The sequence below is a fragment of the Neolewinella aurantiaca genome, assembly GCF_008014675.1.
GTDB classification, from domain to species: domain Bacteria; phylum Bacteroidota; class Bacteroidia; order Chitinophagales; family Saprospiraceae; genus Neolewinella; species Neolewinella aurantiaca.
The window spans coordinates 57,672-115,342 of the sequence record NZ_VOXD01000001.1 but is presented as its reverse complement, the minus strand read 5'-3'; the positions used below and the strand labels follow the sequence as shown (position 1 = coordinate 115,342).

Annotated in this window: 47 protein-coding genes (2 of these 47 cut by a window edge); 11 read left to right on the top strand and 36 right to left on the bottom strand. The window is 53.3% G+C overall.

Going from position 1 to position 57,671, the window contains the following annotated elements; all coding sequences use genetic code 11:
• Positions 1-2, top strand: a 2-nt sliver of a protein-coding gene (locus FUA23_RS00455) for a hypothetical protein (protein ID WP_147928730.1). 799 nt of this gene lie to the left of the window's left edge; just 2 of its 801 coding nucleotides fall inside the window; its start codon lies off the left edge, out of view; only part of the stop codon is in view: it crosses the left edge, with 2 bases visible at positions 1-2.
• 208 nt (positions 3-210) lie between these two features.
• Complete coding sequence (locus FUA23_RS00450) at positions 211-1,839, top strand: serine hydrolase domain-containing protein (RefSeq protein ID WP_147928729.1); 1,629 nt, start codon at positions 211-213, stop codon at positions 1,837-1,839.
• A 60-nt stretch (positions 1,840-1,899) separates the two neighbouring features.
• Here FUA23_RS00450 and dnaA read toward each other — a convergent pair whose 3' ends face one another.
• The 4 genes from dnaA to FUA23_RS00430 form a co-directional block, all read right to left on the bottom strand.
• Positions 1,900-3,336: a chromosomal replication initiator protein DnaA gene (dnaA, locus tag FUA23_RS00445; RefSeq protein WP_147928728.1), complete on the bottom strand. Its 1,437-nt coding sequence runs from the start codon at positions 3,334-3,336 to the stop codon at positions 1,900-1,902.
• 342 nt (positions 3,337-3,678) lie between these two features.
• Positions 3,679-4,596, bottom strand: a complete 918-nt coding sequence (locus FUA23_RS00440) for a bifunctional metallophosphatase/5'-nucleotidase (RefSeq protein WP_147928727.1) — start codon at positions 4,594-4,596, stop codon at positions 3,679-3,681.
• A 73-nt stretch (positions 4,597-4,669) separates the two neighbouring features.
• Positions 4,670-5,419 (bottom strand): 5'-nucleotidase C-terminal domain-containing protein, encoded by a 750-nt coding sequence (locus tag FUA23_RS00435; protein ID WP_147928726.1) that lies wholly within the window; start codon positions 5,417-5,419, stop codon positions 4,670-4,672.
• Positions 5,412-5,813, bottom strand: coding sequence for a DUF423 domain-containing protein (locus FUA23_RS00430; protein ID WP_147928725.1), 402 nt, complete (start codon positions 5,811-5,813; stop codon positions 5,412-5,414). The genes FUA23_RS00435 and FUA23_RS00430 overlap by 8 nt, the downstream gene beginning before the upstream one ends.
• Positions 5,814-5,997: 184 nt before the next feature.
• Here FUA23_RS00430 and fabD point away from each other — a divergent pair, with 184 nt between their 5' ends.
• Positions 5,998-6,879: an ACP S-malonyltransferase gene (fabD, locus tag FUA23_RS00425; RefSeq protein WP_147928724.1), complete on the top strand. Its 882-nt coding sequence runs from the start codon at positions 5,998-6,000 to the stop codon at positions 6,877-6,879.
• A gap of 68 nt (positions 6,880-6,947) precedes the next feature.
• Here the strand turns inward: fabD and gldF are convergent, their stop codons facing one another.
• The 3 genes from gldF to gldA form a co-directional block, all read right to left on the bottom strand.
• Entirely contained in the window at positions 6,948-7,679 is a 732-nt protein-coding gene (gldF, locus tag FUA23_RS00420) for a gliding motility-associated ABC transporter permease subunit GldF (protein WP_147928723.1), read from the bottom strand.
• A 64-nt stretch (positions 7,680-7,743) separates the two neighbouring features.
• On the bottom strand, positions 7,744-8,394 hold the full coding sequence (locus tag FUA23_RS00415; RefSeq protein ID WP_147928722.1) for a hypothetical protein: 651 nt from the start codon (positions 8,392-8,394) through the stop codon (positions 7,744-7,746).
• A gap of 16 nt (positions 8,395-8,410) precedes the next feature.
• Complete coding sequence (gldA, locus tag FUA23_RS00410; RefSeq protein ID WP_147928721.1) at positions 8,411-9,322, bottom strand: gliding motility-associated ABC transporter ATP-binding subunit GldA; 912 nt, start codon at positions 9,320-9,322, stop codon at positions 8,411-8,413.
• An 830-nt stretch (positions 9,323-10,152) separates the two neighbouring features.
• On the opposite strand from gldA, the gene pgi reads away from it, so the two are divergent.
• The 3 genes from pgi (at position 10,153) to FUA23_RS00395 (ending at position 13,714) form a co-directional block, all read left to right on the top strand.
• Positions 10,153-11,802, top strand: a complete 1,650-nt coding sequence (gene pgi, locus FUA23_RS00405; RefSeq protein WP_147928720.1) for a glucose-6-phosphate isomerase — start codon at positions 10,153-10,155, stop codon at positions 11,800-11,802.
• Positions 11,803-11,985: 183 nt separating this feature from the next.
• The gene (locus tag FUA23_RS00400) at positions 11,986-12,786 is read left to right on the top strand and encodes an enoyl-ACP reductase FabI (RefSeq protein ID WP_147928719.1); all 801 of its coding nucleotides are present in this window, start codon (positions 11,986-11,988) and stop codon (positions 12,784-12,786) included.
• Between the two features lie 226 nt (positions 12,787-13,012).
• Positions 13,013-13,714 carry a hypothetical protein gene (locus tag FUA23_RS00395; RefSeq protein WP_147928718.1) on the top strand — a complete coding sequence of 234 codons (702 nt, stop codon included), beginning with the start codon at positions 13,013-13,015 and terminating at the stop codon, positions 13,712-13,714.
• Between the two features lie 122 nt (positions 13,715-13,836).
• Here the strand turns inward: FUA23_RS00395 and FUA23_RS00390 are convergent, their stop codons facing one another.
• From FUA23_RS00390 to FUA23_RS00370, 5 genes are all read right to left on the bottom strand, one after another.
• The gene (locus tag FUA23_RS00390; protein WP_147928717.1) at positions 13,837-19,794 is read right to left on the bottom strand and encodes a gliding motility-associated C-terminal domain-containing protein; all 5,958 of its coding nucleotides are present in this window, start codon (positions 19,792-19,794) and stop codon (positions 13,837-13,839) included.
• 64 nt (positions 19,795-19,858) lie between these two features.
• The gene (locus tag FUA23_RS00385; protein WP_246143952.1) at positions 19,859-20,821 is read right to left on the bottom strand and encodes a PorP/SprF family type IX secretion system membrane protein; all 963 of its coding nucleotides are present in this window, start codon (positions 20,819-20,821) and stop codon (positions 19,859-19,861) included.
• A 295-nt stretch (positions 20,822-21,116) separates the two neighbouring features.
• Positions 21,117-21,365, bottom strand: coding sequence for a 4Fe-4S binding protein (locus FUA23_RS00380; protein WP_147928715.1), 249 nt, complete (start codon positions 21,363-21,365; stop codon positions 21,117-21,119).
• Complete coding sequence (locus FUA23_RS00375) at positions 21,362-22,594, bottom strand: NAD(P)/FAD-dependent oxidoreductase (RefSeq protein ID WP_147928714.1); 1,233 nt, start codon at positions 22,592-22,594, stop codon at positions 21,362-21,364. The genes FUA23_RS00380 and FUA23_RS00375 overlap by 4 nt, the downstream gene beginning before the upstream one ends.
• A gap of 148 nt (positions 22,595-22,742) precedes the next feature.
• Positions 22,743-23,729, bottom strand: a complete 987-nt coding sequence (locus FUA23_RS00370; protein WP_147928713.1) for an SAM-dependent methyltransferase — start codon at positions 23,727-23,729, stop codon at positions 22,743-22,745.
• A 167-nt stretch (positions 23,730-23,896) separates the two neighbouring features.
• On the opposite strand from FUA23_RS00370, the gene msrA reads away from it, so the two are divergent.
• Both msrA and FUA23_RS00360 read left to right on the top strand, forming a co-directional pair.
• Positions 23,897-24,472 (top strand): peptide-methionine (S)-S-oxide reductase MsrA, encoded by a 576-nt coding sequence (gene msrA, locus FUA23_RS00365; protein ID WP_147928712.1) that lies wholly within the window; start codon positions 23,897-23,899, stop codon positions 24,470-24,472.
• 16 nt (positions 24,473-24,488) lie between these two features.
• Positions 24,489-25,508 carry a threonine aldolase family protein gene (locus tag FUA23_RS00360; RefSeq protein WP_147928711.1) on the top strand — a complete coding sequence of 340 codons (1,020 nt, stop codon included), beginning with the start codon at positions 24,489-24,491 and terminating at the stop codon, positions 25,506-25,508.
• 18 nt (positions 25,509-25,526) lie between these two features.
• On the opposite strand, the gene FUA23_RS00355 is transcribed toward FUA23_RS00360, so the two are convergent.
• From FUA23_RS00355 to FUA23_RS00315, 9 genes are all read right to left on the bottom strand, one after another.
• Positions 25,527-26,225: a hypothetical protein gene (locus tag FUA23_RS00355; RefSeq protein WP_147928710.1), complete on the bottom strand. Its 699-nt coding sequence runs from the start codon at positions 26,223-26,225 to the stop codon at positions 25,527-25,529.
• Between the two features lie 34 nt (positions 26,226-26,259).
• A complete protein-coding gene (locus FUA23_RS00350) occupies positions 26,260-28,563 on the bottom strand; it encodes a tetratricopeptide repeat protein (RefSeq protein ID WP_147928709.1) in 2,304 nt (767 codons plus the stop codon).
• Between the two features lie 505 nt (positions 28,564-29,068).
• Positions 29,069-29,629, bottom strand: coding sequence for a hypothetical protein (locus tag FUA23_RS00345; protein WP_147928708.1), 561 nt, complete (start codon positions 29,627-29,629; stop codon positions 29,069-29,071).
• A gap of 259 nt (positions 29,630-29,888) precedes the next feature.
• On the bottom strand, positions 29,889-30,500 hold the full coding sequence (gene pncA, locus FUA23_RS00340; protein ID WP_147928707.1) for a bifunctional nicotinamidase/pyrazinamidase: 612 nt from the start codon (positions 30,498-30,500) through the stop codon (positions 29,889-29,891).
• Between the two features lie 205 nt (positions 30,501-30,705).
• A complete protein-coding gene (locus tag FUA23_RS00335; RefSeq protein WP_147928706.1) occupies positions 30,706-31,488 on the bottom strand; it encodes a hypothetical protein in 783 nt (260 codons plus the stop codon).
• A gap of 174 nt (positions 31,489-31,662) precedes the next feature.
• A complete protein-coding gene (gene xylA, locus FUA23_RS00330; RefSeq protein ID WP_147928705.1) occupies positions 31,663-32,973 on the bottom strand; it encodes a xylose isomerase in 1,311 nt (436 codons plus the stop codon).
• A 180-nt stretch (positions 32,974-33,153) separates the two neighbouring features.
• Positions 33,154-33,990: a CPBP family intramembrane glutamic endopeptidase gene (locus tag FUA23_RS00325; RefSeq protein WP_147928704.1), complete on the bottom strand. Its 837-nt coding sequence runs from the start codon at positions 33,988-33,990 to the stop codon at positions 33,154-33,156.
• 173 nt (positions 33,991-34,163) lie between these two features.
• Positions 34,164-35,021, bottom strand: a complete 858-nt coding sequence (locus FUA23_RS00320; protein ID WP_147928703.1) for a LytTR family DNA-binding domain-containing protein — start codon at positions 35,019-35,021, stop codon at positions 34,164-34,166.
• 449 nt (positions 35,022-35,470) lie between these two features.
• Positions 35,471-35,830 (bottom strand): gliding motility protein GldC, encoded by a 360-nt coding sequence (locus tag FUA23_RS00315; protein WP_147928702.1) that lies wholly within the window; start codon positions 35,828-35,830, stop codon positions 35,471-35,473.
• A gap of 249 nt (positions 35,831-36,079) precedes the next feature.
• Here FUA23_RS00315 and FUA23_RS00310 point away from each other — a divergent pair, with 249 nt between their 5' ends.
• Together FUA23_RS00310 and FUA23_RS00305 are read left to right on the top strand one after the other, a co-directional pair.
• On the top strand, positions 36,080-36,529 hold the full coding sequence (locus FUA23_RS00310; RefSeq protein WP_147928701.1) for a hypothetical protein: 450 nt from the start codon (positions 36,080-36,082) through the stop codon (positions 36,527-36,529).
• Between the two features lie 265 nt (positions 36,530-36,794).
• Entirely contained in the window at positions 36,795-37,343 is a 549-nt protein-coding gene (locus tag FUA23_RS00305; RefSeq protein ID WP_147928700.1) for a hypothetical protein, read from the top strand.
• 23 nt (positions 37,344-37,366) lie between these two features.
• Here the strand turns inward: FUA23_RS00305 and FUA23_RS00300 are convergent, their stop codons facing one another.
• From FUA23_RS00300 to FUA23_RS00260, 9 genes are all read right to left on the bottom strand, one after another.
• The gene (locus FUA23_RS00300; protein WP_147928699.1) at positions 37,367-37,669 is read right to left on the bottom strand and encodes a hypothetical protein; all 303 of its coding nucleotides are present in this window, start codon (positions 37,667-37,669) and stop codon (positions 37,367-37,369) included.
• A gap of 68 nt (positions 37,670-37,737) precedes the next feature.
• Entirely contained in the window at positions 37,738-39,522 is a 1,785-nt protein-coding gene (locus FUA23_RS00295; RefSeq protein ID WP_147928698.1) for a DUF5060 domain-containing protein, read from the bottom strand.
• Between the two features lie 384 nt (positions 39,523-39,906).
• Complete coding sequence (locus FUA23_RS00290; protein ID WP_147928697.1) at positions 39,907-41,145, bottom strand: DEAD/DEAH box helicase; 1,239 nt, start codon at positions 41,143-41,145, stop codon at positions 39,907-39,909.
• A 657-nt stretch (positions 41,146-41,802) separates the two neighbouring features.
• Positions 41,803-42,525 (bottom strand): 50S ribosomal protein L27, encoded by a 723-nt coding sequence (rpmA, locus tag FUA23_RS23010; RefSeq protein ID WP_147928696.1) that lies wholly within the window; start codon positions 42,523-42,525, stop codon positions 41,803-41,805.
• A 94-nt stretch (positions 42,526-42,619) separates the two neighbouring features.
• Positions 42,620-42,931 (bottom strand): 50S ribosomal protein L21, encoded by a 312-nt coding sequence (gene rplU / locus FUA23_RS00280; protein ID WP_147928695.1) that lies wholly within the window; start codon positions 42,929-42,931, stop codon positions 42,620-42,622.
• A gap of 99 nt (positions 42,932-43,030) precedes the next feature.
• The gene (locus tag FUA23_RS00275; RefSeq protein WP_147928694.1) at positions 43,031-44,833 is read right to left on the bottom strand and encodes a carboxypeptidase-like regulatory domain-containing protein; all 1,803 of its coding nucleotides are present in this window, start codon (positions 44,831-44,833) and stop codon (positions 43,031-43,033) included.
• A gap of 139 nt (positions 44,834-44,972) precedes the next feature.
• Positions 44,973-46,640, bottom strand: a complete 1,668-nt coding sequence (locus tag FUA23_RS00270; RefSeq protein ID WP_147928693.1) for a hypothetical protein — start codon at positions 46,638-46,640, stop codon at positions 44,973-44,975.
• Positions 46,633-47,394, bottom strand: a complete 762-nt coding sequence (locus tag FUA23_RS00265; protein WP_147928692.1) for an ABC transporter ATP-binding protein — start codon at positions 47,392-47,394, stop codon at positions 46,633-46,635. The genes FUA23_RS00270 and FUA23_RS00265 overlap by 8 nt, the downstream gene beginning before the upstream one ends.
• Positions 47,395-47,666: 272 nt before the next feature.
• Positions 47,667-49,379 carry a hypothetical protein gene (locus FUA23_RS00260; protein WP_147928691.1) on the bottom strand — a complete coding sequence of 571 codons (1,713 nt, stop codon included), beginning with the start codon at positions 49,377-49,379 and terminating at the stop codon, positions 47,667-47,669.
• Between the two features lie 208 nt (positions 49,380-49,587).
• Here FUA23_RS00260 and FUA23_RS00255 point away from each other — a divergent pair, with 208 nt between their 5' ends.
• Positions 49,588-50,922 carry a polysaccharide deacetylase family protein gene (locus tag FUA23_RS00255; protein WP_147928690.1) on the top strand — a complete coding sequence of 445 codons (1,335 nt, stop codon included), beginning with the start codon at positions 49,588-49,590 and terminating at the stop codon, positions 50,920-50,922.
• Between the two features lie 83 nt (positions 50,923-51,005).
• Here FUA23_RS00255 and bshB1 read toward each other — a convergent pair whose 3' ends face one another.
• From bshB1 to FUA23_RS00225, 6 genes are all read right to left on the bottom strand, one after another.
• Entirely contained in the window at positions 51,006-51,737 is a 732-nt protein-coding gene (bshB1, locus tag FUA23_RS00250; protein ID WP_147928689.1) for a bacillithiol biosynthesis deacetylase BshB1, read from the bottom strand.
• 331 nt (positions 51,738-52,068) lie between these two features.
• Positions 52,069-52,632: a hypothetical protein gene (locus FUA23_RS00245; protein ID WP_147928688.1), complete on the bottom strand. Its 564-nt coding sequence runs from the start codon at positions 52,630-52,632 to the stop codon at positions 52,069-52,071.
• Between the two features lie 146 nt (positions 52,633-52,778).
• Positions 52,779-53,357 (bottom strand): hypothetical protein, encoded by a 579-nt coding sequence (locus FUA23_RS00240; protein ID WP_147928687.1) that lies wholly within the window; start codon positions 53,355-53,357, stop codon positions 52,779-52,781.
• A gap of 112 nt (positions 53,358-53,469) precedes the next feature.
• Positions 53,470-54,618 (bottom strand): lactonase family protein, encoded by a 1,149-nt coding sequence (locus tag FUA23_RS00235; RefSeq protein ID WP_147928686.1) that lies wholly within the window; start codon positions 54,616-54,618, stop codon positions 53,470-53,472.
• A gap of 81 nt (positions 54,619-54,699) precedes the next feature.
• On the bottom strand, positions 54,700-56,736 hold the full coding sequence (locus FUA23_RS00230) for a TonB-dependent receptor plug domain-containing protein (RefSeq protein WP_147928685.1): 2,037 nt from the start codon (positions 56,734-56,736) through the stop codon (positions 54,700-54,702).
• A 122-nt stretch (positions 56,737-56,858) separates the two neighbouring features.
• Positions 56,859-57,671 carry the 3' portion of a beta-ketoacyl synthase N-terminal-like domain-containing protein gene (locus FUA23_RS00225; RefSeq protein ID WP_147928684.1) on the bottom strand. 336 nt of this gene lie beyond the right edge of the window, so 813 of the gene's 1,149 nt are visible here — the last part of the coding sequence; its start codon lies off the right edge, out of view — the gene reads right to left on this strand; its stop codon occupies positions 56,859-56,861.

The following is a 57,671-nucleotide window of genomic DNA, read 5'->3' as shown; positions in this document are numbered from 1 at the left end:
AACCATTTTTCCGGGCGCGGCCGCCGGTGCAAAGCAGGGTTTACAGGAACAGAAGGAGCAAAAGATCAGGGATCAACCCTTCGTTGCTGCGTCCCTTGCACCTGCGGCCGCGCCCAATGCAACAACCGCAACAGGATAAGCAACGCTATTGACTTCCCTGTATCCTACTCTCCCACAGACTAAACCCAACGCAAAAAACAAAGCCCAACCATGTACCGTTTCCTACTCTTCCCCCTCCTGCTGCTAACAGCATGCACGGAGCAATCCCCTTCTTTGCCCCTCGAGCTCAGCCGCGGCGAAATCATCGATGATTTCCACCAGGGGCAAATAGGACAAATCCGCTTCTTCAACGATTGGGTCAACTACGAAGACTTCGGCCCCGAAGACTTCATCACAACCCTTCACCTCAACGAAGCGACCGAGTTCAACGCCCGGATGTTTCTGGACAAAACCATCACGTCTTACCTCCACGATCTGGCGCCGGAAATGACCGTCGAAGAGCTCTGCGCCGCGGGAAGCTTTCAGTTCACTTTTCTGGTCGACGGGCAAGAAACCTACGTTTACAACCTCCAGACCGGCGCCGGTTCCTGCGACTATAAAAACGAAGCCACCGTCTTCGGCATCCCCTGGTTCGGCGAGAAGGAACAAGACCACTGGGGACGCTTTTTATGGGTCAAATTCATGAAGCTCGGCGGCGGCGAGGCCGCGCTGAGCCAGGGAGTTCACAACCTCACCATCGAAGTGCGTCCTTACCTCCAGGCTGAAGACCTCAAAACCGGGCCACTGATTGCCCGCGGCAGTATCCGGGTGGTTGCCCAACTTCCGGAAGTGAGCCCAACCGATGTCGCCGTACACCCCATCGCCGCTACCGATCGGTTCCCAGTCGCTGCTGAGCCCCTGCGGGGCGAACCGGTAAAAACGATGAACGCAAAAATTGCCCGCGGCCAGTTCAGCAACATCACAAGTGTGGTCGTGCTCAAGAACGGAGAAATTCTCCTCGAAGAATACTTCAACGGCGCTGACCGTGGTACACTTCATGACACCAGATCGGTTGGTAAATCTTTCGCCGGCGCAGTAACCGGCCTTGCCCTTAAAGACGGTCACCTGAAGGACGTTAACCAACCGATCTCTGACTTCTACGACCTCAGCAAATTTGCCAACCCATCGCCTCTCAAATCCGGTACCACCATCCATCAGTTGCTCACGATGACTTCTGGTCTCGACAGCAACGACAGTCGGCCCGACTCTCCGGGACAAGAAGAGAAAATGTACGTTACCGACGACTGGGCAAAGTTCGTCCTCGACCTCCCGGCCCGAAAAGATTCAGGCTGGAGCTATTGCTCTGCCGGAACCGTTCTGCTGGGCGACATCTTACAGCAAACACTTCCCGGAGGGCTCGAAGCGTACGCCGAAAAGGAGCTCTTTACCCCGCTGGGCATCACTGATCAGAAGTGGCAGTACACCCCCACGGGCGTTGGCAATACTGCGGGGAGCCTGAAGATGTCAGCCCTGTCACTCGCCGCTTTTGGCCAGTTATACCTTGATGGTGGAAAAGGTATTTTCCCTGCAGATTGGGCCACAATAAGCCTGCAGCCTCAGGTAGCGAGGAACGACGAAAAAGGCGGCCATTACGGCTACCTCTTCTGGCACGATGCCATCGAAAGTGAAGGAACTACCTACACCTATGCTCACGCAAGTGGCAACGGCGGCAATAAAATTGTAATGATCGAAGAGCTCAACGTGGTCATCATAATCACCGCAACAGCTTACAATAAGCCTTACGCACACTGGCAAGCCGGTCAGATACTGAGCGAGCATTTGTTACCGGCGCTTCGGTAGAAAGGAGGCGCGAACGCGGGTGCAGGGCACGTCCTGTCTTGATCAGCGGAAAGACCGTTCTTAGAAGTCCATGTCGGAACCTTCGCCCCGGCCAATCCGGATCTTACGCTCGAGTTCGCTGAGCGATTTCCGGATTTCGTCGTTGGTTTCCATCAGATCCTTAACCGTTTTGATGGAGTAGAGCACCGTTGAGTGGTCGCGGCCACCGAACATCCGCCCGATAGACTTGAGGCTCTCTTCGGTGTACTGTTTCACCAGGAACATACTGATCTGCCGGGCCAGCACAACCTGACGGCGACGGGTCGCAGAGGCAAGGTTTTCGACTTCGAGGTTGTAATAATCCGCAACCGTACGCTGGATCACATCCGGTGTCACTTCTTTGTTGATCTCAGTAACGAAGTTCTTGAGTACTTCTTTGGCGAGTTTGAGGTCAATTTCCTGCCCATCACCAAGTACTCCTTTGTGCAGAACCAGGTTATTGAGCACACCCTCCAGCTGACGAATGTTGTGCTGAATATGAAAACAGATGAACTCGGCTACGTTGGCGGGGATGTCCACCGCAGTGCTGTCGGCTTTGGATTTGAGGATAGCCATCCGGGTTTCCAGGGCCGGCATGCTCAGGTCGGCACTCAAGCCCCACTGGAAGCGACTGCGCAGCCGCTCTTCGATGTCGAGTTCAATGATCGGGCGGTCACAGGTCATTACAACAGCCTTGTTGTTTTGGCGCAGCACGTTGAACAGGTTGAAGAACACATCCTGCGTTTTCTTGCGCTTTACGAGTTGCTGGATATCGTCGACCAGCAGAACGTCTACGTTCTGGTACCAATTGACCAGATCGTTGGTGGTGTTGCTTCCGATGGAGCTGACCAGTTGATTAGTGAAGGTATCGGTACTCACGTACAGCACCGCTTTATTGGGGAACTTCTGTGTGATGTGGTTACCGATGGCCTGCAGGAGGTGCGTTTTACCCAACCCTACGTTACCGTGAATCACCAGTGGATTGAAGGCCGTGTTGGCGGGGTTATCGGCCACCGCCTTGGCTGCGTTACGCGCGAGGCTGTTACAGTCTCCTTCGATGAAGTTATCGAAAGTGTAGCGTGTGTCCAGATTACTCGGGATACGGGGACGGGTTACACCAGGAATAACGAAAGGATTGCCAGGAGCAGGACGTGGGCCAGGAGCACTCGTGTTCTTGTTACCGCTTTTGGCAGCACCGTTTTGCGCTGGGGCGCCACTTCTCCCCTCACCACGGGAAGGACTGATGCGGTACTGCAGTCGACCAGTAGTTCCGAGAGCTTGCTGAAGGCTCGATTTCAGGACATCGACATAGTGCTCCTCCAGCCATTCGTAGAACAGGCGGTTGGGGATCTGGATCGTGAGTTCATTCTGTTGCAAAGCAACAGGGCGTATCGGGGCGAACCAAGTCTGAAAACTTTGGGGGTCGACGTTTTGCCGAATGTTCTGCAGACAGTTGTTCCAGATAGAGGTATGATCCATTTTGTATCCCAGTTGCACAGTAGATGTGTTCCAATCACGGCGGGGTTAATGCCGGTCAGTTAATAAATAAAATTGCGTAGTTCAGTAAGTTACAATAAAACGGGAACCGCAATTCCGCGGGGTCGGCATTTGTTCCTTCAGCGGCCCTGTGGTGGAGAGCGGAACAAGCGCAGGTCGGTGTGATTCTCATCGTCTGTGTTGTTCAGACGGACGGCAAATATGGGGAGAAACACAGCACACGCGCAAGTAAAACACTGCTTATTTCGGCAGAATTATTTTTGTCATACGTCTAACCCCCGGATCGGCAATTTTGTCATAAGCAGGACGCGATTAAACCCAAATTTATACCCGCAAATTATTGCAAGCGACGCATCGGCGCTTGGAGTCTCCGGGGAAGGTTATATCCATCCGGCCGAGCCTGAGGCCGGCAAATCCGACCTGATTCACGATCACCGGGTCACCTTGCTGGTTGTTTACGAGGGTTGGTTCGTTGAGAAAAGTATGGGTGTGTCCTCCCAGAATGATGTCGATGTCGTTGGATGAAGAGGCAAGGTCGATGTCGTCTACCTCATCGTCGTTACGATACTTGTAGCCTAAGTGACTCAGACAAATAACCAGATCGCACTTTTCTTTGTGCCGGAGTATCCGGGCCGTTTCGTTGCCACGGGCCAGGGGGTCGAGGTACTGGGTCTTTCCGAACAGTTCATCGGGAACCAGACCGGAGAGCTTGATCCCTAACCCGAAAACCCCCACTTTTATTCCCTCTTTCCTGAAGATTTTATAAGGTTCCGTCATTCCGGCGAGGGGCGTCCCCGTGAAGTCGTAATTCGCCGAAAGCATCGGAAAGCTGGCGTGGTTCATCTGCGTGGCCAGGTTTTCCATTCCTCCGTCGAAATCATGGTTACCGATGGTTGCGGCATCGTAGCCCATCTGGCTCATCAACTTCATCTCCAGCTCGCCGGCGAAGAAGTTGAAATAAGGCGTCCCCTGAAAGATGTCTCCGCTGTCCAGTAAGAGCACATTAGACTCAGTGGCGCGGATTTCGCTGATCAGCCTCATTCTACGAACGGCGCCGCCCTGGTTGGCGTTTCGCCCGCCATCGTCGGGGAAGGGCTCGATACGACTGTGCCAGTCGTTGGTGTGCAGGATGGTTAGCCTGGGCACCCCTTTCATCAAAGACGAAGCGGAAGCCAGCCCCGGCAACATCAACAGTCCTCCGCCGACGGCGGCTTTTTTCAGGAAAAATCTTCTCGTTGGCATATTGTAGAAATTAGGAGGTAGAGAATCAGTACCAGAAGCGTCTGAACCGGAGGTGGGAGAATTGTTCTTCTTCCTATTCCAGTCTCATCCGCCGTCCTTCGACTACTACGTTGATGGGTTCGGAGATTTTACCTGCGTATTCGATGAGGAGGTCACGGATGAGCAAGCCGGAGTCGGTCCGCTCTTTGTCTTTAAGCATGGTGGAGTTGCTTCCGCCTCCTGCGACATAATCAGGCAGGGCAATAGTATACCGCTCTTCATCGGCAAGAGGGCGCCCTTGAATGCGGATGGTTAGGCCACTAGCCTTCCTGTGCACCGCAAGCCCGCTGCTTACCGGCCATCCGCCGGAGTTGACGATGTGACTGATGAATTCGCGAAGTTCTTTTCCGCTGAGCTCCATCAACACCAGGGTGTTGTCGAAGGGCATTAGTTCGTAGATTTCGGAGACGATCAGCGGGCCGGCTCCGATCCCGGACACGCGGATGCCGCCCTGGTTCATCGTCGCAAAAGCAATGTTTGTGTTTGGGTAATTGGCCGAGGCTGCAGCCGCAAGGAGGTCGGCTGACCAGTTGCCCAGGGTGCTCTCGGGAGCACCTTTGACCAAAGGTGTTTCCACGGTAGCGAGAACGCGGTTCATTTTCGCGTCGAGCTGGGCTTTGTACGGAGCGATGGTCTCAACCATATTTTGCACCTGCGGCCCCGCCTCGTTTGCTTCAATTTTATCGGTAACTTTATAATAACGGGGTTGAACCGTCGGAGAATAAAGTGGGCCCCGGCAGCTGAAAGCAGTAAGGGCGAGAAGGAGGTATATCAGGTTACGCATCGGCGCCAAAATTACGGCTGGGAGCGAGTAAAAGCAGCACCCAACCAACGATAAAAAATAATCCGCCCAACGGGGTGATCGGGCCAAGTACCGCCACAGGAATACTGATGACCTCGCGGAGGCTCAACAGGTAGAGCGATCCGGAGAACAGCAAAATACCAACGGCCCAACACCATACCGCCTGCCGCAGCCGGTGGTGACTGATACCAGGCAAGGCAGAGAGCGCAATCGCGCCGCCCATCGCCAGAACGTGGTAGAATTGATACGTCACACCCGTTCGGAAAGTTTCCAGGTATTCCGCGCTCACCATTTCCTTAAGACCGTGGGCGCCGAAGGCGCCAATAGCCACGGCAAGCGCGCCAAGAAGCGCTGTTAATCGGAGGAGGTTTTTCATACCAGCAAAGGTAGGATACACCGACGGGGCTGAAGGACGCTGAATGGCAACTATTACAATAATATGTTAGAGCAGCAGCTTCGGCTGGCCTAAGATATGCCCCTTGGGAATTGAACAAGTCCGTACCGCTTCGCTTTGTTACTTTTGCCCTTCCCTATTCCAAAGACCAAAACAACCTAGATTTATGAAAGCATATGTATTCCCCGGCCAGGGCGCCCAGTTCAGCGGCATGGGTAAAGATCTTTACGACCTCAGCCCGGAGGCACAGGCCCTGTTTAAGCAGGCTGACGACGTTCTCGGCTACGAGCTATCCAAAGTGATGTTTACCGGTTCTGAAGAGGAACTGCGCGAAACCAAGATCACCCAACCGGCGATCTTCTGCCATTCAGCAATCACTTACCTGATCAACGACGACATTGAACAACCAACCGCGGTGGCAGGTCACAGTCTGGGTGAGTTCTCGGCGCTAGTGGCAGCAGGAGCGCTCGACTTCCCCTCCGCTCTGCGGCTTGTAGCTGAGCGTGCACTCGCAATGCAGGAGGCGACGGAAGCTGTTCCCGGCACCATGGCTGCAGTTCTCGGGCTGGACGATGACATCATCGAAAATGCATGTGCAGCTATCGAGGAGGTGGTTGTTCCCGCCAATTACAACACCAACGGCCAGCTCGTAATTTCCGGATCAGTGGAAGGTGTTGAAAAAGCAGCTAAGATCCTGACCGATCTCGGTGCCCGCCGCGTAGTGCCACTGCCCGTAGGCGGAGCCTTCCATAGCCCGCTGATGCAACCGGCTCAGGACCGCCTTCGCGCTGCCATCGAGGAGGCACGCTTTCGGCCGCCGGCTTGCGAAATATACCAAAACACAGACGCGAAGCCCAGCACCGACCCCGACGAAATCAAAGCAAAACTGATCGCTCAACTCACCAGCCCCGTGCGGTGGACACAAACGATCCAGAACATGCAGGCCGCTGGCCTGACTGATTTCGTGGAAGTAGGCGGTAAAGGAAAGATCCTTGCCGGTCTGATCCGCAAGGTCGACCGTTCTCTGAACGTCGAGCAACTGAGCTAACGGCTCGTGCAGTTGATTTGTCGGAACGGTTCACCTTCCGGGCGAACTGTTCCGGCAAACCAAACTACCTACCATTTCCGCCGCTCGAGGTTGAGTACCGTGAGCAGCACAAAGAAGGCGGTCATACTGAAGAAGTAAACTACGTCGCGGCTGTCGATCAGTCCACGGCCCAGCGAGCGGAAGTGCGCCTGCATGCCTATCGATTCAATGAAGAGGGCCGGACGACCGTCGAAGCCAGGAATCGAAGCTACCAGATCGAAGCCGAAGTAGAAAAAGAACGACAGAGCCAGAGCTAGCAGGAAACTAACAATCTGGTTGCTGGTGAGCGAACTGGCAAAAAGACCGATCGCAACAAAAGACATCGACAAAAACACTAACCCAAGATATGACCCGATGGTTCCTCCCGCGTCGATATTCCCGACAGGAGCCCCGAGTTGGTAAATGGTATAGTAGTAAAGCACCGTTGGTACCAAAGCAATCACGACCAGGGTCAGGCAAGCCAGGAATTTCCCCATCACGATCTCGATGTCCCGCAGTGGCCGGGTCACCAGCAGTTCGATCGCTCCGGTTTGTTTTTCTTCAGCAAACGCCCGCATGCAGATGGCCGGAATGATGAAAGTCAAAACGTTGGGAGCTAAGGTAAAAAACGGGCCCAGGCTCGCGTAGCCGAACCGGAGCAGGCTCGAATCCGGCACAACAAACATGAAGAACCCCATCACCAACAGGAATACCGCAATCACGATATAGCCGATCAGGGAAGAGAAAAATGCATTGATTTCCTTGGTGTAAATAGCTAACATTGGTGTCTTTTAAGCTTGGAAACAGGCGCAATCGCCCGTTTGACGTTCTCGTTACCCGGCCTGACTAACGAAGCGGCAAAGATAACGGATGGCGGTCATCGTATAGTTTCAGCGCACGCAAAAGCATTTGCTCATCTGCCGGGTCAGTAACTTTCAGTGCGGTAACCAACTCTTCATCTTCTGCGCAAAGCAGCAGTAGTGTAGGTTGATCAAACGGGTACAGGGCGCCGGAGCGCAGGTCCAGTATCTTGTTGAGCGGCACGGTTTTTTCGCGTTCAACATAAGCCTGACGGAAAGGCTGACCATTGGCCGGATTGTATGCCTTCATCAGCCGGCGGGTGGTGATCGTTGTATCATAACGAATCGTACTCAGGGTACCTAATACCCTCAAGCCGGCAAATTCGTAGTAGCCCCGCTCATTGTTCTTTTTCACGAAGAGGTAGGGTAAACCGTCCAGACTGATGGCATAGGGAATTATATCCGCATTTATCCGAACGTCCTTATAGCCGTAGTCCGCAATCTGGACACGAAAGTCTTCGGGCAGTTGTACCATCTCTCCGTCGATCGCCTCCCACTTCAGGTCCGGTTCGTTTGCCAGCAGTGAGGCATGGCTGAGGTACACTCCTTCCGGGAACCGGAATTCAGCATCGAGATTGGCCTGAGCACAAAGGCCAAGTGCAAGGCAGGTAAATACACTAAGTAAAGTTATTTTCATTGGATGACGGTCTCGTTTATTGTTTGGTCAATGCCCGGAATACTTCTTCCACACTCAGGTCTTCCTGCTGCAGACCGAGCAAAACCAGTTGGTTATCGACCGCAAAGCGGAATACTTCCGCCCGGGCATCGGCCTTATTACTTAGGTAAAGACGGTAATCCGGAGCGACAGGGTTGGCTACCGCCCGCGCTACGCCTTTGATTTGGCTCAATTTTGCGGTATCCACCGCCCGGTCAAAGGTAACCAGCAAAGAAGAGTCTCCCGACAGGCGCTGTTTCAACCGCTCAATTGGGTCATCGGCAACGAGACGGCCACGGTCGATTATGATCACCCGGTCGCAAAGAGCCTGTACTTCCTGCATGATGTGCGTGCTGAAGATGACGGTCTTCTCTTTACCCAGTGTTTTTATGAGGGTTCTGATTTCGGCCAGTTGGTTAGGATCCAGACCACTGGTTGGCTCATCGAGGATGAGCACTTTGGGGTCATGAAGCATGGCCTGAGCCAGCCCTACCCTTTGGCGGTACCCTTTCGAGAGCGCGCCGATCAGTTTATGGCTTTCCCGGCCGAGTCCCGTCATTTCGATCAACTCTTCAATTCGTGCTTTTGCTTTCGGGAGTTTGTTGGCCCTGGCGGCAAAAGCCAGGTATTCCCGGACGTACATATCCTTGTACAGTGGGTTATGCTCGGGGAGGTACCCGACCAGCTTGCGCACTTCCAGACTGTCGGTCTCTACATCGTGCCCAAAGACCGAGGCACTCCCGGAAGACTGGCTGAGGTAGCACGTCAAAATTTTCATCGTGGTGGTCTTCCCTGCTCCATTAGGACCCAAAAAACCCAGTATTTGCCCGGCAGGAGCTTCAAAACTGATCCCGTCCAGGGCACGTTGATCGCCGTATATTTTGGTGAGGTTGTTTACGATTACTGACATAGATAAAAGGCCGGTTGTAGTCTTTCGATACCAAAGAGTTGACACTCAGAGGGCGCAAAAGTAACGTTTACATCTTCCCTCAGTTGTCTGTTACCTGCCCAATCATACTCTAATTCACAAATCGGCCAGGAGCGAGTCGCAATAATGAAGTACTGCAAGAGCTCGGAGATACGCAAAATCACAAAGATTACTGTACAAAAAAAGGGGGCGCCGGTCGCTCGGCCCCCCTCTAACGCATTTCATACGTGGACAACTAAAAATCGTCATTCATAGTATTTGACAATAAAAACAAACTCTTCAGTAGTATTGACAACACTACTGAATTGCCCGCCGGCAGCCAGCGGGCAATTCAGTAGGTTACTCTGGTCTCATGAGAGAAGGCATATGAATCAGGACGTTGCAGCAAGCAGGTCTGGCCTTTGCTTAGCTTCTATGAACTCTCCATTAACGAGATCAACGTTTTCCTGACACATTACCTGTGGCAAACAAAAATGGATTTGCCCGTATATTCTTAAATTCTAACGCAATTGCAAGATACAGACATAAACTGCTATTTTACAACACCGTACGGAATATTTTAGCGGACAGTCGGAAAACGACAGGTTTTTGTCTGAAACTTTAGACGAAAAAGGCTATCCGTTTCTTTCCTATCCGACATCTTTACCTTTTCTTGATTTTCGGTACTATTCTTCCCGGCTGACTATCGTCCGGGCGTACCCTGAAAAGCCCGCAGCGGGAACATTTTGCACGAAACACACCGTTGCTCCGCACAATTTCAGGTCCTGCTTGTACCCATTAGAGCACATTTCAAATAAAAATTACCCAATAAAATGCTACCAAACACAGACCCCACCTCTACCCTCGCCTGGAAGGAACTCGAAATGCACGCTCACGAAATGGAAGGGCGCCATTTAAAAGACCTCTTCGCTCAGGATCCTGAGCGTTTCAAGAATTACAGTCAGACTTTCGAGGACATCCTCCTCGACTATTCCAAGAACATTATCACTCAGGAAACACTGGACATCCTTTACCGTCTTGCCGAAGACTGCGGCGTAAAGGAAGCCACCGAAAAGATGTTCTCCGGTGCAATGATCAACGGCACCGAGAGCCGTTCGGTACTGCACGTTGCGCTTCGTAACCGGGGTAAGGGGCAAATTATGGTAGACGGTAAGGATGTGATGCCTCAGGTGCACGATGTGCTCACGCGCATGCGGCATTTCTGCGAAGCAATTCACTCCGGGAAGATGACCGGTTACAGCGGGAAGGAACTGACGCAGGTTGTAAACATCGGCATCGGTGGTTCGGACCTCGGCCCGGTGATGGTCACCGAAGCCCTCAAACCTTACTGGATCGAGGGTCGGGAGGTTTACTTCGTTTCCAACATCGATGGTACTCACCTGGCCGAAGTACTCAAGAAGGTAGACCCTGAAACAACGCTGTTCCTTGTGGCATCGAAGACTTTCACCACCCAGGAAACAATGACCAACGCCCGTAGTGCCCGCCAGTGGTTCTATGATCACGGCGGAAGCGAAGAAAGCGTCGCGCTGCACTTTGCCGCACTGTCTACCAACATCGAAGGCGTAAAAGAATTCGGGATCGCCGAAGAGAACATCTTCGGCTTCTGGGACTGGGTCGGCGGACGCTACTCCCTATCCAGTGCCATCGGCATGAGCATCGCCCTTACTGTCGGCTTCGATCACTTCATTGAGCTCCTCGACGGGATGTACAGCATGGACGAGCACTTCCGCCATGCACCACTTGAGGAAAACATCCCTGCCAAACTAGCCCTCATCGGCGTATGGTACACCAACTTCTTCGGCGCAGAAACCGAAGCCATACTTCCTTACGATCAGTACCTGCACCGCTTCCCCGCTTACTTCCAGCAGGGCAATATGGAATCTAACGGAAAGAGCGTAGACCGCAACGGGAACCCCGTTGACTACCAAACCGGTCCCATCATCTGGGGTGAGCCCGGCACCAACGGCCAGCACGCTTTTTACCAGCTTATCCACCAGGGAACACGACTCATCCCGTGTGACTTCATTGCACCTGCGTCCTCGCATAATCCGATCGGAGACCATCACTCCATCCTGCTGAGTAACTTCTTCGCTCAAACGGAAGCCCTTATGAACGGTAAAACCGCGCGCCAGGTAACCGAAGAGCTTAAGGCCGCCGGAAAATCCGACGCGGAAATTGCCGAGCTCGTACCCTTCAAGGTATTTGACGGAAACCGCCCGACCAACTCCATCCTCGTACGCAAGATAACGCCCTATGTGCTCGGTCAGCTGATCGCGATGTACGAGCACAAAATTTTCGTACAGGGCATCGTATGGAATATCTACAGCTTCGATCAGTGGGGCGTGGAACTGGGTAAGCAACTCGCTAAAGCAATCCTACCCGAGTTGAAAGATGATGCGAAAGTAGCGGCGCATGACTCCAGCACCAACGGGCTCATCAACGCTTACAAAGCCTGGAGGTAAATTGTGTGTTCAGCATTCGGGCGGCGCTATCGTGCTGCCTGAATGCTGAATATTCTTCCACCGGCGGCCCGCAAAACAGGTAGTTCATTTGAGCACAAGCCAACAAGCCAAAGAACCAGCGATCCAACGTACCTTTGCCGGCTCAAATCTTAGTAAAGACTAACAAACTAAAAGACCAACCCAATGGCCATCCAACTACTAGCCGGCAAACGCGGTGTCATTTTCGGCGCGCTCGACGATCAGTCTCTCGCCTGGAAAATTGCTGATGTTTGTCATCAGATGGGCGCGAAATTTACGCTCACCAACGCCCCGGTAGCCCTGCGCATGGGCGCACTACAGGAACTCGCTGCCGGTATCGGAGCAGAGGTGATCCCCGCCGATGCAACCAGCATCGAAGATCTGGAAAACCTCTTCACCAAATCGGAGGAAATCCTGGGAGGTAAGATCGACTTCGTTCTTCATGCCATCGGCATGAGCGTCAACGTCCGTAAAAAGAAGGACTACACCAACCTCAACCACGACTGGATGCAGAAGACCTTCGACATTAGTGCGATTAGCTTCCATAAGATGTGTCAGGTGCTTTATAAAGGTGATCATATGGCCGAATGGGGCAGTATTCTGGGCCTCTCCTACATCGCCGCTCAACGCGTCTTCCCCGATTACGGAGAGATGGCCGAAAGTAAGGCGCTCCTCGAAAGCTTCGCACGTAGCTTCGGTTACCACTTTGGCGAGAAGAACCACGTTCGCGTGAATACCGTCAGCCAGTCACCAACAATGACCACGGCGGGCAAGGGCATCCCCGGCTTCACCGAGTTTTTCGGCTACGGCGACAACATGAGCCCCCTGGGCAACGCTCCGGCTGAAGACTGTGCCAACTTCTGCGCTACTATGTTCAGCGACCTCACCCGCTACGTAACGATGCAGAACCTTTACCACGACGGAGGCTTCTCCAACATGGGTATGAACCCGAAACTCCTCGAGTAAACCATTCGCTGGTTCAGCGTATTCCGGAAGGGTCAGTTAGCATTGCTAGCTGACCCTTTTTGCGTGCCCCTTCGGACGATCGGCAAGACCATGAGGCTCGGCAGCAGGTGCAGGGAAGGTTTCCACGGCCGCGCTCTCCGGCCAAAATAATGCCGCCTCCGGAATTTACCGACGTACTTCTGTTCCCCGACAGACCGTTCCAAAAAGCACCAAGTACTGAAACCTCATGCTCCGATTTACCTTGCTTTTCGTCCTCTCCTGTTCCGTTGGTCACTTCGTGCAGGCTCAAACCCCGAACCCCACCATGCTAAAAACGCCCGGAGACCACGCTGCCTTTTTCGATACCATCCGGGAAATGCACCAGGAACTGGTGCAGCGGTCCGGGCCGGTGATACTTGCCCACGGCTGGGAATCGGCCGAACACCTCGCACTGCGGGACAGTACGCTCAGCTGCAATGCCCGCTTACGTATGGCAGTAGACAACTACCTCGACCTGTACGGCTTCCCCGTCCCTTCGGCGGATGCCACCGCAAGGCGAAAACTCGCCCAGGCCGAATTGGTAAAACTGATGACGGAAGAAGCCAATAAGAGGATGACGACAGACTTGCTGCGGGACAGTGCCGTGCGCGATTCTATCGTCGCCCACCTGGCAAGTCGATACGGCGAAGACATCACCTTCAGAGATACAAGACCTACGGTTATGCTGATTCTGGATACAGAGCCGGACTTCGGCAAGCGCTGCGAACATATCCCCTGGCTCCGGTACGAATGGGAGGAGGGCAATCTCCCGACGGAAACGATGCTTACCTACCTGCGGCACACCTATTCAGCAAAACATGGTATTGAACTCGACATTGCCCCCGGGTCGACTGAACGGGAACGCATACTGATGCACGCACGCGAACTATCGGGCTGCTGGGGAAACTGACCCGTTACCCCCGTCCTTACTTTGCACCTGCTACCGAGCAAAAAAAGACCGTTAGCGGTCAGAATACCGGCAAAATGCCTTCTCCTGACTGCTAACGGTCTTAATACCGGGCATCCTTTTTGCTACCGGATCACGGTAACATCACCGCGAATGATGTCTCCTTCACCAACGTTGAGACGCAGGATGTAGTAGTAAGTTCCCTCGGGCACCATGCCACCACTATTGTTCTCGCCGGTCCAATCGTTGTTGTAAGGCTTGGCTTCGTAGATGATATCTCCCCATCGGTTAAAGATGATAAGTTCGTTATCCGGAAAGTCCTCAGGGTTACGTTGCAACTTGGTGAAGATGAACTGTTCGTTCATTCCGTCTCCGTTAGGAGTGATCGCATTGTAAACCGTTGGCTCGGTACCGTCTGCATCACTGAAAATCGTGAGCGTAGCCTGAGAACACAGGTTATCACAAATGGTACTGCAAATCTCGTAGTCGATGGTGGTTTCACCGTTGAAACCGATCGGAGCCTCGAAAGTAATTTCACCGTTAAGGTTAGACAATACTTCCCCAAAGGCCGGCTCGTTAAGCAGGTTGATGGTTACCGTACCGGTACGTTGATCGTTGTCTTTGAGGTCTATAGTGCCAATATTATCGTCTCCACCGAGGGTAAGCACATCGTCGTTGGCAACGGGCGTTTCTTCGGGGCCGACAAAAACTGTATCAGCGCTATAGTTTTCACAACCTAGTCCGGCAGACAGCGTCCATACCAGCGAGAGTCCGTCGCCTATTTCAGTTACGGTAGCCATATCTCCCTCTGCCGACCAAGTGGAGTTCTCATCGTTGAACGCAGTCCATTCACCCGTTGTACCTCCGGGAAGGTTACCGGTTACTACTACGGTAGGATCACAGGATGTACGGTCGTTTCCGGCATCAGCAGCGGTTTGTGTGCTTAGGGTAACTGTTGTTACGGAAGTGTCAGCACAGCCATTATTCAGATTGGAAACCACAAGGGTATAAGTTCCCGGAGCATCGACGAAAGGCATTACGCTGTTTTCTCCTCCCTCAAGAATGTTACCACCGTTGCTCGCAGTCCATTCGTAAAGAATACCGGGTACCGGGTCAGGAGTACTTCCTGATCCGTCGAGCTGAAGCATTTCACCACATTCGATTTCCTGCGGTTCTCCCGCCTGAGCGAACGGTGTATCATTGGCGGCCACTACGGTAACGGTGTCGCGAATGGTACAACCAGAGATGTCGGTAACGGCAAGCTCATAGTCTCCGGGGCCATCTACTGAAACGATCAGAGAGCCACTGGCCGGTGTGATGTTGTTGCCATCGAAACTGGACCATACGATGCCTGAAGGGTCAGCATTGTTGAGTTCGGTCTCTGAAGCATCGATCGTGATGGTCGTGTTGTTACAGTCAAAGCTGTCGGGTTCCATAATGGAAAGCGTCGCTATGCTGTCGATCAGGTCTTCTACCTGAATAGGAACGATAGTAACACAACTGGTGGTAGGATTAATAACCACCGCGTTGTAGGTTCCACCTTCGGTAATAACGATACGGTTTGTATCGCGTGGCAGAACCACATCCGGGTTACCGCCAGTCCATTGAATGGTGTAATCGTTCGGTTGATCAAGAATGTTGATTCCGATAGTAGTCATGCGCAGATCGCAGTCCAGAGTCATGCCCTCAACGGCTTCTACTTCAGGGAATACCCTTGAGTCAGTAACCACTACGTCGCGGGAGCTGCTACACTGGCTTACCAGATTCACAACGGTAAGACGGTAAGTACCGGCAGTTCCTACCCTGAGGGTATCGTTGTTTTGTGTTGCGGGCTCTTCTCCATCGGTAACATTGCTCCAGATATACTCTATGTTACTTCCCTGAGAAGATCCTGAAGCATCAATGATGGCGCGACCGGATTCACACGTAATGTCGAGCGTATTCTGACGGAAAGAAACAAAGGGAGTATCCGTCCCATCGTCGATCACGATCACTGAATCCACGACCGAACAGCCAGATGCAGGATTGGTAACAGAGATGAAGTGGGTTCCTGGCTCACCGGTTGAAACGGTGCTGGTGGTTCCGATCTCAACGCCAAGTGGGTCAGTCCAGACAAGGTCATACCCGGCAACGGATTCACCCTGGATTCGGAGGGTCACCGTGGTTGGGTCACAGCCCAGGCCACCGATGGTATCCGCAAGCGTGTATTCCGGGAATCCGGTTGGGGCCAGCAATACTACTGAATCCATCCCGACACAACCGGTCACTTCATCGGTAGCCTCGAGGACGTAAGTACCCGGTTGGTTAACGACAACCGAAGCCGCTGAGCCCATCGGTACGGGAACGCCTTCGGAAAACCACTGGTAGCTGACGGAGTTACCAGAGAGGCTCATCGCATCACCAGTCAGCTGATAATCTTCGGTACAAAGCAGTGTATCGTCGTCGCCCGCTCTTACCCTTGGCAAGGCTGGCTCGCCTACCGTAACGGTAGCGCTGTCACGACATGCTCCGTTAGAGATCACCACTTTGTAGGTACCCGCTCTGGTGATACGGGGGTTCGGGAGACTGAGGTCCGTAATTACTACGCGTCCGCCATCATCAGAAGACCATGCGTAGCGCGTGCTGCCATCGACGGTATTGGTATACGAAGCCTGCAGCACGGTGGTATCAGGATTACAGCTGATCGTCTGATCGGCGGGGAAGGTTACTGACGGCACACCTACACTCGGAATTACCTCAACGGTGTCACTTACGGTACATGCGGTTGTGGTATCCTGAAGGAGGACAACGTAAGTGCCCAACTGATCGGTCGTGTAAGTTGGGCCAGCCGAAATCGGGGCATTGGACCCAAGCTGTGTCCAGGTGTAGACAACATTCTCTTCGGCGGGGCCTACGGAAAGTACCGCTGGGCTGCCGTCACAATTAAGTTGCTCCTGGCCAGACAGCGTACTGTTCGGCAGGTCATTTTCGTCGCTCACGATTACCATATCGGTTTCAGAACAGCCCAGGTCAGCGAATGTAACGGTTAGGCGGTAACGACCGGGGTCGGTAACGTTGACGGTACAGGTGTTACCCACGGCTGCGATCACTTCTCCCATGATAGTAACCCTTTCCCACAGGTAGGTAACATTGTTGCCTTCACTGGAACCATCACAGGTCAGCATTGTGCCTCCCGGTTCACAGTTGATGGCTACATCGCCATCGTCGTTGGCGTCAGCAATCGGGTTGCTGGCCGGAGCGATGATTACAGTGTCGCGGTCCGTACATCCGGCTTCGCTGGTTACTTCCACGATGTAAGTTCCCGGGTCGTTGACCAGGGTTACAAAGCTGCCACCGTTTACATCTCCGTCAGAGACAAAGCGGGTGCTCACTCCATCGGAATTGACAATAAAGAGGGAATACGTTTCGCCAATGATGTTGCGGCCATTGATCAGGGCAGATGGGTTTTCACCACAAGACAGCTGTCCGTCATCGCCCGCATCAGCAACAGCGGCATTGTCTGGGTTAACTCCAATTGTGATGGAGCCTTCCAGCCGGACCGACCCGCTTGCGTTGTAAAGAACATAGTTCGTTACACCGGGCAGGAGGCCTCCCACGGTCCCGTCGCTGCTGAAACGTACAGGGTTATCCGTTCGGATAGTAATGTCTTCGTTGTTTGGTCGAGGAGCTACCTCGTAAATAATCATACCGTCATCTTCGCCAGCACAGCTCGCGTCGACAGCAGTGATGCTGATAAGTTCCAGGCGATCCATGAGGCATACTTCTCCGGTGCGGTAGATGATGGAACCTTCTCCGGCAGCCGTTACAACCGCAGGAACCGAACCGTCAACTGGTTCTACTTCGGTACAGCCATCCTCGGCGCCGGTGGTGAAGCAGATTTCGAAGACCTGAACGGTATCGAGGTCGGCGATAAATTCGCCGACTGGCGTGGGAGAGGACCAGTTGAGATTGATTACCCCCAGGCCCGCATTGGATATTTCAAAATCCGTAATAGTAAGTCCTGGCCAGTTACCGTTAAGAGTTACAGATTCGTAACTCAGTGCCATCTGGTCGAACTCAAAGGCTGCGGCAACGCGCGTTACGTCCGTAAAACGGGTGACGCTTACCGGCACACAGAGCTCATCGTTGATTACTCCTTCTGCATCACCGACGATGAGACCGAATCCATTGGGAAAGAGCACACACGCCTCGGCGTTGAACGCTTCCACCTCTACGGAGTTGGTGCCACTCTCGGTAGTGAAGACCATACTTCCGATGAAGGTAGGGTCTGCAAGACCGAATTCTGTACAATCTCCGGGAGCAGCCGTTTCCTGAGCACGGTAACAAGTGGTACCGAGAACCCCTCCGTCCGGAATAGTGATTTCAGGACTTCCGGCAGGGTATGTAAGCTGCAACAGGCCAGGAGATATTTCTACTGCGGTTACGCCAGGAATAACAGAAGTGAAGCTACGGTAATCGAGTGTACCATCAGGAGCGAAAACGTAAAGGGTGAAGCCCGTAACTTCCGAAAACCCGGTGACGGTAATGTCCGTACAGTTATCAGCGGTGCTGGTGAAGCCCTCGTCTTCAAACGAGACAGCCACACCGTCCGGTTGCTGTACGGTAACTGCACAGTTGGTAGGATTAAGACCGTCGAAAAAACCGTCACGAGACTCAATTTCGTTGCGCCAGTCAGAGATTACAATCGGGCTCGTCCCTCCAAAACCAATGGCGTTGAAACATACCGCGAAAGTAACGTCTCCCTCGTTCAGGTTTACGAAAGAGCTGCCGTTGGCAGACCAGTCGAAGCCAAGTACTCCGTCTCCGGTACGGTCGTATTCAAAGTCTCCGTTGTTGCCGGCATCAATATTCATTGTTGGGTTCCGCTGGTCAACGCGGTCAAATTCAAGTACGGTCGGATCCCAGTTGATGAGGTAGTCAATATCTGTCATCCGGCTGAAATCATCGCCGGCTCTGAACAATACACATACCTCAGTATCGCCAAAGTTTACTTCAACGTCAGGGCAGTCCACAACGACATCGAACCCGTCAGGGTTACAGTTATCGATGATGAAGCGAAATCCATCACCGATTACGGGAATAACTACATCGTTAGGGTTCGCCTCAGAGGTCGCTTCCAGAAAAGCACGGAAAGTTCCTCCGGTAGATGGGTTTATGATCTCAACGTCATCGACAATTACGTCCGTTCTCTCAGCACACTCTCCGATTACTTCGAAACAGGCTGTGAATAAAGTCGTACCCTCTGGAAGATTCTGTGCTGCGACACCGAAAGGAGCCCAAACCCCAAACACACTGGTTCCTTCGTACAATTGGTAAGTAGAGTTGCTGTGCTGCGGCAAACTGGTATTAACGTCCACTGAGACCGAGCGAAGAATAGTACTGTCGAAGTTCAGACCGACCTGAAAAGCTTTGATATTTTCAAAGCCAGACTCAGTTACTACATCCATACAAACCACATCTCCGGGAAGGAAGATTCCGTCTGGTTCTTCAACTGTTACTTTAAAAGGCTTAACGCCCACGGTTACCGAACCGCCGCTGTTACCAGGAAAAGCATCGTTTCCGGTGTTACACTGTGGTGGTTTGTTGAAAATGATATCTACCGATTCATCTTCGGCGGTAAAGGGGTCGTCGGGCAGGTTAAAGAACTCAACGGGGTGATTGGTGGCAATAGCTCCGGAAACCTGGAAACATACTTCGAAAAGAATTTCTCCATCATCAAGCGTTACTGTACCATCACGATCTTCACAACTCTCACCGTTTTCGTAGTTACCCCACTGAACCGTGATTAAACCGGCGGCAACATAGTCGGTCAGGTTGAAATCATCCATATCCAGATTGGGCAGTGCACTGTTGCTAAGGTCGACACGGTTGAAAGTAAGCGCGCCACCATCCTGAGGCGGTGTCCATTGCAGCGCAAAGCTGAACTCTACGCCGGATGAAAAGTTGATTGCCGTAACCGGCAGACAAACTTCAGCATTATTGTCGCCTTCAACGTCTGGAAGGATGAAGGTGGTTGAGTTAGAGGTCTGAGCGAAAGCGGATGCGCCGCAAAGCAGGCCAAAAACGAGGTATAAGTACCGCATTGGTATTAAGCTTGAGATAGTCCGTGGGATGTTATAAATATGAATACAGGTTGCTGTTGGCAAATTAGCGGGCCAGAGAGACCGCCACTTGAAGTTCGTGGGTGCTGCCTACACTTGGGCCGAAACTGCTGAAGGAATAGTCATAACCGTAGCCAATCCGGAAATTGGTGTCCGAGTTGTAAGACTGACCGACATTGATACCTGCCTCGAAATGAAAATTACCGGCAGTACTCAATCCCATACCCATATAAGGGGCACTGGGGAGTTGGTAGCGAACAGAAAGATCGGCGTTCAGAGGCGCGCCCTCAACGTACTTCACCCAGCTGCTTAATTCAAGGTAGCTATCCTGGCCGGTGAACCAGTACCACCCTGCCATACCATAGTAGTGGCGCAGGCGCTGGATACTAAATTCTCCGTTGTCATTTTGGTACGTCAGGTCAAAACCTAACAATTGTGGCACGGAAATACCGCCGTAAAGCATGTGGTCGTTGCCAACATAGTTGTAGGCATAAATGCCCAGACCAAGATCCGGGTGGCTCTGGCTTTGGTCAACGCCCGTCAGGCCATCGCCCTGATCGCGAACGATCAGCTCGCTGCTCCGGACCCGGTAGCCAACGTAGCCAGCCGAAAGGGCGACACTGATGCCTGCGTACTCCGGGTTACGACCAAGAATGGTTCCTACCCTACCGTAAAAGCCGGTATACCCCGTAGGCCCGGTCTGATCGTTGAGCAGGTAGCCGCCAGCAGAAAACGTAGCCCCGCTCAGGCGGTTATTCACGTAGGAGAATCGGATAGATTGTGTTTCAGGAGTGTTCTCTAAACCTGCCCATTGGCGGCGATAGTTCGCACCGAAGGTCATGTTATAGTCTCCTTCGGAGGTGAGATAGTCGCTTTCCATCGCCGCAGGATTTATCAGAGTGGCATTCTCCCGATACTGCGTGAAAAGTGATAATTGTTGAGCAAAGAGGGTACTGCCGCACATTAGGGCAAACACCAACCCCAGACCAGCGAGTCGGGTGTACTTCATAAACAGATTTTTGCGTCCCGGCAGACCGGGCATGGGATTACGTATTTCAAAAACGCTCCGGACGTGTGAGTGTCCTGTGCGAATGTAACGGGATCAAGGCGCCTTTATGATGTTAACAACTGTTTTTTTGGTACACATTCATTCAGGATCGGGGAAGCATGACCAGGAATGACGTCCTAACAAACGGCTGCAAAAATACCACTAATATCAGCAGCTAAAGGTTAAGGTTTAACCTGTTTAGGGAATGGTAGGCTTTTCCGTTTTTGCGGTGCCGATTGATCCCACCAGATACATTTTAGGATTTCCCCGCCTTTTTTTCAGAAAAATCACGGAATTCCTCACTTCCAACGATTGTGTGAGTGATCGTATCCACCGGGCAAATCTTTTCGCACAAAAGACACGCTATGTCGCAAGGCCGATCGACAGCAATAGTATCGAAGGGACTGATGAAGCCAGCTTCCTGCGGACAAATTGCAACGCAGGCACCGCAATTTATACAAGCGTTCCAGCCAATATCGAATATAACAGGTTGTGGCTTGCTCATATCTTCTTGTATTCAGAGTCAGGATCAAAATAGTCCGACATGGTGGCGTAGAGTTCACGGTCGCGGGTTGCTACGTCAGAGTGCTGAAACACCTTCGTTTTAGTATGGTAAAGCTTCCACATTTTATTCCCCAGGGCTTCCAGCCACGCATCCTGGTACCCTTTCAAGCGGTTTGCGGAGCAATCTTCCTGCTCCGTTCCGGAAAGGTGCCTGATCAGAAAGTCCGCAGCAATCTTCCCTCCGGCCAGCGCCGTATGAATGCCTCCTCCCGTAACCGGATTGACATGACGGGCGGCATCTCCTACCAGGATCATATTGTCGGCATACTGCGTTTTCAACGGGGCAGAAAGGGGTACACCTCCACCTTGTATTTCCAGAATCCTGCTGTTTTTGAACCTCTCTTTGAAAAAAGAATCCTTTATGAACTTGTCGAGATGCCAGCGCGCCGGCTTGTCGGTAAGGGTTGGGATCACCCCCAACCCGATTTCGGCGTACCCGTGGCCTTTGGGGAATACCCAGGCGTAACCACCAGGCGCCCACTCGTGTCCGGTAACGATCTCGAGCAGTCCTTCCGTTTTGACTTTATCGACGATGAACTGGAGGCACCCGGCCAGTTCAGTGATTTTAATGTGGGTTTGTAAGCCCGCCCATTTACCGACCTGACTCATCAGGCCATCGGCCCCAACGAGTACTTTGCAGCTTACGGTGATCTCTTCGTTGAACCGGCGGAGATGAACATCGCACCGGCCATCTGCCGTAGGCTCGTACCCCAACCCTTCTGTTTTCAGCCATGTTTCTACGCCGGCCCGTTCAGCCTGAGTCATCAGGAAGCGATCGAAACGGCGGCGGTCCACTACATAGCCGAGTGGTTTGCGGCCCTTTCCTTCGCCGTATTCGTCGGCTTTTAGTTTGCGGTAATCAATTTTCGTGGAAGCACCGGACTGGTCGTAGATCGCGAACCCGTAGATGGCTTCAAGAATAAATTCAGAGTCCAACGGGATTCCAACGTGTTCAAGGGCGTGTCTGCTCACCGCTCCGGAGCATTGAATAGGAGCCCCCAGCTCCTGCTTTTTATCGACCAGTAATACGGACAGTCCGGCAGCAGCAGCAAACCGGCCAACGGTCGCTCCCGCGGGCCCCGAGCCGATAATCAGTATATCGTAAGTAGGCTTGTTCATCCCTGCGGTAACCTGAAACAGAGCCTGTGTGTTCAGCCCAAACACCTGCATTCGTACAGATCAGTTGCTGGCGGGCACGCAGGTGCAAAATACGGTTGAAGGATACTGACCCGCCGTCTTTCTGGCCGCGCTTTCTGCGTCAGCAAAACTTTCTTTGCACCCGCAGCCGCGCCCTCGGTTTTTGTGGCTCGCGCTCCGCTCAGGCTTCCTCCATCTGCCACACCAGGCCAGGTTCGGGCGTGAAACCATAGTGCCACCGGAAAGTGCGGTCTTCCTCCCCTCCTCCGTCGGAGTAAATAATCCTAGGGACGGTGAGTCCGCTTTGATTGAAGCCCAGGTGCTCGCCGCCGTAAACGTGAATGTCGGTCGTGAACGCGAGGCTGCCCCGCACCTCAGGGCGGGCGGGCAGTAAAAGTTCGTGCGGAGCGTCTGCCGTACCCGGCTTGCCATTGCTCGCTCCGGGGCTACTGAGCCCGGCGGCGGTAAGCGACAATAAGCATGAATAAGGCGTGATCTCCCAGTCTTCGCGCTCAATGGTCGGGTTTACGGCCGCGAGTCCTACCCTGATTTCCTGAGGTATGAGCACAACGTCTTTTCGGAGTTTAGAGATCAGGTGCAGGGTGAGCGGAACCTGATGCTCGCGCTGTAACGCATACTGCATGGTTTCAGTCAGCAGAATATCGTAGGTCTCCCAATCCGGCAGTTCGACTGTGGTACAATCGCTCTGAATAATAGCCCGGGCGTAGTCGTGGTACTCCGGATAAGAAAAGAGTCGCCGCAGTGCGGTAATGCTCAGCTCGTTGATTTCCACTAACGTCAATTGCAATTCAGCCGGACTGAAACGCGTCAGCAAGGGAAGTACCAGGGTAGCAAAAGGGCCCGTCCCGGCGTAAAGTAATTGGACCGGCTGCCCTGGCGCTACGGCCAGGCGGTCGTTGATCGCCTGATGAACTCCACGAATAAATTTCACCGAGCGGTACACGTCGTCAACGCAGCGGGCGGCCCATTCGGTCCCTATGGCCAGGCCGGCCTCCGTACTAATGTCGTTCCGGTACTTCTCGCCAACACCCTTGATTTCGGTCAGATGGAACAACAAATCTTTGAACTCATGCAAAACTGTCATCAGTTCTCTGGGGGTGGAAGAAGTTTCCAGTATCGTGTCGGTAATGAGGTGTAATTCATTCATTTGGACGAAGGTACGTTCTGGCCTTCATACCCTTTTAATGCACCTGCGGCCGCGCCCGGTAAAAGAAATATGTCCTGCTCCTGCAAACAGTCTTTAACAACTCTCTGTTTTCGGCAAACTCTACCCGTACTAATCGGTTATAACGTTAAATAAACAACCCCCTGATCATGGCACATTTTGCAGAAGTAGTAAAAGACATTAATAATACCTCCACCCACGAAACCATCGTTCTTGGTGGCGGCTGCTTCTGGTGCACCGAAGCCGTGTTTGTGGAACTGAAAGGAGTAAAGCGCGTAGTGAGTGGCTACTCCGGTGGCCCCGAAGAGACCGCCAATTACGAGGCAGTTTGCACAAAGCAAAGTGGCCACGTTGAAGTTATCCTTGTCGACTTCGATCCTTCCGTCATCTCCACCCGGCAGATTCTCGAAGTTTTCTTTGCCACCCACGACCCAACCACGCCCAATCAGCAGGGCAACGACCGTGGTCCTCAGTACCGCAGTGCTGTTTTCTACACCACCGACGAGCAAAAAGCGATTACTGAAGACATCATGGCCAACACGGTTCCTGACCTCTACGGCGCACCGGCGGTTACCGAACTGATTCCGCTCGATATCTTCTACGCCGCCGAGGATTCCCATCAGGATTACTACAACAAAGTGGGCAACCGCAACAGTTACTGCTCTTTTGTGATAACTCCTAAAGTGGGGAAATTCCGCAAGCAATTTGCGGAGTTGAGGAAGTAATTCTACCTTTCCGCCCATGCAGATAAACCTTACCTCCGATACCGCTACCAAGCCCACCGGGGCAATGCTGAAAGCAATGTTCTCCGCTGAAGTTGGTGACGATGTTTTCCGCCAGGACCCGACCGTTAACCAACTGGAAACCGTGGCCGCAGAGCGGTTCGGAATGGAGGCTGCTCTTTTTTGCCCTTCAGGTACGATGACGAACCAACTCGCCATCAAATGCCATACTGTGGCCCTCGACGAAGTTATCGCTGAAGAGAAGAGTCATATTTATCAGTACGAAGGCGGCGTGTACAGTATGCTGTCGAGCGTGAGTCTCAATCTCATTAAAGGTGAACGCGGCAAGATCCTGCCCGGCCAGGTAGCCGCAGCCGTTAAGCCGCGTTACGACTGGTTGCCCATCAGCAAACTGCTCGTGATCGAGAATACCTGCAATAAAGGCGGAGGATCCATCTATACTATCGATGAGGCGCGGACGCTGGTGCAGGAGGCCCGTTCCTCCGGATTAGCAGTACACCTCGACGGTGCCCGCCTGTTCAACGCACTGGTAGAAACAAAAGAGAGCCCCACTGAATGGGGCAACCTCTTCGACACCATCAGCATCTGTCTGAGCAAGGGTCTCGGTGCTCCGGTGGGTAGCCTGCTGCTCGGTCCGCAGGAGTTGATCGACCGCGCACGCCGCTACCGCAAAGTCATCGGCGGAGGTATGCGGCAGGCCGGCTACCTCGCTGCTGCCGGAATCTACGCCCTCGACCATCACGTCGAACGCCTGGCCGACGACAACGCCCGCGCCCGTCGTCTGGCCGAAGCCCTCGCTCCCCTACCCTTCGTCGCCGCTGTCGAAAAGACGGAAACCAACATCTGTATCTTTCACCTTGCCGGCGAACTCATGGCTGCCGACTTTCTGGAGACCCTCGCCGAACACGGCATCCAGGCCGTTGCTTTCGGTCCGCAAATGGTACGGTTTACCACCCACCTCGGAGTAACCGACGAGATGGTGGACCGGGTCATCGAGGTTTTGCAAGGTGTTAGTTGATCGCCCACCCGCGGCAAGCTACCGCAGGTAGCTCACCAGAATCCCCAACTTCGTTTTGTTCCGTCCGAAGTCGAAAGCCAGAGTAGGCAACTGAGAGTCGACCACTACGTGTACCCTGGTGGTGCTGCCGTCGAGTGGCGTCAGCCACATCAGGATTTTCTCTCCGTAGCCCCCCGTTCCGGTTGGTGCGATGGCCGCTTCGATGCGCCCGCCGTCCCGGTCTCCGCTTACCATTTCCATCCCCGCCTTTTTTACGGCTTCGCGGGCGGTATGGTACGCCGCGCCGTAGGCTTTAAGCAGGTTGACGGTTTGTTCCTTCTTCGTCGGGGAGCCAGCATAATCCAATTCGCCGTGGTAGCCGATGGTTTTCAGGTCCAGTTTGGGTTTCTCTTTCTTCTCTTCGGGCAGGTCCAGTTTGAAAACCGGTTTATCTGTTTTGCTTTCTGTAGGTGCCGCGGCCGCAGTTTTGGGTTCGTATTCCCTGACGATATCCCCCAGACCACCGCTGATCCGGCTACGAATCCGGCTGACGTCCTCTGCATTGAGCGTACCCAGATCGATTCTTTCCCCAAGTTCCCGGAAACGCTTCTCCAACTGAACCACCCGCTTGTATTCCGGATGGTCGGGCGCAATGGCCGCTTTTAGTTGGTCAATAGTTTCGTCGATTTGCTCGGCAGCGATGAGGCTGAGATAACGGCGTTTTTCTGACTTATTCATTGCGTTTTGAACTTGATAACCAGTGTTGTACGAATCAGCTGGCGGGAGATAAGTTAAGCTTTTCGGCTAAAGTTTTTGCTTCCTGAAGCGGGTAAAAATCTTCATCGGCGTCTTTCCAGGTCGACAAGACGCTTTGTAATGGTGCCTTAGCTTCTTCCATATTCGCCTGAGCCACCAGCAACTTTACTTTTTCTAACAAAAGACCGGGGTCGTTTGGCATCACTCTAAGCTGGGCGTCCAGTAACTCCCCGGCCCGGTCCATGCGTCCCGCAAGTCGTTGAATCCTGATGTAAACCTCTGGCTGCAGTATCTCTGTTCCGTTTTCCAACCGGTTATCAATCATGTCGGCGACAGCAGAATAATTCTCCTCTGCGATTAAGTTCGCTATGTGTTCCAATTCAACCGCAGAATTCCCCATACCCGCGAGTAAGTCATGGCATGAAGCAAGGGCATCTTCAACCCCATCTGGTTTACCTCCTCTCATCACCCGAAGGATCAAAGCGTAACATTCATATGCTTCAAGGTATTCGCTTCGGTACGGGGCTATTTGCCGGTTAATTCTTTCGATAAAAGGGTCTGGGTCTTCTAGCCGGCTGGCATAGTCCATCTTCGTATTATAATCCTGAAGCAGAATTACGTTTACGGGTGCCTCCTGGCTGATGAACTTCTCGTAAGCTTCCAAATCATTGAGTGCGTCTCTGATACGGCCGCTGTTAGCGGATATCCTCACGCGATAATTCCAGGCCTGCGTCGAATCTGCCCGGTTCGTTGCACGTTTGAATACATCTTTGATTATGCGCCCAGCGTTCTCGTAATAGCCGGCATTAATTTCCATTTCAGCAAGCTGAGTGGAAAGTTCCAGATTAGTTGGGTCTGTGGCCATCATATCCTGGAGCACAGACCTTGCTTTATCCATTTGCCCTGTGCGGAAGTAATAACCGGCATAGCGGCGCTGAGTCTCTTCTTTGTTGGCGTATTTTTCGTCCAATTGCCTGATGACTTCTTCTGCCTCTTCAAACTGGTCAGACTTCATGTACAACCCGTAGAGTTTGTTCAGTGCAGCCTCCCGGTCCGAAAGCATGGCCGCTTTATTCATCAGTACAATGGCCGAATCTACCCCGTAGTTGGTTTCGCAGTAGCCTACCAAACCGCTGTACGGCCAATACTCATAAGGGTACAATTTATTGGCGTATTCCGTGAGCCGAATGCTGTTTTCATACTGCCCGGAAATATTCAGCAATACTCTTTTGTAGCCAAACTGCTCCCGTTCGGGAAGCACTTCTGCGAGTTTGGTCGCCTTAGTGATCATGGTCAGCGCACTATCTGTTTTTCCGAGGCCGTAGAGTTTGTCGGCCAGTTCGTAGAGACAAGGAGCGCAACTCGGGTCAGCTTCCACCGATTTTCTGAAGTGGGCCACTGAAGGGGGCAGATCGCCCGGGTTAGTACTGAAGGCAATATTCCCTTTGGCGAAAAATTCCAGCGCACGCACATTGTCGGTGATGAGTGCAGAAGCGGGCAGGTTGGTCACTACATCGTCGGATACTACCGGAGGAGGTAGAAAGTCAAATATCTGGTCTTTGATGTTATCGATTGCTACAAATGGATCATCGGTTGCAGTTCCGAGGTGCTTCACCTCCTTACCGTCGCTGGTCCGGTAGAGGCTGCCACTGATTTCGTAATTATCTTCAGAAGCTTTGTATTCTGCCCGGACGAAGTAATCCGTATTAGCCCGTTCCGCAATTTTACGCTGGGTGGCAAGGTTGATCCGGCTGAAAAGCGGCACTTCGTACAGGCTATAATAGCGGTTCAGGCTCCGCACGTTTTTCACCAGAATTTCGGGTCGCTGATGCAGAATATCGGTGAGTAACAATGAATAAGCAGTTCCCCACCAGCCTGAAGCTTCATCGTCTTTGTCGTTCAGGAATTCGAATACTGCAATACGCTGCACGGTAGTAGCGGAAGGTATCGTTCGTTGGGTAGGTGTTCCCGCTTCGTCAATTGCGGTGACCGTCTCGGTAGCCACAAGAGAATCAGAATGATCGGGAATAAAGGCAAGCAGCAGCAAGCCGAGCACGACATTAACGATAATCATTCCTGTTTTCCAATGCTTGCCTTTGCCCCCTTGTGGTAACCCGCGGTAGTATATCAGCAAACTTACCGCCGGGAGCAAGCATAGCCAGAGTAACAGATAAGCATCTACCCAGAAGTCGCTCAGGTCGAACCTTCTGGAAATGAACTCAAGAAACTGCAGAAACCCGAACCCGACTGCGAGGTAGGTCCCCAGGTACTGAGGTACTTTTCGTGACCATAGTTTCTGAAAGAGGGAAGGTGTATCCATTGTTGGGTGAGCTTATCGGGCAAATAATAAAATCATCACACTGCTTAAATACATAAGTACCTTCTCTGTTCCCGGCCCTCTCCAACAAGTAGCGGGACTGATCAAGCAAAGAAAATACCCCAAATGCAGAGTCGTTTGCGCAATGATACAACTGACGCTGGTTCAAGGTAGTAAGAATCAGGCAGAATTCTTGTTTCGTACCGCCGCCAGAGTTCCCCTGAAACTCTCACGGGGCGCGGACGCAGGTGCAAATATGGTTGGTGGCTCTCACCCTACCCTGTTGGCTCCGGAAAACCAGTTCACAGCCCCCCTGGTGCCTGACCGGTCAAAAGAGGTGACCAACATCTTTCCCTCCGTGTTACAGTCCGTTGCCGCAAACGTTAATGCCTGCGGAGACACCAAAGCATTTCCCCTACGGCAAAAAACAACGGCCCGTTACCCTGAGGTAACGAGCCGAAGAATACTAAGAGGAATGACTTAAAGAAAATTGGGATTATTGTTCTTGTTATTTCCCGTTGCCTCCGCGGTTGCTTCGGCTGGCGGTAGCTTTTGCCTTATCGGCTTCAACGGCTTTCGTACTGAAACCATTGTAAACATCATCGTAGCTCGTTACCACACGCTCGGCCGAACGGCGCTCAGACTTGCTCTGGTTACGGGCGTTGCTGGTGCTCCGTGCGTTGGGAACCGACCGGCGGACACTAGTACGGGTACCAAAAATCGAACCGCTGCGCCCATTGCTTCGGGTATTTACGTTGCTGGTGCGGGCGTTGCCTCCCGGAGGGCAGTAGTTCGGGTTGTTCGTATTGGGGCTGGGCGTGGTATTCGTATTCGGCCGTGGCGTCGTGCTCGTTCTCGTACGGCTTCCACGGGTTGCGGTAGAAGTGCGGGTAGTTGTACCACGGTTAGCACTCGGGCGGGTAGTCCGGGTCGACGTTGCCCGGGTAGGGGCAGTAGAGGTTGTCGTCTCAGCAGTAGAAGGATTGTTAGGGCGCTGGGCCTGTGCCGTTGGCGAAAACAAGGTTACCAGAACAACAAGTACGGCGGAGAGTGAGATCGAATATTTCATAGCAGTTGGACATTTATTATGACTGCAAGTACGGGGCTTCAGGGGCCTGCTTCCAACATTTCGTGACCGTTTAACCGCGTTTTGACTTTTAAGAGGCGATTGCTTACCGAACCGTTAACGAACGCCAAAAACCTTAAAATTCAGCCAAATCTTCCATTCAGACATTATCCCTGCGCTGGCATAAGACAAATTCCTTCCGCCCTACCCTTCTACCTGATGACAAAGGTGAGTACCGATAATTCGCATCTAAATTGTTTATCTACGCCTGTATCCGGGCTCCGGCTTCCTTCATTTCTTCGATAGCCCGGTCTACATCACCGGGCATAAGGTCGACGCCGTAGGTAGCATTCTTCAGCAAGGTGGTACTGAAACCCTCAGAGATGGCATCCAGAACGGTGAACTTCACACAGTAGTCTGTCGCAACGCCTAAAACGTGTACCTCGTCGATACCATGTTCGCGCAGCCACTCTGCCATTCCGGTGGATTTGCGGTGACCATTATCGTAAAAGCCGCTGTAGCTGTCAATCTCCGGATCCGTTCCTTTCTGAAACACTTTGGTGATCCGGTCTGTATCGAGACCTTCGACAAACTCAGCTCCCCAGCTATTCTGAACGCAGTGGATGGGCCACAATACCTGTTGCAGGCCATGGAGTTCAATTACCTGCCCCGGTTTTCGCCAGGGGTGGTTAGCCGCAAAGGAGCCATGATTGCCCGGGTGCCAGTCTTGAGTGGCAATAATGGTCCGGTAATCCTGCATCAGCGCGTTGGCCACGGGGATGATGGTATCTGCTTTGGCTACGGGCAACATACCCGTTGGCATAAAGTCTACCTGCAGGTCTACTAGAATGAGGGCAATATTAGGAGCGTACATTATACTTAGTTTAAATTTAAAGCAAAGATAAACGACTACCGCCGTAGTCCAAACTTTGCTCCTGAAAAAACGTCTGTTGCGCCTGCGTCCGCGCCCCAAACGGGGTGCGAATTAACGGAACATGGCAGGATTAACGTCTGCACACGGTCTGATTGTTGCTACTCATCTTGACAGGCTAAGGAATTTCCCTGCTCCGCCGGGGTTTTCATGCCGATGGCGCCCTGCCGCCCGGGCTCCAGGTTCCGTCCTTGAACGGGTCGACGGGAGGGCACTCTTCGTAGAACACCTTCAGGAAACCACGCTCTGCCGGATCATCGAAGCCGGGCCGGTGGTATAAATAGGCTTCCGGAAAAAGCGAGCGGATGCCAGCGAGTAAACGGAGACAGTCCTCGAGGATGGTGCGCAGGTCGTCGTAAGCCTCCCTGCCGTGAACCTCAATCAAAACCGTTATTGCAGCAATCATTCGGGCTAGAATTATGTGCGTAAGCCGGGCAGTCTTGTGAGCATCCAGATCGACCGGGCCGGAATATGGCTTCTCCAGGACAGCCCTGCGGAATTTGGGGCCAAGAATGCCCAGGTACCAGTTCAATTCGCGAAAAGCCTGAACATCGGCCTGTCCGAAATCCGGCGATCTCAGATAATCAGGGACCCACTTCCCTTTGCGCAGTTCTCTTAGCTCCAACATTACCGTCATGCTGAGTTCTCCCAGCGCTTTGCGCGACATACCGGTTGGCCGCGGGTACTCTTCGCGGGCCCCGTAGCCGATCACCGACAAACTGTTGCGATACTTTTGCAGGTTGAGCTCGAGCCGGCCCAGAAATTCGCTGAATTTACCGCTGAGCGCCGGGAAGGAAGCTGGCAATGTACCGGGTCTCTCCCGTTGGTCAGACGACATGTGCTCTTCGCTAAAAGCAACCAGACTACAGCGGCTGGTGAACGGGCAGCGTTCACACCACCGGTGGCAGTAATTGGATACGGAATCTATCATGATCGGCTTATTCATCGGGTCGTTGCAGTAGCATCGACAGGAGAAAGCTACGATTTTTTTGGACCAAACACAAAAAGCCGCCAATCATTACCGGAAGGAAACGATTGACGGCTTTTCAGCTGAGTAGATCAGGAATTCTCACCAGAAGGCCTGAGGCCTTTATGCTTTCAGAAATTAACTGTACTGCGTCAGGATGTTTTCGTAAAGCTCCTGACGACCTGATGTTTGCTGCGGTTCACCCTGCGTACGGCCGATTTTAGCCAGTTCCTCCAGGGTCATTTCTCCGGTTTCGTATTTTTTACCGTTGCCCGCATTGAAGGATTCGTAACGTTCTTCACGCATTTCCTTGTACTTGCTGCTCGAGAGAATCTTATCGGCTGCCAGCAGTCCGCGGGCGAAAGCATCCATACCACCGATGTGGGCGTGGAAAATATCGGCCAGATCGGTTGAGTTGCGGCGCGTTTTTGCGTCGAAGTTCACTCCTCCGCCCTGAAGGCCTCCTCCTTCGAGGATGACAAGCATTGCCTCGGTAAGTTCGGGTACGTTGGTGGGGAACTGGTCAGTATCCCAGCCGTTCTGGTAGTCTCCGCGGTTTGCATCGATGGAGCCCAGGAGGCCTTCAGACACGGCTACCGCCAATTCGTGCTGGAAGGTGTGCTGGGCCAGAGTGGCGTGGTTTACTTCGATGTTGAGTTTGAAGTCATCCATCAGGTTGTACTTCCGCAGGAACCCGGCAACGGTTGCGGAGTCGAAATCGTACTGGTGCTTGCTCGGCTCGAACGGCTTGGGCTCGATGAAGAAAGTACCGGTAAAGCCCTGCTGCCGCGCGTAGTCGCGGGCCATGGTAAGGAAGCGGGCCATGTGGTCTACCTCGCGGCCAAGGTCGGTATTGAGCAAACTCATGTAGCCTTCGCGGCCGCCCCAGAATACATAGTTTTCGCCCCCGAGCTTGATGGTTGCATCGATTGCGTTCTTAAGCTGTGCACCGGCGTAAGCTACCACGTCGAAATCAGGGTTGGTACTGGCACCGTTCATGTAACGTGGGTTGCTGAACAGGTTGGCTGTACCCCAGAGCACCTTGCGGTTTTCGGCCTCCATCTTCTGTTTCAGGTAGTCGGTTACTTCTTCCAGGCGACGGCCGTAGGTGTCCAGGTCGGCACCGGCTTCGTCGAGCAGGTCTACGTCGTGGAAGCAGAAGTAGTCGAGGTCGAGCTTGTCCATCACCTCAAAGCCGGCGTCTACTGCATTTTTGGCCTCCTGTACGGGATCATTATCTCCGAGCCAGGGATACTGGGCGGTTCCGGGCCCGAAGGGGTCTCCTCCGGTATTTCTCAGCGTATGCCACCAGGCCATCGCGAATTTAAAATGCTCGTTCATTGTTTTGCCTGCAACAACCTTGTTCTTGTCGTAAAACTTGAACGCAAACGGGTTATCACTCTCCTTGCCCTCGAAGCGGATCCGGGGAATATCTTTAAAGTAGGCCATATTTGAATCGGGTGGTTTGTTTGTGCCGGAGAGAAAGGGAAAAAGCACCTCTCTGACCCGGGCAGAATTTACATGATTCCCGAAGGTAGGCAATGAAACTGAATAGATATTGACCCGGTAAAAATGCAATCGGTTGGGTGGCCATTCCCATTACAAAAAAATCCAAACGAGGCAAAAAATCTACGAAATTGCTCCGGCAAATGCCTTCGGGGCGAGCACGTCGTGTGCCTTTTCCGATTCCTGCACCTGCGTCCGCGCCTGTTTTATACGTCTATTCGTCCAGACAACGCAAGCTACGATCGTCGCTACCCGGAATACGTTGGCCCAAAGGCCACCAGCAGCGTTGTCGGCCATATCGAACAACATCCAGTACAGGTTCATGAAGGCGTGCAGGAATACGACCAACCACAGGTTCCAGTCCCACTCTTTGTACATCCAGCTCAACCAGACTGCCCCCGCCGAGGTAACGGCAAAAACGGAAGCCGAAGAGGCAAAGTCATCTCCCTGGCTGATGTGGATAACGCCAAAAACAAATGCATCGAGGATCGTTGCGGGCACCATCCCCCACCCTGCGTAGCGGTACAGCAAACCAAAAAGGAAAGCCCGGAAGAACAGTTCTTCAAAAATGGGCGCCGAGATCGAACCGTAGTAGAAATTGTTAGCACTGATGTTGATCGTGAACCCCGAACAAACAGCGTATCCGATAAGCATTGGTAAGGTGACGAGAAAAGCGACTTTGAAGCCTTTAGCCAGGCCCTTGTCCAGCCCAAGCGCGGAAGGTGTATTCCTGAAACCGAACAGCAGCACCGTTGCGATGAGCGGAATCAGACCGTAATAGAGGACGTTCCAAATTACGTTACGGGTCGCGTCGCTCTGATCAGCGAGCAAATGGCGATATAGAGGAGACAGCCAGCCGGAGCCGAACTGCCCCGCAAAGTAAGTGGCCAGAATGATGAGCGACAGGATTACTTTATTGGTAATAACAGGAGTAGTATTTGCAGTAGTAGCAGTTCGCATGACAGGGGTGTTTGAGTGAAGCGATGCTACAAATCAAAGGGGTATAACCGACATTTTTTAAGTCTTGGGCCGGAGTGCACGACACCGGGCCGAAATGCACGACAATGGGCTCAAATTCACCCTTTAGGGACGAAATGCACGGGTATTTACCAGCAGAATGCTAAAATGTGTCGTCAGGCACCAACCTTCAGCCTCGCTAAAACGAGCTCCGAACGGCCCCTCGCAACCGCTACAACGGGCGCATCCGTCAGGTGCAGACGATAGCCCTGAGCGTTGCCCGTCACGGACTCAACCAGAGCCGGATTTACTACCCACGACCGGTGGCAGGTAACAAAGGCGCCGGAAGGCAGTTGCTTGCTCAGTTTGGCCAGCGTATTCCGGATCAATGTTCGTTCGTACGCGCCGGAATCGTTGCGGGACCAAACCTCGACGTAGTTCCCGTCGCTGTGCAAGCACCATATCCGTCCGGCTTCGAGGCTGATTTCGGGACGGTCACGGTCGTCGCTCAGCGTAACGATCTCCCGTGCCGGAGGCACGGCTGGCCGCTCCGCCATATTTGCGGACCTGGCTCCCCCCTCGTACTTACGGAGCTTCCGGATATAATCCAGCAGTGTAATGATGACTATCGGGAAACTGGAAACCAACAGCCCGTTGCGGAAAAAATAAAGGTAATCCCGCAGGTGGTATTCTCCTCCGGTCAACATAAGGTAAAAATAGGAAGCAGTGATGCCCAGCGCTACGGTAAAAAATGTAAAAACCAACTGCCACCCTACCGTCCACCGTTCGTCGGTATACAATTTCGGCCAGATGCGCGGGAAGAAAAAGGTCGGGAAAAAGGTCACCAAAGCTATGACTAATCCGTAACCACCCAGGAAGAGGTTCAGATTCGGGATAGGGGCACGATCGGTCCCGAAGGGTTTAAACACGATCAAAAAGAGGGCAACAAACGCCCCCAGCCCAACGCTGACGAGCAATGCTTTTGCCGCCGAAACAACGGGCGGCGGATAAGGCTGACGAAGGATCGAAAACAAACGGGCCGATTTTAGAAAGTTGTTAAAAGGGACCCTAAATCTACAAATGTATTCTAAGATATACTATTGGACATCTTTTGATTTTCCACCGTGTGTATCGCGAGATGCACTACTATCACGAACTTGCCGCTTGTCACGTCTCCCCTCTCCCGAGGAGAGGGGCCGGGGGAGAGGGGGATCCGTGCATCTCGTGATACACACTTTTCCACCTCACCCTCCGCCCTCTCCAGCAAGCTTCGCCTAAGGCTCAGCGGAGGGGGAACCAAAAATGTCCAGTAGTATGATTCTAAGAGCTTGTTTGGGTTTAACACTTCGGCTTGCTTGCGCCAAATTTAATGCTGCACTTCTTCGCTCAAAACTTCCATAGCTACGGCTATGCAAGTTTCTTGCTCGTCGTTCAGCATCAAATTTGTCAGCAATCAGCCAGAAGGCAAAACCCGAACAAGCTCTTATACATCTCCCTGCTTCGGGATTGCCCCCGTAGCCTGACCGAAATAGAACACAAATTGCTGCATCTGATTGGCCAGTTCTTTGTTGCCCGTAGCTTTGAAATAGGTATCGGCCAGACCGCGCAGCGTCTGGTACATGAAGCGGTCCATTTCCACGACCTGCATTTCTTTGGTCCACAGGTCGACCTTCATCGTTTCTTTGGTTTGTTCGTTGAACAAACTGAGCAGCATTCCCTTACAGCCCTCCGCCGGGCCGGGCTTATCGGTGGCCCCCCATTTCATTTCTACCGGCATTTGCTCGGCGTTGAGGCCCACTTCGACGGTGATCTTGCTGCGTTTTTTCACTACTTCCTTAGCCATTACTCTAAATTTTCGGCGAAGGTACGGGCTACAATCTAACTACCCCGTAAAGTAGTATTTCATTGCAGGACAATTACAAAACATTGCTTTTCGGTCAGGCGCTGACGCAGGTGCAAAGTGTGTTTTGATGTAAGCTCCACCACTACAGTCCTTTTGTTGAAGCAAAAGCCTGTTTTTTCTTCGGAATAAACCGCCGCAGGACCAACGTTATGCTTCAACGATCCGTCTGAACAATCAAATCCCATCCTGATGAAGTTGTTTTTTATGTTTTTGCTGTTTCTCTTTTTAACCTCTTGCTCCGACGATGAAGACAACCGCCCGGTATCCGATTGCGGCCCCTATATCGAAATCCTGAGCAGCACCGATGGCCTTGACCCCGGAGACGCTTTTGCCCTAGCGGACATTTCAACCGAGGGAACCTGCCTGAGTATCGAGGTGAGCGCCACCGGCTGCAACCCCGACGATTGGACTGCAGAACTGGTCACCGACGGAGCAGTAGCCGAAAGCATTCCTACCCAGACCAACGCTCGCTTCATCCTCGACCGGCAACTGCCCGACGGCGCATCCATCTGCCAGGCGATTGCCTTCAAAACGTTTACGTTCGATTTGTCAGACTACCTCACCCCCGGCGCCTTACCGAGTAACCTCCGTTTGGTTGGTCCCGCTGATACAGCAAGGGTTATTCTGTTCGAAGAGTAAGTCCAGGTTCAGGCAAACTTCGTTTGCCCCGCCAGCGCATTGTTTCCGGTTAGAAACGGCGATAACCAGTACGGTGTAACCTAAGTTTGTGGATCTTTTGCGCTGGAGGGTTTTGGAGGCTGACAAGGCGGAAAACCGGAGTTTAGCTGTAGCTAAATGAGGATTCTCCTAACGCAGTCAGGCCGCAAAAGACGCCGCGAAAAAGGCGATGAAATTTAGGTTACACTGTGCTATGGCCTAACTTGGCTTTTCTAAAAAACGTACCATGCACCTGCGTCTCCGCCTCTTCTGTCTTTTGTTTGTATTCGCTCCTGTTCTGGGTGCTCAGCCCGAAGCGTTGCCAGCTTTCCCTGATGATTTCACCGGAAAATGGGGCGGTACGCTCGAAATTTACAACGCCAAAGGTTTCGCGCAAAGCGTCCCGATGGAATTACACATTTTGCCTGTCAACGACAGCACCTACACGTATACCATCATCTACGGCAAAGATAAAGAAGCCGGCAAACGGGACTACCTGATCACCCGCGGCCCCGACGGGCCCCATCATTGGGTCTGCGACGAACAGAACACCATCCTTCTCGATGGTTATTACCTCGGCAATGTCTACCAGAGTGTTTTTACCGTCATGGGCACCTACCTCGTTTCAAACGTTGAACACCGGGGCGACCACCTGCTGTATTCGATCCAAAGCGGAAGTGAAAAAGCAGTCCGCACTACCGGCAACCAGCCTCATGAGGGCGAAGAAATCCCGGAGGTGAAATCTTTCAAATCCGCAGGGTATCAACGTGCAAAGCTGAAACTAATCGTTGATTAAACCTTTTGAAAAAAGGCTCATGTTTACTCTTCTTCCGCATCCCTGATGCCCAGAAACGGCTTGAGTTCTTTCCATAATTTGGCGGATGTATCATCCAGCTCGGGAGCAGTTTCGTCCGGTTTCTGACGGTAAAAACTCAGGATATCGAGTAAGACATTGATTCTTCCTTCCGTATCAAAAAACTTATTCACGATAGCTACCCGCTGGTGCTCAACCAGGCAGTAACCCGATTGGAAATTGCCCTTCTCGTACCGGACTTTGTAGCCCAGTTCTTTAGCGAGGGTTTCCAGTTTTTTCAGTGTATGCTTGGTGTGAGAAATCTTCATTTTCGTCGTTGGTTCAGACGCCCGCAGGCGCTTTGAGCCTACAAGGTACGATCCCTGCCGCCTTCATTCTATTCTACCAGCAAAACCCAGTCCTTTTCAACTTCCCGGGGAGGAGCAGTAACGGTCATCTCTCCGCCCGTAACAGATTGACTCCCACGCACTACAAATTCGCCCTTCCGGGGATTGTACCATTGAATTTTGTAATTCCCGTCAGCAATCTTCAAAGTCGTGGCTGTCTTAGGTCCTTGCTTCATAAAAACGACATATTTACCGCCACCAGCCAGCACCCAGTCGTTCCCATCCGGTGTGAGGTCATTAGCGGGCACCATCTCCGCGAGAGGAAGGTTGGCCTGCCGGAAGAACTCGAGTGCATACCGGCTCTGGTCCCACATCGCGTCGCGGCTGCGCCAGTCTTCGCAGCTCAGGTCAGAATGCTCGTGTTTGTACCCGAAGTACCACTCAATGCCCCAGGCACCGGCCATGAAGGCACCCCACAGTGCGTTCTGCCGGGCGAGATTGTGGTCAGGATCATCCGCGTCGGGAACAAGACTGTGCTGCGCATCTCCGGGTTCATCGATGGCAACAGCCCAGTTCACGTTGTTTTCTTGGGCGAGGCGAAGCCAGCGCCTGATGGCGGGGTAAACGTTCGCGAAATCAGCCCGGTTGGTCTGGAGGGATAAGCCCGAATACTTGCTCTCACGACCGAGCAGGTCGTAAAAACTCTGGCCGTTATGGATTACCACGTGGTGACGGTAAGGATCGTTCTCGTAAAAATAGCGGGCCATGGCCAGGCGCTGGGTGGTCGTTTGCCAGTCGGGTGGATAATTGTTGTTCCAGCGACCGTTCTCTTCGCCTGTGTTCCAGTTCAGGGCGAGGTGATGACCAAAGCGGGCCATGAGTTCGCGGTAGTAAAGTTTACGCTGTGGGCCAAGGTCTCCATTGTCGAGCAATGACTGGTTTTCTACTTCAGCCATTTTGAAATGCAGAAACATTCCCTTTCGCGAGGCGTGCTCGAAAAGAATTTCCCATTGCGCGAGTTTGCTTACGTCCATGCGCTGGTAGTCGTGGTAATTAATGTAAGGGAAAACGTTTTTATCGTCTCCTGCAATGTTCAGGGTAAGGAAGGAGAAGGCGTTCATTCCCTTGCTCGCCAGGTAGTTTACGGCACCGATAATTTCCTTGCCCTTTCCATCCTGCCAGGTGGGGTCACCGGCTTGCCAATCCTTCAGGTGTGGAGCCCAGTCTTTGATCCAATTATCGCCGTAGCCATCGTCATGAAATGTACCATCGAAGGAGCGGTAAGAGAGCAGATTTTCGGGTGCATCGGCTCCGGCTTTGAGGAAAACCTCTCCGGTTTCCGCCCAAACGGGATACTGGCGGCCGTGAAAGAGCAAGCGCCCTTTACCGCGCAGATCAGGTCCTTTTTTATCGGTTGGAGCAATGGTGAGCTTGCCTCGCATGCCGTCGAGTGGCCGTACGGGCTCACCGTAATTTGGCAGTTCGGAGACGGCAGCGTTGGACCCGGCGCGGAAGCTGACTTCGTAGCTCCAGACTCCCGTTTGGTCCGGTGCAAAATGTACACGCCATTTGTTTCCTTTGGTGGCGCTGGTCTCGGCAGCGTTGCCATCGGCGGCGAAGTAGCCTGGCACTACGTAGGTCGCCGAATCGTGACGAAAAGTGACGTTGAGGCGGTAGTGCAAAAAAGGATTCAAACGGCCCTCTTCTTCTGCTTCGGGGCCATCTATGGTGAGGGTAACCTTGTGCCATTTTTTGAGTTCACCGGTCTGGCTTATCTGGGCGCGGACGCAGGTGCAAAAGAAAGTCAGGAGGAGCAAGGCAAAGAAGCGTAGCATTGAGGTGAAGTTTTAGCAGGGTTAATGTAGGGGATTCCGGACGACATATCTATCCTGTACCTTCCTCCTCGAACCATTTGCACAAGGGTTTTACCTATCAGTCAAATCCTTGCCCCGGAACCTACTCTGCATCCGGCGCCCGCGCCATAAAAAATTCCCCCGCCGACTAATAGTCAACGGGGGAACATAACGATCGGTAGAACCCGATTGTCAGTGCACGAGTGCCTTGTAAAGCAGATTCTTGCACCTCATCCGCGGCGTCTTTTCGTACCTGACGTCGTTGAACAAATACTTCCGTAGTTAAGGCTATGCAAGCATTTGTTCGCCTGGTCAGCTACAAAAATCCACCAGCGCCTGAGGTGCAGAAATCTATTTGACAAGACTCTAGTTATCAACAAAAGTAATCGCCTCTCCGGTCTTACCGGCACGGCCGGTACGGCCAACGCGGTGAATGTACACATCGTAATCGGTCGGAGCTTCGAAGTTGATCACGTGGGTGATGTCATCGATATCGAGGCCGCGGGCCGCTACGTCGGTAGCACAAAGCGCTTTGATCTGTCCGCTTTTGAAAGCCTTAAGGGCTTTCTGACGGTAGTTCTGGCTTTTGTTGCCGTGAATTTCGTCGGCTTTGATGCCGGCCTGGTTCAGTTTCTTGGTCACTTTCTTCACCCGGTGCTTGGTTTCGGCAAACACCAGTACGCGTTTCAGCTCTGGTTCCTGCATCATCTCGATGAGAACGTCGAACTTCTCGTCTCCGGAGACGTAACGTACCGTTTGGTTGATGTGCTCAGCACTGGCTTCGCCACTGCTGACAGCAACCGTTACCGGATCGGTAAGGAAGTGATCGATGAGTTTCTTCTGGGTCTTGTCCAGGGTTGCAGAGAACAGGAGCGTTTGGTCGCGCTCGCCCATCTGATCGGCGAGGAACATAACGTCCTTCTGAAAACCCATGTCCAGCATCCGGTCGAACTCGTCGAGGATGAGTACAGAAGCCTGCTTGAGGTCAATTTTCTTCTGCTGGTGCAAATCTTTGAGACGGCCGGGAGTGGCTACTACGAGATCGTAGTCGCGCTTGAGCCGTTGAATGTCGGTATTGATGTTCCGTCCACCAATCAGACAGATAGAAGTGAAGGTGGTTCCTTTAGAAAGGGTTTTGAACTCTTCCTCGATCTGCAGGGCCAGTTCGCGCGTGGGCGCCAGGCAGAGCGTCTGGAAGGGCTCATCCTTCAGCAGGGCATCGATGATGGGGATCAGGAAAGCACCGGTTTTACCGGTACCGGTAGTCGCGATACCCATCACGTCGCGCAGGTCGACGATGCTGGCAAAAGATTCTTCCTGAATCTGGGTAGGACGAACCCAACCCGCATTACGGAGGGCAATTTTCAGCTTCGGGCTGAGGTCCCAGTCGGCGTAAACCGTCTTGGAGATGTACTCAACCTTTTTCATCGGGACGGCCTCATGGACCATTAGTTCAGCCGCAATCGGCTTGTAAACGTGGGTGGAACGACGACCACCGCCACCACGGCGCTGTCCGCCTCCGCGATTGGGGCCTCCGCCGTTAGAAGATTTCTTACGACGGTTGTTGGGGCGGCCAGAGCCACCACCAGAACGATTATTACTCATTTGGTAAAAGGGGGAGAACCTTGAGATCAGCGGGATTACAACACGCTCAGGATCAAAGGTTTAAGAAAAGTTGACGCCAGCTTGGCGCTAAGACCGACAGTAATCCACGGGCCTTCGTTTGGCGCGCTCATCGGAATTCGGGTGCAAAGATACGCTTTTATCAGCAAATGCCTGAGACAGCGTTCGATTCGGGGTATAACGAGATGCACAAATCTCCCTCCCTCCCGGCCCCTCTCCTCGGGAGAGGAGAGACGTGACAGGCGACGTATCGTTTTAAAAATGCCACACGCCCCTCCCGGAGCGGTTTGACTCCTCAAAAGAACATGGTTGGGATAGCTGGCCTGGTTCGGTAATCCCCTTGTCCTACTAACCGGTTTGCACCGGCGTTCAGAAGCCTGACAAGTCAAAGGCTTTGAGGCCCGCCCTAGACAAGCCTAAGTCACTTCCCAATTTAAATAAACTGTAGGGTCAACCAGAATTTGGGCGGTGACGTGTGACGATTATGCAAACGCCTCAGGCGTTCTATTGTTGCAAATTCCTTCCCACGCAGGCCTCAAGCCGGCAAACCGGCTTGCTGTCGGATCAGCTTACCAGACAAAAGAAAGCCCGGCTGAGCGAGTGCTCAACCGGGCTGCCTTAGGGGATGGTTAATCCGGATTATTTTACTTCCTTACCACCATCGAGTTCGTCCTGGAGTTTCTCCAGTTCGGCCCACTTAGCGTCAGCAGCGAGACCTGCCTGCTTAGCCCATGTTGCCGGGCTGTGAATGCGGTAACGGGGTCCCGCATCGTCGAGCATTTTCTGAACAGTTTCCACAGGAGCGTCGGCGAGTTCACGCCAGGTCTTAATGTTGATAGCGTGCAGCAGACCTTCGATCTTAGGACCGATGCCTTCTACTACCTTCAGATCGTCCTGCTTGATCTTCTTGCCGGATGGCAGTTCGATCTTAGCGGAAGCTTTCTTCTTTGCCGGAGCGGCTGGCTTTTCAGCCGGGATAGCAGCAGCAGCCTGCACGGTGGTGTCTTCAGCGGGAGCTGGAGCCGGAGCAGGTTTTGGAGCTGGAGCAGCTTTCTTAGCAGCAGGTTTGGCCTTTGGAGCCGGCTTAGCTACAACTGGAGCTTCGGTTCCCTCAGGTACGATAGAAACGTACATGCGGTTACGGTAGCTCTTACGGAAAGAAACGTTGCCGTCTACTTTAGCGTGGATCGTGTAATCACGGCCCATGTAAACGTTCTCGCCGGGGTGGTACTTGGTGCCACGCTGACGAAGAATAATGTTGCCTGCTTTGGCAACCTGGCCACCGAAGAGCTTAACGCCAAGGCGTTTACTGTTACTGTCGCGGCCGTTATCGGTACTACCTACACCTTTCTTGTGTGCCATGGTATTTTATTTATGGCACTGACAACGCTAATTGTCAGTGGGTTAATTATTCATGCTCCCCGTTAAGGGAACAAATTAAGAGTGCGGGCCGTGACTAGCCTGCGATGGAATCAATTTTGATCTTAGTGAACTGCTGGCGGTGACCGTTCTTAACGCGGTACCCCTTGCGGCGCTTCTTCTTGAAGACAACGACTTTGTCGCCTTTCACGTGATCAATGACGGTTGCCCCTACGGACCAACCCTTTACGTTCGGCGTGCCAACGGTGACACCAGCATCACCTGAGGTGAGGTGTACACCGTCGAAGCTGACGGAATCGCCGGCTTTGGCTTCTAACCGGTGGACGAAGATCTCCTGACCTTCCTCTACTTTGAACTGTTGACCGGCTATGGTTACGATTGCAAACATTAGAAAATGTATTTTATTATTGGGGCGCAAAGGTAAGCATTATTTTATTTATCTGCTAGTTTTTACCATTGTTCTTTTGCGAGCCGGTTTTCATGGCTTTTAGCGCGTCAGTACTATCCGTACTACCCTACTCTCTTCACCGTCCTCATACCTTAGTATATAAGTACCTGCCGCCAGGCCGCCCAGCTGTAGTTCTTGTCGGCGGCCGGTAACTTCAAGTTGCTGCAACAACTTACCGTTCAGATCGATAACCGACAATAATCCTTCGCTTCGCGGAAGCTTCACCGTTACCGGTCCCGGGGTTGGGTTAGGGAAAGCTTTTAGCCTCAAGTCGCCTTTTTTACGAACGTTTTCTTCGAGGCTACTTAGGTCGGTGGGGTCATCGCAGGACTCGGTCTCGCTGAACTGACCGATCACGCGAACCATCAGGTCGTTGAGCTTTTCAACCTCGTAACTATCCGTGGTTGGTGCCAGGTGTTTACCACCGATCCCGCTGTCGTCGGTCAGAAAAACGTAGGTTCCGTTGGTTGCCAGCGCAACGGAGCGCAGGAGGTACTCTCCGTCTTTGGTCATACCGGAACAAACGACCGGAATGATACGGATTCCCTTCTCTGCGGCCTGACGAGTGGTCTCGTGCAATCTTTTTCTACTGGTTTCATCCTGATGCGGTGGTGCGTCGAGCACCAGGAACAGAAGACGGGCGGCAGCTTCTTCGCGCCACGCCAGCGAATCTACCGCTGTTTGGAGCGCAGCGTCTACCGCTTCGGGGTGGTCTCCGCCGCCACCGTGTGCTTGCGACTTGACATAACCAACCGTTGCCTCAGGTTTTTCGGTAAAGTCGGAATGGATCGTTACGTAGACATCGGAACTGTCCCGGTAAAACACGGCGGAGGTTCTCAGCTCAGCGCCGGGGAGGTTTGCCTGAGCGCGGTTGATTACGTCGGTAAGTTCACTGCTGAGGTAGCGGATTTCGTCGCCCATACTTCCGGTCGCATCTACCACGAAAGCGATGTCGACCTCAGTGCGCTGATTGCACTGCCGGGGCAATTCCAGGGTGTTAAGGCCATCCTGAAACAACTGTGCTCCGGGAATGGAGTAGGTCTTACCGCTTGCTTCGGCGACAAGAGTGAGTTGCGACGCGGGCGTCAGGCTGTCGCCGGTCATGCCCGCCCACAGTTCGGCGCGGCCACGGTTATCGGTACGGGCCGACCAAATAGTTTGGCCCCAGCGGTTGACAAGCCTGACCGGAACGTCAACGGCAGGGTGACCGTTCGGGAAAGTGAGTTGGGTTGCGTAACGATTGTCCGGGTAAAACTGCCAGATGTCACGAAACTCGGAGAGGTCTTCTTTGCTGATGTCGGTCCAGAGTTCCCATTTGCCGAAGTCATTGGTTTCACCGGCGGTTAGCTGGCCGGCCGAAATATCGGGAGTGGACGCAGCGGCCAGGTCGGATGTACCATCCACCCGCTCGTAAGTCACTTCGTAGGTATCCGGGCTGGCAACGGGGGCGTAATCGGCGGTCGTCGACGGCGCGGCGGCCGATCTTGTCTTCCGACTTGGTGATTCTCTGCGGGACTCACCGTAGCCAATGACGACAACTTCGTCAAGCAAGTCATGAGAAAGTTTCATTTTAATCGTCAGCGGCTTGTTTGCGTATGCAACAGCGTACTGTGTCACGTAACCAACATAGGTAAGTTTCAACGCGACTGAATCTCCTCTTTGCTCAAAGGAGAAGCAACCGTCTAGGCCCGTCGCCGCCCCATCGGCAGAACCATTGACGTAGACTGATACACCAATAAGTTGTTCGTTGTCCTCCCCGACCACGCAACCGCTGATGGTTTTCTGGGCGAGGGCGCAGGTGCAAAGTGCGGATATGAAAAGCAAGGTAAGTAGTGAGCGCATGTGGGGTGTTTTAGGTACTGGATGATCCGTTGTTCAACATTACACAAAAGGTATCAGGAATATTTGAGCCGAGTGCCTGCGAATGGCATCCCGGCCAAAGATCCTGGCCCCGGGCCGGTGCACAACTATGCCTCTAACCTCACCATGTACCTGCGGCCGCGCCCCCGTTTGTATCTCTGCGCAAATACCATATCCAACCCAGCAAAACACACCATACCACTACTGTAGCCGCCATCAGGACGTAAGGAAAAAGTTGCAGCGCCCAGTGCCCGAAACCAAAGATACTCCCCAGAAAGGCTACCAGTAAAAAAGGTCCGATATTCCCGAATTTGGCGTCTTCCTTCGAACGGGAGAAAGGAGCGTCCTTGTCCGTCTGGTTATAGACCAGGGTAAATAGAAGCGTAGTGCCCATCGCCAGAAGGATGTCGATCCAGTGAGAAGGGCCCCAATAGATCAGAACAGCGGTGTAAATCAGCAGGGCCATCGGGAGATAGAACATGCCCAGAACCGCCATGAACTGGCCGTAATAGATTCGGTTGGGGTATGGGTTGGCCGTTGCCTCAAATATCCAACTTGACCGGTAATTTTCGCTGTACTTCGTTTGGCCCAGAGGGATGAGCAATATCCACAATAGAAAATAGAGCAGCATCAGCATCATTCCGTCGCCCAACGAAAATTCTTCCTCTCCCATAAATGCGTCCCTGAAAATGGTGATAACGAGGATGACCGGCAGATAAACCAAAGAAGGGTAAGTGCGCTGCTTGAAGCCCATATCCCGCAGCATCACGTTCCAGTGAAAACGGAACGACACCCGTTCCTGATTCGGCCGGGTCAGCCAGCCCGCCAGAAAATCACGGACAGGAGATTTGCTACCGGAAGTGCTCGTTGTGCCTTGCGGTTCAGCAGCGTTTTCTGCTCCTGCCACGCGCAGTTGCAGCAAACGGTCGGCGTAGCCTCTGCTTTGCCTTATGTAAAACCACAATCCTGTACCTGCGGCGATCAGGGCCAGAAGCCCCTGTGCGTAGGCCAACGGACTGGCCGTCGTTGTTGTCATCGCTTCGTACAAGCCACCAAGCCAGAGCCCGGGAAACGTAAACCCTAACGGTTTGCCCACCACTACGATGTTCTGCAGAACCTTTACGTCGCCAATCAGGCTGGGCAACTGGTAGGCAATGAAAAAGAAGAAGGTTGCCACTATCTGAAAATAACCAACGATTTTCTTCAGCTTCGCTGAATCAACATGACGGAGCAGGAGCAGGTAGAATACAAGGGTCCCCGTCATGGTGATAACGATGGTCAATATGGAGAGGAGAAAGTACACGAAAGCGGGCCAGGCTCCGGCGAAAACGGCGAGGTAGACCAGGGTCGGCAAACCAAGGCAGAGGCCAAATTTTCCGGCAAACACCGCAATGTGAAGTATCCGGCTGATGCTCAGGGTAAAATCGTTGATTGGTCGGCTGAGCAATACGTAGAGGTCACGTTGATCGAAAAGGTTTTCGCTCATTTCAGTAATCAGCATCATACCAATGAACGCAACCCACATACTGAATCCTAACCCGACGGCAGTCGCATAATGCTCCGTAATCATAAAAAGCCCGACCAAACACAACCCGAAGATGCCGATGAAGATGAAAGTCATATACTCCATCCCCTTCTTGCGCTTCTGGCGCTGGCCCATCATCATGCCACCCCGATCGTCCATCAGGAGTTTGGCCTTTAGTATGAGGTAGATGGCTTTAGGATCGGCACCGATACTACGCCAGACGGGGTTGAACAGGCTTACCAGCCAGAGGAACAGCTTATTCATCAGCAGTGAAGTCAAAGTCGGTTCTGGCTGCGGAGCCGCCCGTCAGTTGAGAGAATAGGGTCTCGAGGCTACCGCTGTGAGCCTGGGCGTTGATTTCGGCAAAGGTGCCGTTGGCAGCGATCTTGCCGTCGTTGAGCAGGATGATGCGGTCGCTGATCTTTTCCACCACTTCCATGATGTGGGAGCTGTAAAAAATGGTCTTCCCACGTTCGGTAAGCTGTTGCAGTAAATCCTTCACCCGGATGACGGAGTTGGCATCGAGGCCAGCCAGGGGTTCATCAAGGAAGATCAGGTCGGGATCGTGCAAGAGGCCACTGATGAGCAGCACTTTTTGTTTCATCCCCTTGCTGAAGGTGTCGATGCGCTGGTCGGGGCTGTACTTCAGGTCAAGGTATTCCTGAAGGCGGCTGGCGCGCTTTTGGGTGGTTTCCCACGGTAAATCCTGAAGACCACCAACAAGCTCGTAGAATTCTTTCGGCGTCAGCATCTCGTAAATCTCGGCCGCTTCGGGGATATACCCGATGCGCCGCTTGACCTCCATTGGGTCTTTCTTCACGTCAAAGCCCAGCACTTCCACATCACCAGTATAGTTTTTGTCCAATCCAGCAAGGATGCGGATAGTGGTCGACTTACCCGCACCGTTAGGGCCGATGTAACCGATGATCTGGCCTGCTTCCACACTTAGGTCTATACCTCTCAGTACAGATTTTGAGCCGTAGGCTTTTTGCAGGTTACTTATTTTTATGATTGACATAGAGAATGGTGCTTTCCGGGTAAAACTAAGATCTGGAGAAGGATAAATCTTATTTGGTTAGTGGTTTTTCGACGGATTGCTGATACGGGAGGTTAAATGGCCCCGTAACAAAGTCCAAAGAGATACCACAGCGGCTGGCCTCCGCCTGCGGCGGAGAACAGAAGAAACATCCTCGCGGTACGGTGGCCATAGGCGCTGCGCTACCGGAGGTCGCTACTGCCGGCGGCTCACCGGGGGTGAAAGCGGCCGGGTAACTGCCATGGAGCTGTGCATTAATCAATCTTAACCGGCACATAAGTCCGGATCCGGGGCACCGCCAGGCGCGTAGAGATGGGCCGACGGCATACGCTATATCCATCCTTCACCGGCATGCACGTCTGCAGCTTCAACGGCAGGGTCCGCATATTACGGTCATCAATGACGTCAAGTGGCCAGGTGGAGTTGGTTTCCAGTATGACAGTCATAGTAGAGCGGAAACGATCAAAAGTAGTTTCTACCGTGCGGAGATCGACAGGGTCGTCGGGGTACCCGGCGGTGATTTCGATGGCTTCGAACTTCCCGGTTGGATCGAGCGGGTTTTCAGTATCGTTGACATTAAGGGTCAGGTACCAGCGGAAGGCGTACTGCCCGTTGTTTTTACGCTGCAGCTCGAAGCGTGTACCAGCCATATCCGTAAGTGGATGCATCGACGTTGGCAGTCGGCGGCTGACTGGAATGCGGAGAGCGGGTAAATTGCCACGGGCGGGCAATACCAACTCGTAGTAAAGCGGTACGTTCGCAATGGCTCCGGGCTGGTCCTGGGGGAACAGGTCTGGAGAAGTATTGCCATCTACGGAAAAAGATAAACCGGCATCGCCGTGGGAAGTTACCTGAAGAGAAGGAGCGCCCCGGTAGGCTCCACCCCGGAGGTTATCAATCCGCCAGCCAGCGCCGGCCAGGCCGGCGGGCAATCCGTCGATGTTGACGGAGTGCTGGTGAGATCCCCCTTCCCGTAATGGCATCGGCTGGCCATTAGCACTTACCACGGGCGTGTTACGGAAATAATTCTCAATATCCTGGGGAGAAGGCAAGCGGGCAAAGAGGCGGTCACGTTGGTAAGGGCCCGCAAAATCGGTATAAACGATGGTCTCCCAGTCGGTACCGCCAAAGGTGTTATCACTTGTGCGGGAGCGGTTCACGGAGGTATTGATCGATCCGGCCAAAGGAATAGCTACATTGACACCAAGGGTTTGTTCCGACTTTGCAACCTCGGCGGCATCCGTCAGGTGCTTAAGGCTAACCCCTTCGAACTGAGTGAGGAAATAAGCCTTACCGGCATATTCGGGGTGATCCTGGTAGAAGCGCCAGAGGCGCGCCATGAGCTCGGTGGTCCGGGCATCGTTGGCGTTCAGGATTTCGTTGAGCGGACTCACGAAGCTACCCGCCATTGCCACCACGGTACTGTTGCGCCGGCTGTCGGTATCGAGAGCTGTTCCGAAGGAGGAATAAGGAGGTTTGAGGCCTCCGTCCAGCGCTGCTTTGAGGAAACCACTACAGTTTTTCGTTAGCAGGAAGGCATCAAATCCCGGCCGGGGTTCGGGCAAAAGGTTTACTCCATCCGCTTCGTTGTACAGTAGTTGATCTGCGCGGTAGCGAATCATCTCCAGCGGGTAACCGGTTTCATCTTCGGTAAAAATGTAACTCAACAGATTGCCTCCGTTGATATCGGCTTTTTCCACTCGTGTGCGCAGGGTACGTTTACCCAAAAAGCGTTCGATGGTAGGTGGTGTGTAATCACGTTTGCCCTCGGCTTTAGTGAATCCGCAGAAATCGTAATGCCGTTGAAAAATGTCCTGCAACGCATTACCGAGGGTGGTACGGCCATAAGCACGTTGAGGCGGCCACTCCGGCTCACTGTTTTTTCGGTTACGACGCTGCGCATCAAGGGTGACGGAAGTAGATAAAATGGCGATAAAAAGCAAAAAGCTTAGTAATTGGCGATTCATGTGTTTCTGACTGGGGATTATAGAAGGCGGCAGCTAATTAAATGTTTTCAGCCGGCTCAGTATTGCATTTGGAACAGGTTAAGTTTCACACAATCGAATTGAATTTGACGAAGAGTAACCGTCATTCACCCCGAAGGAGGAACCATACACAGCAATTGAAACATCAACGGCATAGTAAAAACACTGGAAGTTCCCCTACCTTAGCGTTATGCCCTCCCCCACTGTCATCCCCGTTTTCAGCAGACACCGCCACCCACGGTTGCGCTACGTGCTGAAGGAACTCAGCCGGGACCTGGGCTACGATCTCCGTTTGATGACCGACCCGGACCGCTGGAAGAAGGCCGGAAGCGGGGCGAAAGTATCAATTTCCGTGGATTTCGAAGACGAAACCTACTTACGCCTGCCGGCGCACCCGATCCTGCACGGAGGAGCACCGGAAACAAACGACTTGCGGGTAAGCACCAAGGACGGAGTTCCCGCTTTTTTTCTGGTTGACGGAATACCAGATTACCTGGCCTGCTGCTTTTACGCCCTCTCGCGCTACGAGGAATACCAGCCATTCGCTGCCGATGCTCACAACAGGTTTCCCGCAGCGGAGAGCCACGCCAGGACGAACGGGTACCTGCACCGACCGGTCGTTCGGGAATGGGCGGCGGTTCTGGACCATAAGCTACGGACAGTTTTCCCGGAGCTTCCCCCCACCAAAGTCCACCCCTGGCGCTTTCGACCGAGCTACGACATAGACATCCTCTGGGCCTGGCAGCACCGTGGCGTCCGCGGCGCAGCCGCGGGCTTTCGTGATTTGCTGACCGGTCATCCCGCCCGCGCCTGGAAGAGGTTCACCTCTTCGCCGGAGCGCGATCCCTACCAAAGCCTTGCTATTCTGCATGCCCTGCACCTGCCCCCGGGCCCTGATGAAGCGGCACTGAACCCGATCTGGTTTTGGCTCCTGGCCGATAACACCGACCGAAGAGACCCCAATCCCTACCCGCTTCCTGCTGCGCAGCAGGCATTGATCAGGGAGCTATCATCAACGAACGATGTTGGTATTCACCCCAGCTACCGGGCGAGCGACAGCCCGGAAATTCTACGTACAGAAGTTGAAAGGCTGGCCAAACTTACCGGGCGGGCCGTTCGGCATTCCCGCCAGCATTTTTTACGATTCAGGCTGCCAGCGACCTATCGCGACCTGCGGAGCGCGGGAATCACCCACGACTACACGATGGGGTACGCCGATGAAGCCGGTTGGCGGGCCGGTACCAACCTGCCGTTTTTCTGGTACGATCTCGAAAAAGAAGAAGCAACCGGTCTTACGGTTCACCCCTTCGTGGCGATGGACGTTACGCTGAAAAACTACCTCGGGCTGGGCCCGGAAGCTGCCGTCACCTACACGACAAACCTGGCCAGTGCCGTCCGCCCCTTCGGAGGCGACTTCATGTTACTGTGGCACAATTCCAGTTTTGCGGAAGAGTACGGATGGCAGGGCTGGCAGCAGGCTTACGCCGATCTCGTGATGGCTTTGCGCAATACCGGCAACGTGTGATTGTCTGGCGCGGACGCGGGTGCAAAGAGAGTTGAACGGATGGTTTTCTGACGGTGTACGAAGGATCGCCTCCTGGCACGACTTTACTTCAGGTCAAAAAGATCGCTTACGCCCGGATACCGGGCGGTTTCGAATCCCTCGGCGAATTCATAGCCGGCTTCGCGGCCTAAACTGCGCCCTTTCGCTTCAATGAAAGCCATGAAGTCTTTCCCGCTTATTGGTGTCTTCACCTCCGCGCTGTACTCGTTGGATTCGTGATCGTCGAATTGAGAGCGGTAGCAGCGGATACACTCCATTTTCTTAGAGATATAAGCCGAAATATCGACCACAAAATCAGGCTTCCGGTTGCGGTCCTGGATGTAGTGATAAACAGCATCGGGGCGCCATTTCTCCTGAGGCTGGCCGTCGTCGCCGATGGTTTCGATCTTAACGAGGCCACTATAAAAACAGGCGTCGGCAACGAGTTTGGCGGCGCGCCCGTGGTCCGGGTGCCGGTCGCCAAGTGCATTGGCGAGAACAATCTTCGGTTGGCAGCGGCGAAGAACGGTAATGATCTTGCGCAGGTTTTCCTCGCTATAGGTCATGAACCCGTCGGGCAGGTCCAGGTTTTCCCGGAATTTCGCGCCCATCTTTTTTGCAGCGTTATACGCTTCTACGGTTCGGATTTCGCCGGTACCACGGCTTCCGAGTTCACCGCGGGTGAGATCGAGCAAGCCAAAGGTATAGCCGAGATCGGCGTGGCGAAGAAGGGTTCCGCAGGAGCTGAGCTCGACGTCGTCGGGGTGGACGCCGATGGCAAGAATATCTACTTTCATAAGGCACGGGGTAAAGGGAAAGAAACGATTTTTGCCGGCTGAAGGTTTTTGGTTCCCCGACGGTATACCGGAAACGAAGTGGTTTGGAACAATTAGCGCGCCGTTAGCGTGGTGGCTGGTAAGGCGCTGAAAGCCGCGCCTGGCCTGAGCCAGGTAAGGTTTTCAGCAACGCCGCCAGACGCCGCGATAACAAGCGATAAAGTCCCAAACCACTTTGGTTCCGGTATAATTGCACCTGCGGTGCAACATTGGAACCAACCCGAGCCTCTGGGGCGGGAGTTCCCGGCTTGCGCGCGGTTCTTTTGGCCCGCCCCAGAAGCTCAGAAGGTTTTTAGTTCGCGATCAGGTTGTACTGAATATCGTAGGAAAAGTCTCCGACAATGGTATCGGAAACCATACGCGTTCCGCTAAAACTAAGGTTGTTTTCGCTCAGTTCATCGACGTCGTACACTACCGGGTTCGCCCCCGTTACATCCCTGAAGGTGATCGTTGTAGCGCTGGCATTCAGTGCATAAGCCCGGGCGTGAAACACATCGAGGACGTTCAGGTCGCCGTTTTCGCAAATCTCAAAGCGACGCAGCAACTGGGTTGCTCCCTCAACGGAAAAGAAAAGGCCATCGTCCTGATCGCAGGGTTCAACCAGGGTCACAATTGCTACCAAAGAGTCGTATTCTGCGGCCACCCCGGCGCGGGTGCGGCCGGCGGCCGCAAACTCTTCGTCGGTAACACCCGCAATGGCAGCGTCGGCCTGAGCCTGGTAATCGCTCTCTATGGTTTCGATCATCCAGCCATCGGGGTTCCCGATGAAGACAAGAGGGCTCACATCATCGTCGTCGCCACAGGCAGAGAAGAGCGTAATGGTCAGAGCCAGGGAAAAGAGTAAAAACTGTTTCATAGTTGATTTTGATTGGGGGGAAAGTAAACAGAAGAACGCTTTTAGAGGAAGGATTGTGAATAACAAGGCTGTACTTCCGGGGGAAGCGATCTCCCTTAAGAGAGTTTGCGCTAATTGCAAAAGTTGTATCAATGAAAGACAAAGAATCAAGGTGATGCTTTGCGGTTATGACGAATCGCCTCCGGAATAAAGGCCAGGCAGATGCCCCCGACAAAGATCAGCAAATTCCAGTACCACGCCATTGGTTTTTCTCCCAGTTGGAGGAAGACCACCGGGGACTTCAGCCTGATCTGATGTTGGGCCAACTGCGCCAGCAGTTGTTCTGCGTCTTGCGGTTCACCGACCAGGCCGATGGCTCTGGTTCCTGAGTACGGAAGGCAGGCAGGATCTTCGTGGCAAGCCGGGTCTTCGGTTTTGAAGCAGACAACGAGCTGAGTTTCAATGGCGGTTCCTGCGTTCAGGCTTTGCTGCTGTCCGGGACTGAGCAGCGGGCGACAAACGGTCGTGTTGCCCCAGAAATCTTTCTTTGAGGTCGTAACGGCCACCTTAGCCATCACTGCACCTGCGACCTCGATAAAATCTGCCTCACCGATGGCCTGGGCGTCCGCTTCTGTGACATCAAGCGTCCGCAAACGATGAGTGCCGAAGTTTTGGCTCACCAGGCTGTTGCAGCCTGTGATCATCAATACAATGCCGCCGAAGAGAACGAGGTAGCGTAAAATCATGGGGCGAAGTTACACTGACCGCCGCAGAGTTTACGCTACGTGTTGCTCTCAGGGGTATTCCTGGCGGCCAGATACCGCTACGTCAACTTAAATCAGAAAACAACCCGATTGCTCAAAACTCAATGCAGACTGGCGTGGCGATGTCGAAGGATTGCCCCAAAGACTTGAGCTTTCCACTCTTCTGGTTGATGCTGTGTACGGTAATATTGCTGGTATTCTGGTTGGCAACGTACAGAAATTTCCCGGAGGGCGCGATGGCGAAGTTGCGCGGGAAATCGCCCTCGGTGGAATGATGACCAATCAGTTCCAGCTTACCGCTGTTTTTGTCTACGGTATAAGCTACGATGCTGTTGTGCCCCCGGTTCGAACCGTAAAGAAAGTTGCCGCTGGGATGAAGGTGAATGTCGGCACAGGAGTTCTTTCCACTGAAGCCCTCAGGCAGCGTAGAGATCGTCTGGATGTTGTTAAAGCGGTCTTCCGCACCGTTGTAGCTCAGCACGTTTACCGTACCGTTGAGTTCGTTGATGACGTAGAGGAATTGCCCGTCGGCCGACCATTCCGTGTGGCGGGGCCCCGCCCCGCTTGCCAATTGTACGTGGCCCTGGGCGTGCGGAGTGATCTTACCGGTAACGGGGTTCGGGTAAAAAAGCCAAACACGGTCTAGACCCAGATCCGCTACCGCAACGATGCGGTTAGAAGGCGAGAAGTTGGAAGAATGAAGGTGCGGCTGTTTGCCCGGCATTACGCCTTCGGGCACGACAAACTTGTCGGTCTCGACGAGTGTGCCATCATCTTTCTGCAGAAACGCCATCGCCACGCCCCCCAGGTAGTTGGTGGTCATGAGCATCTTCCCGGTTCCGTCCACTTCAACGTGACAGGAAGCTTTCCCTCCCGTTGGCAGTTCCGAAAGCTTGCGGTAACCATCGTTGATGTCGAGCGCAACCAGGGAACCGGACGGCTCGCCCTTGCGGGCCATCTCACTGATCGCGTAGAGATAATCGCCGCTCTCCGATTCCAGAACAAAGGATGGATTCACCATACTGGCAATTGATCGCTTCGACAAAATCCTGCCACTCTCCGGATCAACGGTAATCTGAGATATACCATCTGACTTTCCGTGCACCCAACCTTCATCACGGGTGTAAGCCCCGATGTAGGCGGTATTGTTAATGATGCCTTCCGTAACAACGGCTTTCGGCGTACAGGTCTGGAAAAAGCCGGACAGAAGGAAGAGGCAGAAGTATAACTGGTTGCGATTCATGGGCGTGAAGTTAGAATGCAGCGTACAGAAAAAAGAATAATATTGACATGGTCATTCTACCTTCAGTACGCTGCCTTCAACCTACCAGCTTTTCCTGATGCCTGCCTGGAAGTTTCGGCCCGGAGCGGGTTGGTAATAACGGTTGCCGAAGGCAGGATTGAGGTCGTTGCCAAAGCTCATCTTTTGATCGAGCAGGTTGGACCCCGTCAGAAATACATCAAAGCCTTTGAATGTGCAGCCTATTTTTGCGCGCAGCAGATGAAAACTATCGGCAAACACGTCGTTCGCGTCGTTCAGCGGAACAGCATCGGTGTAATTGTGAAAAAGGTTCAGGTAGAGGCCGTTTTTCAGGCTAAGGTTCGCTTCCAGGTTGATGGTTTGCGGCACTGCGCCGGGGATGTCGTTGCCGGTAAAATCAGTATCTCCCTGTTGAAAATCGCCGTAGGTGAAATCGTAGTAAGTGTAGCTACCGTAGAAGTCCAGATCGACCGAATGGTCCGTGCTGTTCAGAGCCTGATACGTAGCCGCAATTTCGACTCCCTGTTGTTTCGTCTTACCTGAATTCCGGAACAACTGGGTTCCCCGCTCGTCCGTGAAACTGGTGATGGCTTCGTCAAGGGCAAAATAAAAGACGTTGATCTCAGCACTGAGCTTATCGCTGATGCTGGTTCTGAATCCGACTTCGTAGTTCGTCCCAACTTCCGGATCGAGGCTGACGTTGAGGCTTCCTTCGTTGGTCCGGAATTCATCGAGGGTTGGGGGGCTGAAACCGTCGGTCCGGCTGAAGTACAGGTAGCCAAAATCAAAGGAACGCCCTGCGGCTAAGCGCAGGGAAAGCGGACGGTTGGCACTGAACTCTGTTTCGCCGGTGTTTCCGTCGGCGTCGAAGGTTCGGTCGATGGTATAATCCAGCTGGCTGCTACTGAGGCCGAGGTGAAAATCCCACGCTCCGGGGGTATAGTTCAGTTGGCCGAAAAGCAGCCCCTCCTGACTCAGTATCTCGTCGCTGAAGTTGAGCTCTCCGGGGCGGGTTCCGTCGGGGTTAGTGAAATTCTGACCGGTACGGTACTGGAGTTTGCTTTCCACACCCAGGGCAAAGTCGAGGTCATTACGCAGCAGTCGCCGAAGTGCTACCCGTCCACCGGCACCCAGATTGGCCTCGCGTTTGTAATCGAAGTTGAAGGGATGGTCGAAGTAAAAGCCGGTGGTATAGAGTGCCGTTTCTGCTTTCCAGCGGCCGAGGTACTTCGTATTCGTCAGGCCAAGCAGTAAGTTATGGTAATGGATCGAGGCATTTTTATCGGCGCTTCCCGGGCGTGCCTGGCGCGGGTTGTCGGCGTATTGCTCTGCGGTCAGCCCGCCGGGGAGTTCGTAATCCAGCTTAGTGTAAAGGGCGTGGAGTTTGGTTTCGTCGCCCTGCTTTTTACCCGCTATCACCGAAGAGTACTGCAGGGTAAGGCGGTCCATTGCGCTGTGGTCGCGGTAGCCGTCGGTTCGTTGGTAACCGGCACGAAACTGGCTGTAGTTCGTATTTTCTTCCTGCTGTTTTTGCAGCGTCAGGTCTGCCCGCAGGTAACCGAACGAGCCGGCGGTGATGCTGGCTTCTCCGTATCTCTTTTGGGATGGGAACAGTCCTTCCTGCCGGATGGATTCCGTTTCCAGCAAGAGCGTACCGGCGGTTCCGGGGCCGTAAAACCCTCCGGACGGGCCTTTGATTACCTCTACCCGGTCGATGTTGCTGGCGTCCAGAAAATTCAGCGGCACGTCCCCTCCCGGATCGCCGTAGGGGATGCCGTTCCAGTACACCTGGGTATTTCTGACACCGAAGGGTGCGCGGAGCGAAGCTCCGCGGATGGCGATTCTGTAGCTCGCCGTGGCCCGCTCTTCGAAGCGGACGCCGGGGATGCGGTTGAGGCCGGAGAGCAGTGACGATTCATCGTAGCGTTCAATTTCGTAGTTCGGAAGCCTGACGACGGGAGCGGCTGTGTTTGCTTGTGGTCCGTCACCGTAGGCGCGTACGGTGGCCGTTGGGGCATCGTAAACCCTTAACGTATCCGCTGTTTGGGCGCGGACGCAGGTGCAATAAAAAAGAACAAGGAGCAGGGTAAAGAAACGCATTGATTGGGGCTGTTAAATTCGGCTGCAAGGTAAGCGTCGTTAAATGACTTAGCAGTGCTTCACCAGGGGATTCCGCCGTGGCGTACCGATGTGCAGAGATTAAAGAATCGCTCCTATAACCCTCACTTTGCATCCTGCGTTCGCGCCACCATGATACTTGCCACATTACCACCAAAACCGGTAGCGTTTACCAGCACTCGTTTGACATCCCGGACGACCTCCGGAGCCTCCCGCCACGGCATCGGGCAAAACTTTTCCGCCTTCAACATTTCCAACGCTGCCGTGATGGCCAGCGGACCGCTGGCTCCGAAGGTATGCCCTGTCGCCCACTTGAAGGAGGTCACACATTCATCCTCCGGAACCCCGGCGTACAGGCTACCGATCGCGTGCCGTTCCGCCTGATCGCCCCGTTTGGTTCCCGGCGCGTGTGCCACAATGGCATCGGGCAATCCATACGATTCAACTGTCTCATGCATAGCTTTTTCTAATCCCTGACCTCGAGCACTTATTCCGGTGGGCGTCGGGGTACTTTCGCGGGTAAAAGCGATGTTCTCGACACAGGTACCCGTACCTGCCGGGCAATCCTCCAACGACAGCGCAAGGAAGGCCGCGCCCTCCCCTACCACCATCCCGGAGGGAGGCGCAGACAACGGCCGACAGGCGTGTTGCCCCGTAGCGGGAACCTTGCCGTAGATGCGAAGTGCCTCCATCTGGCGCAGCGTAAAGTCGGTGATCGGGGCTTCGGCTCCGCCGACAAGTACCCGCTCGGCCATGCCCGATTTCAGGAGGGCAATGCCGTGCAGGATTGCGTGCATCCCCGACGAACAGGTCATGCTCATGCTACTCGCCGGCGACGATGTATCGAAGAAGTCGGCCAGCGCGAAGCCGATGCTGCCCAGCGTCGTTTTTGGTGAGGTGCGCAAGCGCGCCTCCCC

Coding starts and splice junctions, on each gene's coding strand:
- FUA23_RS00315 (WP_147928702.1), bottom strand. CDS start 35,830: ATGGCTAAGGAAGTAGTGAAAAAACGCAGCAAGATCACCGTCGAAGTG.
- FUA23_RS00305 (WP_147928700.1), top strand. CDS start 36,795: ATGCACCTGCGTCTCCGCCTCTTCTGTCTTTTGTTTGTATTCGCTCCT.
- pncA (WP_147928707.1), bottom strand. CDS start 30,500: ATGTACGCTCCTAATATTGCCCTCATTCTAGTAGACCTGCAGGTAGAC.
- FUA23_RS00390 (WP_147928717.1), bottom strand. CDS start 19,794: ATGCGGTACTTATACCTCGTTTTTGGCCTGCTTTGCGGCGCATCCGCT.
- FUA23_RS00370 (WP_147928713.1), bottom strand. CDS start 23,729: ATGAATGAATTACACCTCATTACCGACACGATACTGGAAACTTCTTCC.
- FUA23_RS00230 (WP_147928685.1), bottom strand. CDS start 56,736: ATGCGTTTCTTTACCCTGCTCCTTGTTCTTTTTTATTGCACCTGCGTC.
- FUA23_RS00270 (WP_147928693.1), bottom strand. CDS start 46,640: ATGAATAAGCTGTTCCTCTGGCTGGTAAGCCTGTTCAACCCCGTCTGG.
- rpmA (WP_147928696.1), bottom strand. CDS start 42,525: ATGGCACACAAGAAAGGTGTAGGTAGTACCGATAACGGCCGCGACAGT.
- FUA23_RS00440 (WP_147928727.1), bottom strand. CDS start 4,596: ATGCCAACGAGAAGATTTTTCCTGAAAAAAGCCGCCGTCGGCGGAGGA.
- FUA23_RS00450 (WP_147928729.1), top strand. CDS start 211: ATGTACCGTTTCCTACTCTTCCCCCTCCTGCTGCTAACAGCATGCACG.
- FUA23_RS00335 (WP_147928706.1), bottom strand. CDS start 31,488: ATGATAGATTCCGTATCCAATTACTGCCACCGGTGGTGTGAACGCTGC.
- FUA23_RS00375 (WP_147928714.1), bottom strand. CDS start 22,594: ATGCAGGTGTTTGGGCTGAACACACAGGCTCTGTTTCAGGTTACCGCA.
- FUA23_RS00400 (WP_147928719.1), top strand. CDS start 11,986: ATGGCCATCCAACTACTAGCCGGCAAACGCGGTGTCATTTTCGGCGCG.
- FUA23_RS00325 (WP_147928704.1), bottom strand. CDS start 33,990: ATGCGAACTGCTACTACTGCAAATACTACTCCTGTTATTACCAATAAA.
- FUA23_RS00300 (WP_147928699.1), bottom strand. CDS start 37,669: ATGAAGATTTCTCACACCAAGCATACACTGAAAAAACTGGAAACCCTC.
- FUA23_RS00260 (WP_147928691.1), bottom strand. CDS start 49,379: ATGAATCGCCAATTACTAAGCTTTTTGCTTTTTATCGCCATTTTATCT.
- pgi (WP_147928720.1), top strand. CDS start 10,153: ATGCTACCAAACACAGACCCCACCTCTACCCTCGCCTGGAAGGAACTC.
- fabD (WP_147928724.1), top strand. CDS start 5,998: ATGAAAGCATATGTATTCCCCGGCCAGGGCGCCCAGTTCAGCGGCATG.
- FUA23_RS00355 (WP_147928710.1), bottom strand. CDS start 26,225: ATGAATAAGTCAGAAAAACGCCGTTATCTCAGCCTCATCGCTGCCGAG.
- FUA23_RS00385 (WP_246143952.1), bottom strand. CDS start 20,821: ATGAAGTACACCCGACTCGCTGGTCTGGGGTTGGTGTTTGCCCTAATG.
- FUA23_RS00430 (WP_147928725.1), bottom strand. CDS start 5,813: ATGAAAAACCTCCTCCGATTAACAGCGCTTCTTGGCGCGCTTGCCGTG.
- FUA23_RS00295 (WP_147928698.1), bottom strand. CDS start 39,522: ATGCTACGCTTCTTTGCCTTGCTCCTCCTGACTTTCTTTTGCACCTGC.
- FUA23_RS00245 (WP_147928688.1), bottom strand. CDS start 52,632: ATGAAACAGTTTTTACTCTTTTCCCTGGCTCTGACCATTACGCTCTTC.
- FUA23_RS00265 (WP_147928692.1), bottom strand. CDS start 47,394: ATGTCAATCATAAAAATAAGTAACCTGCAAAAAGCCTACGGCTCAAAA.
- FUA23_RS00235 (WP_147928686.1), bottom strand. CDS start 54,618: ATGAATCGCAACCAGTTATACTTCTGCCTCTTCCTTCTGTCCGGCTTT.
- FUA23_RS00415 (WP_147928722.1), bottom strand. CDS start 8,394: ATGAAAATAACTTTACTTAGTGTATTTACCTGCCTTGCACTTGGCCTT.
- FUA23_RS00360 (WP_147928711.1), top strand. CDS start 24,489: ATGCAGATAAACCTTACCTCCGATACCGCTACCAAGCCCACCGGGGCA.
- FUA23_RS00240 (WP_147928687.1), bottom strand. CDS start 53,357: ATGATTTTACGCTACCTCGTTCTCTTCGGCGGCATTGTATTGATGATC.
- FUA23_RS00310 (WP_147928701.1), top strand. CDS start 36,080: ATGAAGTTGTTTTTTATGTTTTTGCTGTTTCTCTTTTTAACCTCTTGC.
- bshB1 (WP_147928689.1), bottom strand. CDS start 51,737: ATGAAAGTAGATATTCTTGCCATCGGCGTCCACCCCGACGACGTCGAG.
- gldA (WP_147928721.1), bottom strand. CDS start 9,322: ATGTCAGTAATCGTAAACAACCTCACCAAAATATACGGCGATCAACGT.
- FUA23_RS00275 (WP_147928694.1), bottom strand. CDS start 44,833: ATGCGCTCACTACTTACCTTGCTTTTCATATCCGCACTTTGCACCTGC.
- FUA23_RS00255 (WP_147928690.1), top strand. CDS start 49,588: ATGCCCTCCCCCACTGTCATCCCCGTTTTCAGCAGACACCGCCACCCA.
- FUA23_RS00290 (WP_147928697.1), bottom strand. CDS start 41,145: ATGAGTAATAATCGTTCTGGTGGTGGCTCTGGCCGCCCCAACAACCGT.
- FUA23_RS00435 (WP_147928726.1), bottom strand. CDS start 5,419: ATGCGTAACCTGATATACCTCCTTCTCGCCCTTACTGCTTTCAGCTGC.
- rplU (WP_147928695.1), bottom strand. CDS start 42,931: ATGTTTGCAATCGTAACCATAGCCGGTCAACAGTTCAAAGTAGAGGAA.
- dnaA (WP_147928728.1), bottom strand. CDS start 3,336: ATGGATCATACCTCTATCTGGAACAACTGTCTGCAGAACATTCGGCAA.
- gldF (WP_147928723.1), bottom strand. CDS start 7,679: ATGTTAGCTATTTACACCAAGGAAATCAATGCATTTTTCTCTTCCCTG.
- msrA (WP_147928712.1), top strand. CDS start 23,897: ATGGCACATTTTGCAGAAGTAGTAAAAGACATTAATAATACCTCCACC.
- FUA23_RS00380 (WP_147928715.1), bottom strand. CDS start 21,365: ATGAGCAAGCCACAACCTGTTATATTCGATATTGGCTGGAACGCTTGT.
- FUA23_RS00350 (WP_147928709.1), bottom strand. CDS start 28,563: ATGGATACACCTTCCCTCTTTCAGAAACTATGGTCACGAAAAGTACCT.
- xylA (WP_147928705.1), bottom strand. CDS start 32,973: ATGGCCTACTTTAAAGATATTCCCCGGATCCGCTTCGAGGGCAAGGAG.
- FUA23_RS00345 (WP_147928708.1), bottom strand. CDS start 29,629: ATGAAATATTCGATCTCACTCTCCGCCGTACTTGTTGTTCTGGTAACC.
- FUA23_RS00395 (WP_147928718.1), top strand. CDS start 13,013: ATGCTCCGATTTACCTTGCTTTTCGTCCTCTCCTGTTCCGTTGGTCAC.